The organism is Micromonospora sp. PTRAS2 (genome assembly GCF_054052245.1).
Window position 1 is genome coordinate 1 of record NZ_JBSWBU010000008.1, and the last position, 56739, is coordinate 56739.

46 protein-coding genes and 4 pseudogenes (1 of these 50 only partly in view) are annotated in these 56739 nt (G+C 72.0%); 25 read left to right on the forward strand and 25 right to left on the reverse strand.

All coding sequences use genetic code 11. The annotated features are described in order from the left end of the window. Positions 1-98 precede the first annotated feature (98 nt). The 11 genes and pseudogenes from ACVMYR_RS22975 to ACVMYR_RS23025 all read right to left on the reverse strand — a co-directional run bounded on the left by ACVMYR_RS22975 (position 99) and on the right by ACVMYR_RS23025 (position 7263). On the reverse strand, positions 99-974 hold the full coding sequence (locus tag ACVMYR_RS22975; RefSeq protein ID WP_457122854.1) for a bifunctional DNA primase/polymerase: 876 nt from the start codon (positions 972-974) through the stop codon (positions 99-101). A 204-nt stretch (positions 975-1178) separates the two neighbouring features. Beyond that, a pseudogene (locus ACVMYR_RS22980) lies at positions 1179-1367 on the reverse strand (DUF2493 domain-containing protein); the annotation flags it as partial. A 112-nt stretch (positions 1368-1479) separates the two neighbouring features. Next, entirely contained in the window at positions 1480-1785 is a 306-nt protein-coding gene (locus ACVMYR_RS22985; protein WP_457122694.1) for a hypothetical protein, read from the reverse strand. Then, positions 1785-2006 carry a hypothetical protein gene (locus ACVMYR_RS22990; protein ID WP_457122695.1) on the reverse strand — a complete coding sequence of 74 codons (222 nt, stop codon included), beginning with the start codon at positions 2004-2006 and terminating at the stop codon, positions 1785-1787. Before ACVMYR_RS22990 ends, ACVMYR_RS22985 begins: the two co-directional genes overlap by 1 nt. A gap of 129 nt (positions 2007-2135) precedes the next feature. Next, entirely contained in the window at positions 2136-4088 is a 1953-nt protein-coding gene (locus ACVMYR_RS22995; protein ID WP_457122696.1) for a conjugal transfer protein TraB, read from the reverse strand. Beyond that, complete coding sequence (locus ACVMYR_RS23000; RefSeq protein ID WP_357065648.1) at positions 4088-4474, reverse strand: hypothetical protein; 387 nt, start codon at positions 4472-4474, stop codon at positions 4088-4090. Before ACVMYR_RS23000 ends, ACVMYR_RS22995 begins: the two co-directional genes overlap by 1 nt. 145 nt (positions 4475-4619) lie before the next feature. Beyond that, positions 4620-5084: a Pycsar system effector family protein gene (locus tag ACVMYR_RS23005; protein WP_457122697.1), complete on the reverse strand. Its 465-nt coding sequence runs from the start codon at positions 5082-5084 to the stop codon at positions 4620-4622. A 92-nt stretch (positions 5085-5176) separates the two neighbouring features. Further along, positions 5177-6076 carry a DUF2637 domain-containing protein gene (locus ACVMYR_RS23010; protein ID WP_457122698.1) on the reverse strand — a complete coding sequence of 300 codons (900 nt, stop codon included), beginning with the start codon at positions 6074-6076 and terminating at the stop codon, positions 5177-5179. Further along, positions 6076-6384, reverse strand: a complete 309-nt coding sequence (locus tag ACVMYR_RS23015; RefSeq protein ID WP_457122855.1) for a hypothetical protein — start codon at positions 6382-6384, stop codon at positions 6076-6078. Before ACVMYR_RS23015 ends, ACVMYR_RS23010 begins: the two co-directional genes overlap by 1 nt. A 136-nt stretch (positions 6385-6520) precedes the next feature. Beyond that, positions 6521-6889: an RRQRL motif-containing zinc-binding protein gene (locus ACVMYR_RS23020; protein ID WP_457122699.1), complete on the reverse strand. Its 369-nt coding sequence runs from the start codon at positions 6887-6889 to the stop codon at positions 6521-6523. Further along, on the reverse strand, positions 6889-7263 hold the full coding sequence (locus ACVMYR_RS23025) for a DUF6284 family protein (RefSeq protein ID WP_457122700.1): 375 nt from the start codon (positions 7261-7263) through the stop codon (positions 6889-6891). The genes ACVMYR_RS23020 and ACVMYR_RS23025 overlap by 1 nt, the downstream gene beginning before the upstream one ends. A 609-nt stretch (positions 7264-7872) precedes the next feature. On the opposite strand from ACVMYR_RS23025, the gene ACVMYR_RS23030 reads away from it, so the two are divergent. The 3 genes from ACVMYR_RS23030 to ACVMYR_RS23040 all read left to right on the forward strand — a co-directional run bounded on the left by ACVMYR_RS23030 (position 7873) and on the right by ACVMYR_RS23040 (position 9963). Then, complete coding sequence (locus ACVMYR_RS23030) at positions 7873-8094, forward strand: helix-turn-helix transcriptional regulator (protein WP_357059161.1); 222 nt, start codon at positions 7873-7875, stop codon at positions 8092-8094. A 128-nt stretch (positions 8095-8222) separates the two neighbouring features. After that, positions 8223-9389: a hypothetical protein gene (locus ACVMYR_RS23035; protein WP_457122701.1), complete on the forward strand. Its 1167-nt coding sequence runs from the start codon at positions 8223-8225 to the stop codon at positions 9387-9389. Positions 9390-9393: 4 nt separating this feature from the next. Beyond that, positions 9394-9963, forward strand: a complete 570-nt coding sequence (locus tag ACVMYR_RS23040) for a cysteine hydrolase (protein ID WP_457122856.1) — start codon at positions 9394-9396, stop codon at positions 9961-9963. 161 nt (positions 9964-10124) lie between these two features. Here the strand turns inward: ACVMYR_RS23040 and ACVMYR_RS23045 are convergent, their stop codons facing one another. Both ACVMYR_RS23045 and ACVMYR_RS23050 read right to left on the reverse strand, forming a co-directional pair. Beyond that, positions 10125-10955, reverse strand: coding sequence for a DUF4365 domain-containing protein (locus tag ACVMYR_RS23045; protein ID WP_457122702.1), 831 nt, complete (start codon positions 10953-10955; stop codon positions 10125-10127). Positions 10956-11423: 468 nt separating this feature from the next. Beyond that, positions 11424-11972 carry a site-specific integrase gene (locus ACVMYR_RS23050; protein ID WP_457122703.1) on the reverse strand — a complete coding sequence of 183 codons (549 nt, stop codon included), beginning with the start codon at positions 11970-11972 and terminating at the stop codon, positions 11424-11426. Between ACVMYR_RS23050 and ACVMYR_RS23055 the strand changes: the two genes are divergently transcribed. Further along, complete coding sequence (locus ACVMYR_RS23055) at positions 11971-12186, forward strand: hypothetical protein (protein WP_457122704.1); 216 nt, start codon at positions 11971-11973, stop codon at positions 12184-12186. The two genes, ACVMYR_RS23050 and ACVMYR_RS23055, sit on opposite strands and share 2 nt — an antisense overlap. A 306-nt stretch (positions 12187-12492) precedes the next feature. Further along, positions 12493-15231, forward strand: a complete 2739-nt coding sequence (locus tag ACVMYR_RS23060) for a M14 family zinc carboxypeptidase (protein WP_457122705.1) — start codon at positions 12493-12495, stop codon at positions 15229-15231. A gap of 536 nt (positions 15232-15767) precedes the next feature. Here the strand turns inward: ACVMYR_RS23060 and ACVMYR_RS23065 are convergent. Next, positions 15768-17873, reverse strand: coding sequence for a HelD family protein (locus ACVMYR_RS23065; RefSeq protein ID WP_457122706.1), 2106 nt, complete (start codon positions 17871-17873; stop codon positions 15768-15770). A gap of 660 nt (positions 17874-18533) precedes the next feature. On the opposite strand from ACVMYR_RS23065, the gene ACVMYR_RS23070 reads away from it, so the two are divergent. After that, positions 18534-18779: a hypothetical protein gene (locus tag ACVMYR_RS23070; RefSeq protein ID WP_457122707.1), complete on the forward strand. Its 246-nt coding sequence runs from the start codon at positions 18534-18536 to the stop codon at positions 18777-18779. Between the two features lie 7 nt (positions 18780-18786). Here the strand turns inward: ACVMYR_RS23070 and ACVMYR_RS23075 are convergent, their stop codons facing one another. Then, positions 18787-19722 (reverse strand): SDR family NAD(P)-dependent oxidoreductase, encoded by a 936-nt coding sequence (locus ACVMYR_RS23075; RefSeq protein WP_457122708.1) that lies wholly within the window; start codon positions 19720-19722, stop codon positions 18787-18789. Between the two features lie 197 nt (positions 19723-19919). On the opposite strand from ACVMYR_RS23075, the gene ACVMYR_RS23080 reads away from it, so the two are divergent. Together ACVMYR_RS23080 and ACVMYR_RS23085 are read left to right on the forward strand one after the other, a co-directional pair. After that, positions 19920-20738 (forward strand): helix-turn-helix domain-containing protein, encoded by an 819-nt coding sequence (locus tag ACVMYR_RS23080; RefSeq protein ID WP_077939605.1) that lies wholly within the window; start codon positions 19920-19922, stop codon positions 20736-20738. Between the two features lie 41 nt (positions 20739-20779). Further along, on the forward strand, positions 20780-21070 hold the full coding sequence (locus ACVMYR_RS23085) for a hypothetical protein (RefSeq protein WP_457122709.1): 291 nt from the start codon (positions 20780-20782) through the stop codon (positions 21068-21070). Positions 21071-21105: 35 nt separating this feature from the next. On the opposite strand, the gene ACVMYR_RS23090 is transcribed toward ACVMYR_RS23085, so the two are convergent. Then, positions 21106-21762 (reverse strand): TetR family transcriptional regulator, encoded by a 657-nt coding sequence (locus tag ACVMYR_RS23090; RefSeq protein ID WP_198956726.1) that lies wholly within the window; start codon positions 21760-21762, stop codon positions 21106-21108. A 96-nt stretch (positions 21763-21858) separates the two neighbouring features. On the opposite strand from ACVMYR_RS23090, the gene ACVMYR_RS23095 reads away from it, so the two are divergent. Together ACVMYR_RS23095 and ACVMYR_RS23100 are read left to right on the forward strand one after the other, a co-directional pair. After that, positions 21859-22839: a quinone oxidoreductase family protein gene (locus tag ACVMYR_RS23095; RefSeq protein WP_077939606.1), complete on the forward strand. Its 981-nt coding sequence runs from the start codon at positions 21859-21861 to the stop codon at positions 22837-22839. A 56-nt stretch (positions 22840-22895) separates the two neighbouring features. Continuing rightward, positions 22896-24554, forward strand: a complete 1659-nt coding sequence (locus ACVMYR_RS23100; protein WP_198956727.1) for a CocE/NonD family hydrolase — start codon at positions 22896-22898, stop codon at positions 24552-24554. 631 nt (positions 24555-25185) lie between these two features. Here ACVMYR_RS23100 and ACVMYR_RS23105 read toward each other — a convergent pair. After that, a pseudogene (locus ACVMYR_RS23105) lies at positions 25186-25488 on the reverse strand (AAA family ATPase); the annotation flags it as partial. A 320-nt stretch (positions 25489-25808) separates the two neighbouring features. Here ACVMYR_RS23105 and ACVMYR_RS23110 point away from each other — a divergent pair. Both ACVMYR_RS23110 and ACVMYR_RS23115 read left to right on the forward strand, forming a co-directional pair. Next, positions 25809-26507: a hypothetical protein gene (locus ACVMYR_RS23110; protein ID WP_457122710.1), complete on the forward strand. Its 699-nt coding sequence runs from the start codon at positions 25809-25811 to the stop codon at positions 26505-26507. Positions 26508-26691: 184 nt separating this feature from the next. Then, positions 26692-27039: pseudogene (locus ACVMYR_RS23115) on the forward strand (SMP-30/gluconolactonase/LRE family protein); the annotation flags it as partial. Between the two features lie 389 nt (positions 27040-27428). Here the strand turns inward: ACVMYR_RS23115 and ACVMYR_RS23120 are convergent. The 3 genes from ACVMYR_RS23120 to ACVMYR_RS23130 all read right to left on the reverse strand — a co-directional run bounded on the left by ACVMYR_RS23120 (position 27429) and on the right by ACVMYR_RS23130 (position 29971). Then, a complete protein-coding gene (locus ACVMYR_RS23120) occupies positions 27429-28094 on the reverse strand; it encodes a TetR/AcrR family transcriptional regulator (protein ID WP_457122711.1) in 666 nt (221 codons plus the stop codon). Between the two features lie 27 nt (positions 28095-28121). Next, positions 28122-28976, reverse strand: a complete 855-nt coding sequence (locus tag ACVMYR_RS23125) for an SDR family NAD(P)-dependent oxidoreductase (protein ID WP_077939611.1) — start codon at positions 28974-28976, stop codon at positions 28122-28124. Positions 28977-29122: 146 nt separating this feature from the next. Continuing rightward, on the reverse strand, positions 29123-29971 hold the full coding sequence (locus ACVMYR_RS23130; RefSeq protein WP_457122712.1) for a helix-turn-helix transcriptional regulator: 849 nt from the start codon (positions 29969-29971) through the stop codon (positions 29123-29125). A gap of 129 nt (positions 29972-30100) precedes the next feature. Here ACVMYR_RS23130 and ACVMYR_RS23135 point away from each other — a divergent pair, with 129 nt between their 5' ends. The 3 genes from ACVMYR_RS23135 (at position 30101) to ACVMYR_RS23145 (ending at position 33920) form a co-directional block, all read left to right on the forward strand. Next, the gene (locus tag ACVMYR_RS23135; RefSeq protein ID WP_457122713.1) at positions 30101-31087 is read left to right on the forward strand and encodes an aldo/keto reductase; all 987 of its coding nucleotides are present in this window, start codon (positions 30101-30103) and stop codon (positions 31085-31087) included. A 224-nt stretch (positions 31088-31311) separates the two neighbouring features. Next, positions 31312-32739, forward strand: a complete 1428-nt coding sequence (locus ACVMYR_RS23140) for a hypothetical protein (protein WP_457122714.1) — start codon at positions 31312-31314, stop codon at positions 32737-32739. Continuing rightward, entirely contained in the window at positions 32736-33920 is a 1185-nt protein-coding gene (locus ACVMYR_RS23145) for an ARPP-2 domain-containing protein (RefSeq protein ID WP_457122715.1), read from the forward strand. Before ACVMYR_RS23140 ends, ACVMYR_RS23145 begins: the two co-directional genes overlap by 4 nt. A gap of 15 nt (positions 33921-33935) precedes the next feature. Here ACVMYR_RS23145 and ACVMYR_RS23150 read toward each other — a convergent pair whose 3' ends face one another. The 3 genes from ACVMYR_RS23150 to ACVMYR_RS23160 all read right to left on the reverse strand — a co-directional run bounded on the left by ACVMYR_RS23150 (position 33936) and on the right by ACVMYR_RS23160 (position 37531). Beyond that, positions 33936-35384: an MFS transporter gene (locus ACVMYR_RS23150; RefSeq protein WP_457122716.1), complete on the reverse strand. Its 1449-nt coding sequence runs from the start codon at positions 35382-35384 to the stop codon at positions 33936-33938. Between the two features lie 20 nt (positions 35385-35404). Then, positions 35405-36193: a class I SAM-dependent DNA methyltransferase gene (locus tag ACVMYR_RS23155; protein WP_457122717.1), complete on the reverse strand. Its 789-nt coding sequence runs from the start codon at positions 36191-36193 to the stop codon at positions 35405-35407. Between the two features lie 129 nt (positions 36194-36322). Beyond that, complete coding sequence (locus ACVMYR_RS23160; RefSeq protein WP_043968262.1) at positions 36323-37531, reverse strand: MFS transporter; 1209 nt, start codon at positions 37529-37531, stop codon at positions 36323-36325. 527 nt (positions 37532-38058) lie between these two features. On the opposite strand from ACVMYR_RS23160, the gene ACVMYR_RS23165 reads away from it, so the two are divergent. From ACVMYR_RS23165 to ACVMYR_RS23210, 10 genes and pseudogenes are all read left to right on the forward strand, one after another. Further along, positions 38059-38874 (forward strand): response regulator transcription factor, encoded by an 816-nt coding sequence (locus ACVMYR_RS23165; protein ID WP_353901524.1) that lies wholly within the window; start codon positions 38059-38061, stop codon positions 38872-38874. Beyond that, entirely contained in the window at positions 38871-39710 is an 840-nt protein-coding gene (locus ACVMYR_RS23170) for an aminoglycoside phosphotransferase family protein (protein WP_457122718.1), read from the forward strand. Before ACVMYR_RS23165 ends, ACVMYR_RS23170 begins: the two co-directional genes overlap by 4 nt. Positions 39711-39927: 217 nt before the next feature. Continuing rightward, complete coding sequence (locus ACVMYR_RS23175; protein ID WP_457122719.1) at positions 39928-43155, forward strand: non-ribosomal peptide synthetase; 3228 nt, start codon at positions 39928-39930, stop codon at positions 43153-43155. Continuing rightward, the gene (locus ACVMYR_RS23180) at positions 43148-45442 is read left to right on the forward strand and encodes a beta-ketoacyl synthase N-terminal-like domain-containing protein (RefSeq protein WP_457122720.1); all 2295 of its coding nucleotides are present in this window, start codon (positions 43148-43150) and stop codon (positions 45440-45442) included. Before ACVMYR_RS23175 ends, ACVMYR_RS23180 begins: the two co-directional genes overlap by 8 nt. Then, complete coding sequence (locus ACVMYR_RS23185; RefSeq protein WP_077939623.1) at positions 45442-45708, forward strand: phosphopantetheine-binding protein; 267 nt, start codon at positions 45442-45444, stop codon at positions 45706-45708. The genes ACVMYR_RS23180 and ACVMYR_RS23185 overlap by 1 nt, the downstream gene beginning before the upstream one ends. Continuing rightward, a complete protein-coding gene (locus tag ACVMYR_RS23190) occupies positions 45708-49145 on the forward strand; it encodes a non-ribosomal peptide synthetase (protein ID WP_457122721.1) in 3438 nt (1145 codons plus the stop codon). The genes ACVMYR_RS23185 and ACVMYR_RS23190 overlap by 1 nt, the downstream gene beginning before the upstream one ends. Then, the gene (locus ACVMYR_RS23195) at positions 49142-52063 is read left to right on the forward strand and encodes a type I polyketide synthase (protein WP_457122722.1); all 2922 of its coding nucleotides are present in this window, start codon (positions 49142-49144) and stop codon (positions 52061-52063) included. Before ACVMYR_RS23190 ends, ACVMYR_RS23195 begins: the two co-directional genes overlap by 4 nt. Next, positions 52060-54153 (forward strand): amino acid adenylation domain-containing protein, encoded by a 2094-nt coding sequence (locus ACVMYR_RS23200; protein WP_457122723.1) that lies wholly within the window; start codon positions 52060-52062, stop codon positions 54151-54153. The genes ACVMYR_RS23195 and ACVMYR_RS23200 overlap by 4 nt, the downstream gene beginning before the upstream one ends. A gap of 43 nt (positions 54154-54196) precedes the next feature. Next, positions 54197-54391: pseudogene (locus ACVMYR_RS23205) on the forward strand (IS256 family transposase); the annotation flags it as partial. Then, positions 54388-54765 carry a hypothetical protein gene (locus tag ACVMYR_RS23210; protein ID WP_431897609.1) on the forward strand — a complete coding sequence of 126 codons (378 nt, stop codon included), beginning with the start codon at positions 54388-54390 and terminating at the stop codon, positions 54763-54765. The pseudogene ACVMYR_RS23205 and the gene ACVMYR_RS23210, both read left to right, overlap by 4 nt. A 145-nt stretch (positions 54766-54910) precedes the next feature. Here the strand turns inward: ACVMYR_RS23210 and ACVMYR_RS23215 are convergent, their stop codons facing one another. Beyond that, a complete protein-coding gene (locus ACVMYR_RS23215; protein WP_457122724.1) occupies positions 54911-55150 on the reverse strand; it encodes a zinc-binding dehydrogenase in 240 nt (79 codons plus the stop codon). 123 nt (positions 55151-55273) lie between these two features. Then, positions 55274-56739 carry the 3' portion of a pectinesterase family protein gene (locus ACVMYR_RS23220; RefSeq protein WP_457122725.1) on the reverse strand. It continues 13 nt past the right edge of the window, so 1466 of the gene's 1479 nt are visible here — the last part of the coding sequence; its start codon lies off the right edge, out of view; it ends in the stop codon at positions 55274-55276.

Sequence of the window (56739 nt, forward strand, 5' to 3'; positions counted from 1 at the left end):
ATCGACCGCTTCCGCGCTGGGGAGGATGACGTACTTGGTGAGGCAGGCGCGTACCTGGTCGAGGATCGCCGCGCCGTCTTCGGGCTGGTCGGTGTCGCTCATGGGGCAACTCCTTCGTCTCGGAATCCGCCGGTGATGGCACCGCGGATTTCGCGTTCGGTCTGTTGGGCGGCGCGGCCGGTGTCGGTGAGCGCGGCAATCGCGTCGGCGTGGCTGATGGCTCCGGCGGCGACCATCCGGGCGACGCCTCGGGCGGCGCCGTAGAGGGTCACGCGGTGGCGTCCCTTGGGAGCGGCGGCGACGGTGGCCAGGATGGAGGCGAGCAGCGCGTCAGGGGATGAGATGGCCCCGCCCCCGGGCGTGCGGGTCGACCTGGTCGTGTCGGTGGCGGTGCGGGTCGGTGCGGCCTGGCAGGCGTCGAGCAGGGCGGGGGCCATCTCAGTCAGGTCGTGGTCGGCGTCAGCCCACCGGTACGGGCGGCCGGTGCGCTGGTGTCTGCTCGGCGGTAGCACCACGTAGCCGCCATCGGCCTTGATGTCGATGCCGTGCCGGCCGGGCATCGGCCGGGAGATCACCGAGGTTCCGGGGTGCCGGTAGTACAGGTGCAGCCCGTCGGACCCGGTGACGGCGTAGCGGGTGCGGGGTAGGAGCCCTTCGGCGATGAGCGCGGCCATGCTGTGGTGGCCACCGTGGCGCGGGTCGACGTCCACGACCACCGTCCCGGACGCTGCCCCGGTGCGCAGGGCGAGTTGCCCGCGCGGCACGGCGTCGATGATCGCGGCGACCCGGTGCGGGTCGGTGGTGGCGGCGTAGAAGCCGTGGCAGGTCAGGCACGGGCAGGTGTCGCGGTCGTGGTCGGGGCCAGGGTCGGTGCAGGGTGGGCAGTTGGCGAGGGGTCGTTTGGAGCGGGCGAGCATGAATACCGGCCAGCCTCGGGCGGCGTAGTCGAGGGCGGCGGCGAGCAGGTCGGGCATGGGGTGTCTCCTTTCTTGCGGCGGGGTGGGGATGTCGTGGGGGGTGGGGTTGTGCAGGGTGGGGATGCCGGCTTGTTCGGCGAGGGCGGCGCAGCCGGTGGCACCGGGGGATGCGTTGCGGATGAAGGCCAGGCAGAGATCCGGGCGGCTGTTGACCATGGCCGCGTTGCGGCGTGGTCCGGCGGCGCGGCCGGTTGTCCAGTCGGCGGGGTAGGTCTCGACCGGTACCCGGTGTCGGGTGCACCAGGCGTGGGCGATGGCGTCCGCCCCACTGGGGCACGCCCCATGCACCACCACCAACGCCGACCCGTACCGCTGGTGGAGCGCGGTTAGGGCGTTGGTGATGGCGTGCCGGTCGGTCCACGTCCGGGAACCGGTGATCAGTACCCGCATGGTGGTTCCTCCTTCCAGCGGGCAGCGGCGGGTCGGTGGCCAGCGCCGCGCGGACGCTGGCCATCTGGTGGTGAGCGCGCGAAGCGCGCCGATCAGGTGTTGGGCCAACGGGTCAAGCGGGGCGGCGGGTGGTGCGTGCGGCGTTCAGGTCGATCAGTGCCGCCCTGTTGTCGGTGGCCGGGGCGGGTCGTCCGGTGGTGGCGCGGTCGGCGGTGACGGACAGGCGTAGGTAGACGCGGAATCGTCCGGCGTCGGCACCGGTCAGCGGGCGGGGTGTGCCTTGCCAGATGACGCACCCGGCCACGGCGAGCGCGGTGGTGGCGGCGCGGAGTTCGGCGCGGGTGCCGGTGAGCCATACCTCCAGCCCGGACAGGGCCGGGTCGTGGCGCGATGGGGTGTCGCGGCGGGTGCCGGTCATCAGCGGGCCAGCGCCCACACGACGAACGCGGCGACGGCGACGGTTCCGGCGGTGGCGGTGGCGTAGCCGGCGAGGTCGCGGATGAGCCATCCGGTGACGCGGGCGCGGGTGATGGCGGCGTCGGCGTACCAGGCGACGCGTTCGACGCGGCGGCCGAGGGGAACACCGAGCGTGAGGCCGAGTAGGGCACCGAGGGCGAGGGTGAGGATGGCGAGTTTCATCGATGCTCCCTGATGGTGGGCATGACGGGTCGCCCGTGGATTCCACGTGGATTCCACGGCGGGTTTGTCTAGGTCAGGGGCCGTGGAATCGGTGTGGATTCCACGTGGATTCCACGGCCCCGGGGGTGGCTACTGGCCGGTGCGCAGGATGCGGTAGCGGCCGTTGCGGTTGACGGCCATCAGCAGCGGGTGGTTACCGGTGGTGAGTTCACCGAGGGCCTTGCTGAGCCACTTCGCGCCGTAGCCGGTGGCGGCGAGCACGTCGCCGAGGTCGGCCGGGCGTACCTCGGTGGCTCCCTGCTCGGCGAGGGCGGTGATGTGCTCGCGCAGCACGGCGCGGGCGCGTTCCGGGTTGGCCTGCGGGGGAAGTGCGAGCGACATCCGCCGGGGCGTCGGGGTGGTGTCGATCTCCTGTGAGGGGTCGATGTCGTCGGGCGGGTCGTTGGGGTTGACGCCGGGGCGGGTGGCCATGGCCGGTACCTCCTGGTCCTCGTCGTCGTGGTCGTTGTCGGTGGCGGCCGGGCCGGCGGTCGCGGTCGCGGTGGTGGTGGGCATGACGGGTGCCAGGGCCTTGGCGGTGACGGGGTCGAGGGGCCGCCGCACGTTCGTCCAGCCGGTGACGGCTTCGGCGAGGTCGGCGCGCTGGGCGAGTTCCGCGCGGCAGGGGATCGCCCACCGGTTGGTGGGGATGCCGGGCGACTCGACGTAGAGGTATCCGGGTTTGCTGCTGCCCCACGCCTGCGGGGACGCTCCCGCGTCGACCGTCTCGGCGGTGAGGGCAAGCGACGGGTCATCGCGGCTGTCGATGCCGAAGCACACGTTCGTAGCGAACTGCGACCGCAGCGACGTTGGGGCCCGGTCGTGCGTCCAGCGCTGCTGGGACAGCACGAGGCAGATACCCGCCGACCGCGCCCGTTCGGCCACCTGCACCAACGCCGGGTGACCGGACCACGCCGCCGACTCCTCCACCCACACCGTCAGATGCGACAGCGAGCACCCCGGCATCCACTCCGTCAGGTCCTCCCGGCCGAGGGCTTCGGTGCGGGCGGGGATGACCTGCTCGGCGAGCACGTCGAAGAACGCTTCCGCGTGGTCGTCCTCGGTGACCAGCAGCGTCAACCCGCCCTTGACCGGCTTGACCGTCTGATCCCGCTTGACGGTGTCGACCACGATCAGCGCGCCGTCGGTGCGGGTCAGGTAGTCGGTCATCACCACCAAGGCCCATTCCGTCTTGCCCGAACCCGTCATGCCGGTCGCGCGCACGTGGGTAGCCGGGCGAACACCGGGCCGGCCGGTGAGCCACAACCCGACCGGCTCCCCATCCTCGGCCAGGCCGAACCGCAACGGCGCATCCCCGACGGAACGGCCGGGGGCGGACGGGCCGGCCCACGCGATGGTGTCGCGGAGCTGGTCGACCGGCACCACCTCGATGTGCCCGGTACGGACGCTGTCGGGGTTGCGGTGCACCCGCACCGCCGTCGGCGCCACATCCAACGCCGACGCGATGGACTCGCGGGAACCTTCGACCTCGGCGAGAGTGTCGCCGTGGGGCATAGTGACCGACGCGCGGACCTTCGCCCCGTCGACCTTCGCCCGTCCGATCCGCGCATCCCGCAGGGCGGCGACGGCCTCAGCGAGCCCACCCCCTGCTGTGGTGGTGGTCTGTTCGTCGGGGTTGGCCTTGGCCATCAGCCGCATCACCGCGACCGCGACCGACGCGACGACGGTGCCGCCGGCCCACACGTCCAGCCAGGGGCGTTCCCAGGGTGCGCCGATGGTCGCGCCGAGGGCCCACGCCGACCCGGTCGCGGTGAGCAGGGTCGCCACCCGCTGCCGGATGACACCCCGCGCCCGGCCGGTGGCCCAGGTCAGCGCGGTGAGTCCGCCACCGGCGGCGGTGATGCCGGCCGCGGCCCACGGGTTGCTGCCCCACCAGTGGTGCGACGCGGCGGCGGCCGGCCACGCGAGCAGGCAGCCGGTGGGGCAGGCGAGGTAGGGGATCGCGGCCGACCGGAGGTCGACGGAGTAGCGGACCGGTGGGAGTCCGCCGTGGCGGGGCATCCGGGTGCGGGTGCGGGCCATCAGCGGCCACCCCCGCCGCCGGTGGTGAACCGGAACCCGTCGCGGCGTGCCTTGTAGCCGACGGCCTCCAGCTCGGGCAGGTACACGGCCTCGAAGCGGGTCGACGCGGTCACGATGTACTGCGACGCGGTCACCAGGGCTTCGGAGGCGTGGGTGATCGGGCGGGCGACCTGCCGAGCGCGGGCCCGTCCGGTGAGACCGCCGACCATGACGCCGCCGCCGACGGCGCGCAGCCGGGCGTCGAGTTCGGAGGCGGTGACGCCGAGTTCCAGGGCGGCGGCGTGCAGGATGCGGCGGGTGGAGTTGAACCACTCCACGAGCGCGACGTTGTCGGTGAGGGCGTCGGCACCGGTGAAGATGCCACGTTCCTGGGGCATGCCTGCCATGCTGTGGTTCTCCTTCAGGGAGGGCCGGGCGCGGGAGTTGTCCAGACGTGCCGCGCCCGGCGCAAACACTGGGGTGGTGCGGGCCGGTCGGCCCCCGCACCCACCCGCACCCTTTCGGCGCGGGTGGGCACGGCCGGGGGACCGGTCAGCCGAGCATGAGGACCAGGACGGCGGTGAGCGCCGTGCCGGCCAGGCCAGCGAGGAGCAGGTCGACGGCGGTGCGAACCCGGCGGTACTTGGCGACCGTGGTGCGGGACAGCCACACCAGTTCGTGTGCTCGCAGGGACGCCATGCTCAGCGGCGGCAGCGCGGCGTCGGTCATCAGGTCCCCTGGCGCGCTGGTCGCGTAGCGGATCAGGCCGTGCCCGCCGCCGAGGGACGGGCGTACCGCGCAGGCCAGCAACCCGACGGCGACACCGATCACCGCGACCGTTGCGGTTCCGGTGGCGAGGGCGGGGGCGGGTAGGCCGGCGCGGGCCAGGACGGCCAGTCCGACGGTGAGGGCGGTGCCGGCGAGCGTGAGCAGAGCCGACGCTTTCGCGTCCACGCGGACCAGCTCGGCGCGCACGGTGGCCAGTTCGGTGGTGAGGAACGTGGTGTCTGGCACCATCAGAGGTGCCCTCCCTTCACATGGGGGTGGGTGACCGGACCGGCGGCACAGCACAGGTTTCTGAGGCCGATGGGCTGTGCCGCCGGGCGGGGTCAGGTGCGGCTGCGGCGGTTCGTGACCAGCAGGGCGGCGGATGCCATGACCATCAGGCCGTCGACGGCGAGGGGGCCGATGGCGATGGTGAGCGGGTCTTCGCCGAAGTGCTCCAGCAGCCCGGACAGGTGCCGGTAGGACACCACGGCGGCGACCACCGCGACCGGCAGCACACCCGCGACCCGGGCGACCACGGAACTGAATCCTTCGCCCCAGGGGATGCGGGTCAGGATCTCCACCGCGACGAACAGGGCCACCGGCCAGAACACCGACAGCGCCACGGCCAGGGGCGACGGGGACCACCCCGGGTCCGGGGCCCACCCGAGCGGTGCGCCGTCGGGCGGCTTCGGCAGGTAGGTGTGCGCCACGTTCGCCGCGATCGACACCACCCCGCCGAGGATCACCCCGACGTAGGCCCACCCCCGGCCCTGGACCCGCCTGCCGTGCCGGTCGGGGCTGATCTTCGTACCCGGGCGACTGACCACCGTGACCTGCTCGACCTGCTCGACCGGCGCGCTGTCCACGGCGACAGCCGGGGCCGGCGAGGGCGGCGCGGTCTGCTCGGCCACGATCGGGGCGGGGGCCGGGTCCGGGCCGATCGGCTCCGGGTAGTCCAGCCGGGGCGCGACGGGTTCGTCGGTGGCCGTCTCGGGGCTCAGCAGCGCGCCGCGCACGATCATCGCGGTGCGCAGCGTCTCGGCCCGGGCACGGTCGGCGTGCTCGGACTTGAGCCGGGCGAGCAGGTCGTCAGCCTTCGCCGCACCGATGCGGAACTCACGCATCAACCGATTGCGCGACGGCAGCTTCTGACCGGCGGGCAGCTCCAGCGCGCGGGCCGCCGGGAGCAGGTCTTCGACCGGCTGCGGGTAGCGGGTGCCGTTGATCGTCGGGGCGGTCATCAGGCCACCGCCAGGGCCGCGAGCCGGTCGGCCGTGGACGCGTCCAGCGCCGGGGCGTCGGTGTACTCGGTGGCGTGGGCGTAGAACTCCCAGCCGTGCCACGTCGGGTAGGCGTTCAGGGCCCGGTACGGCCGGCCGTCGTCGCGGGTGCCGGTGTGCTCGCCGATGAGCAGGTCCGGAGTGTTCAGCCCGGCCAGGTGCAGCCAGGAACGCAGCTCGGCGATGCTGTCGAACTCCACCGACAGCGAGACGCCGTCGCCTCGGGTGTAGATGGTGGTCGGGTTGGCCAGCAGGATCAGTTCCGCCATCACGGCGCGGCGGGTCTTGCGGGTGGTCATCGAAGCGTCTCCTTCACGGTCGGAACGGCGCTGTTGAGGGCGTGGCCGATGGCGAACGGGGCGAGCATCACCAGCGGGCCACCCAGCAGGATCAGCAACAGCCAGATCACGAGGGGCCTCCTTCGAAGCAGGTCAAGCACTCGCCCAGCGAGCGCGGGATGTAGTAGGAGCGGGTCACCCCGCAGATCCGGCAGGTACGGCGCGCCGTCAGCGCGGCGCGAACGGCGCGGAGCTGGGCGGGGGTGGCGGTGCGCTTCGGCCGGGCCAGGTCAACCCGGTACAGGTACGCGGCACGGGTGCCGCCGACACCACGCCAGAGCACCTGAGCGGCCACCGGCTGACCAGCGGGGCGCAGACCGGCGGCGCGTAGCTGACGGCGGGTGGCATAGCCGGGCGGGGCACCTCGCCACCAGAAGGTGGGGATTCCGTAACGGTCGCCGTCCGGATCCCAGTACGCGGCGCGGATACGGGACATCAGGCCGCGTGAGCCCTGCCGGCCCGGCACCTGTCTTCGGTACGGTGAAGCACCTGCTCACCACCGCAGCCGGGGCAGCGCACGATCTCGCAGCCGTAGCCGCAACCGGTCCAGCCGACCACGGCCAAGCTGTGCGACACACACCCACCGGCACTCCAGGACGGGCGGACCGCCGTCGTGGCCGTGCGGGTAACGCGGGCCTCAGCCCGGCGCAGCCGCCGCCAGTCCAGCGACGACGGGCCGCCGTGGTCCTCGGCATAGATCAGGCTGATCTCAGCGTCGAGCAGGTCCAGTTCGGCGGCGATCAGCGGCCATTCGGCCTCGATCGCGGCCAGGTCAGAGGTAGACGGTCCGGGCCGGTCGTCGGGGGTCACTTCGATCGGTTCCTTCCGGTACAGCGAGAGCGCGACGGCTGCCGGCAGGGCCGGCAGTGCTGCTCGTCGGGGGCCAGCGGGGCGAGGTCCCCGCACGCGGTGCAGGTGCGCCAGGTGGCGCTGGACTTGGTCGTGACGCGTACACACGCAGCGAGCACGGACATAGCGAGATCACCTCTCCCTACAGGTCAGGTCAGGTAGACAGCGCGGGGCGATCACGCCCCGGTCACGCACGGCCCGAACACAGCAGGCCGGGGAACCCCCTGGGGCGTACGCCGCGCCCTCTAACAGCGCGGCCCCCGCCCAACAGGGAGCGATCAGTGGCAGAAGCAACCGCGCGCCAGATCCGCCCACTCGGCCCGCTCGCTCGGGATCTACCGAGGTCGGCCACCGTGTGGATCAAGGCAGGCATACCGCAGACGGATCAACGCGGCGCTTCGTGCTGTGGAGTTGTCAACTAACGACCTGATCCGGCGGCCCGTGGGCATGCGGCAACGAGTGCCACCGTTCCCCGGGCCATCCGGCCGGCTACAACTTGACGTTGTATTCGGGACGCTACAGCGTCACGTTGTATTCGCGCAAGCACCTGTACCGCGTAGGCTTGTACTGATGACTGACGCCAACCTGCCCGCCGACTGGTGGACGACGGAGCACGTACGTACCTACCTGGCCTCGGTAGGTGCCCCGATCAGCCGCGCAACCTGGGCTTCTTACGTCTCGCGCGGCCAGGCTCCCGCGCCCGATCGGATGTTCGGCCGGTCTCCGGCTTGGCAGCCCGAGACCATCCGGAAGTGGCAGGCCGAGAGGCCGCGTAAAGGCACCATCGGCTAGGTCGGATCATCTGGTGCCTCCTGTCCTCGGCTCCCGTCTGCGGCGGCACCTTGCTCGCCTGCCAATGAGACTGCCCGCCCAGCGGCGATCCGGGCAGGTCCTACGCACGGACACGAAGGACACGACCTATGTCCACTGAGGTCCCCCGGCAGTTCAAGCCCAACCTCGTGCTGGTCAACCGCCGCAAGGCCGCCGGTTGGGAGTCGCGTAAGCGTGCTGCGCGAGAGCTACACCGCGTCGGCCAACAGCGCGGCATCCGTGAGACGCCCACGGTCGAGGCCATCGAGAAAGCGATGTATCGCCACGAGACCGGGCGGGTCGCGGTCACCGACCCGGTCTACCGGCAGCTCTACTGCCTGGCGTACGGAGCAAAGCCCCACGACCTATTCGGCGACTTGACCAGTGGTGCTGAGGACCGTCCGCACTTCTCGGCGCGATCCCACAAGTTCGTGACGGCGTTCGTCGGCGCTCAGGGTGCTGCTCGGCTGCGGAAGGTTGCAGGTTGCGCGCCCGCCGTGGGGGAGTGGCACACCTGCTATTCGGCTTCCGTCGAGCACGCGGAAGGCGATTGCACCCTGTATGTATGGCCGTGCGGGTCGGCCATCTTTCACCTTGTCGAGCATGTCCAGTTGTCCACGATCGCGGCACTCGCCGCATGGCGAGATGTCTCGTACGGCGACAACATCAAATGGGCCATCGACTACCTCGCACCCATCGCGCCACCCGAGGACGATTCTGCGGTGTACGTTCTTGGTGCTCATTGGGTAATTGAACCAGCATGGCCGGCTGAGTTGCTGGATACCGCATTGCGAATCATGTCGACGCCACGGGTGTTGCTACACCGTGGCCGCGCCATGGACGACGAACACTTGGCGCACGCCGAACTGATCGAACAGTCGTTGCTGTCTGAATCGTACGACCACGTAGGTATCGAGTCGTTCGGCGTGCGCGGGATTTCGGTCGGCTATGCCTCATGGTCTGGAGTTGTGTACCATCCGATCTCAGCAGAGCGATCCTTGACGGAAGCCGAGTTGATTTCGTGCGAGCTTGCGATTCAATCCATGTGGGCATATAGCGACGCGATCGCCCGAAAGGTAGAGCAAGGGCGAGACCCACAAGTGCCGCCGGAGCATGGATGGCGCTACCTTCGGGGGGTGCGCTCCCGACTTACTGTCTCCCGCCTGCGGGAGACAGGACAGCATCAGGCGATGCGTCGCGCGATTCTGCGTACCTGTGACCTAATGCCAGCCCTAGACCAAGCCATCGAGACCCTCCGTGACACGGATCGAGGTTGAGCCCATGACATCAGGTCGCACTGTGCTTGTCGTGACCGACATGCAAAATGGCTTCGTGCGCGAACAGTCGGCGCACATTGTTCCTGTCGTCGTCGACTTGGTGCGCCGCTGGCAGGCGGCCGGCGGCGATACGCTTTTCACTCGATACCTGAACTACCCTGGCAGTCCGTTTGAGCGCTTCTTTGGCTGGCAACGCCTCCAGTCCTCCCCCGACATTGACTTTGTGCCCGAGTTGCATCCGTACGTGGGTCAGGGTGTAACGCTTGACAAGAGGATTTACAGCCCGTTCACCCCGGAGGGTATCGCGCTTTCCAAGCAGCGCGAATGGGAAGAGTTTTACTTCTGCGGCATCGCTACCGAAAGCTGCGTCCTAAAGGGTGCTGTGGACGCGTTCGAACACAACTTCACGCCGTGGCTGATCGCGGACGCGTCGGCAAGCCACGCAGGCACTCAGGCACACGAGGCGGGCCTGCTGGTCGCGCGACGTTTCATTGGCCCTAGTCAGGTAATCCACCTGACCGATATCCCTGCCGCGCTAACCGACCCATCGCCGCCGTTGATCGGGCCAGCTTGAATTACGAAACGTCTCCAACCTCGGGACGTCTCGGTGGCAAGCGAAGTTCTGTGGAAGAGTCTTGTCGCCTGCCGGCTGTCCGCAGGTTGACCGACACCGCTTCTGGTATCGCTAACCGGTCAAATTGTTCAGACGCATTAATGTGGTTGCCAGTGCAATGATTACCAATCTTCTTCCAGTTCATGACGCCTCATTACGTGGCGCAGAAGCGCCCGACTGTTGTTGAAGATTACCTCATTCCCGTCTTCGTCTTCATCTCTAAACTTGCCCGCCTCCCGGTTCTCCCGAAGCTTGTTGGTGCCGAGTTTTACCACCTCGTGAAAGTACTCATCGAAGTTCATGCCGCGCTCTGCGGCTGTGTTGCGCACATGTTCGCCGAGCTTGCCGAATAGAACAATCTGCGCTCCCCCCTCTCCGGGTTTTTCGATGATTAGGACACCGTTCTTCGGCGAGTATTCAATCTTCACGCCCAGTTCGTCCTCAAGAAGAGCCACGAGAACTTCGGCCCCCTCTTGCTGCTGCTCATACCTCTGGTGTCGTCGCTTCGTTCTCGCTTCGATCCGTCGAATCCCCTTCTCGTCGAGTTGATTGTCTAGAGGAAAGTAGCAGTAAAAGTTGCTTTTCCTTTCGTCCCATGCCATCTCTGGCTCTTGCGCTATCTCCCAATATGTTCGGTCGTTTGCTGCATCCCAAATGGTTAGCACCACCGGCTCCCAGTAGTCTTTCCAGTTCTCGAAGTGGTCCTTTTTGAAGGGGAACCGCAAATACTTTCCGTCCCTCGTGAGGTACCGACTTGCTTGGACTGTCGCTTTTGCCTGCACGAAGAATGCGTATGGTGTGGCGCGCTCGTCATTGAAGATGCGCACCAAGAGGTCTTCTCCGTAGTCCTTGTCCAGATCCTCGACTGTCCATCCTTTGGAAAGAAATGACTCGTGGAGTCGGATTATTGATCTATCCGAGTTGAGATGAGAGCTGGGGCGTCGAGGGGGCATGGGTGAGCCATCCTTTCGGGTGTGCGGCGGCGAGTATAAAGCCGTCGACCGATAAAGCTTGACTGGGGTCGTCGTCGGCTACCCTGGGATGCTCCGCGTTTCTGCGCTCGACCTATCTGAGTGTCTGATATGTGACAGCGGTTTGGGCTCAGGCATTCCCCCGGGGGGCTAGCCGTTGCTCGCCTCTCGGGGACCAGGTGGGGACCACACGGCCTGCGCGATGGTGCGCGGCACGACGTCGGCCGCACAGCCTGATCTTGGGGATAGCGTGCGTGACGTGCGTGGACGTGTGGCGAATCGTCCTGGGGGTCAAGGGGTCGTCGGTTCGAATCCGGCCGTCCCGACACACGAAAAGCCCTGACCAGCGGAAACCCTGGTCAGGGCTTTTGCTTTCGTCTATGGAGTTTTGAACCGCCCCCCGAAAACCCCCCGATTACCCGGGGCGGCAACCAGGTTTGTCATCCATGGTCATCGTCGTGCCCCCCTGGGCGTGGGGCGGCCGTTCCGGTGGGCGCCGAGGCGTTCGAGGACGTCGGAGACGTCGGGTGCTTGGACTGGCTTGGCGATGTAGTAGGTGGCGGTGACGTCCTCGCTGGAGTGCCCGATCTGGGCTGCGGCGTTCTTGGTGTTGGTTTCTTCCTTGATGAGGGTGGCCACGGTCTTGCGGAAGGTGTGCGGGGTGACCCAGGCGAGGTCGGTGTCGGCGCGGGCCTGGCGCCACTGGCGGCGGACGTTGTTGGGTGACAGCCAGGTGCCGCGTCGGGACGCGAAGATCGCGTCGTGGGGGTTGTCGGCGGCGTCGAGCTTGCGGGCCAGGAGCATGCCGACGGCGAAGCGGGGCAGGACGACCATGCGGTAGCCGGCGTCGCTCTTGGTCCAGGGCTGTCGGAAGAAGCCCTGGGCTTTGACGAAGACGAGTGTGCCGCAGATCGTCAGGGTGGGGCGTGCGGTGGCGAGGTCCAGGTCTGCCCAGCGCAGTGCGAGGATCTCGCCGATGCGGGCTCCGGTGGCGAGCATGAGGTCGACGTGGCCCGCTTCGGTCCGCGCGACTTGGTGGCAGCAGGGTGCCCAGTACGTCATCCGGCACACCCTGCGCGACGTCGGGGCCGACAGCTACCTGCGGGTACGTGGCACCAGCACCGACGAGGCCGAGCCGCTGGCCGACGTGCTGGAGAGCCCGTGGAGCGATCTGTGGTTCTACTCCAACCCGGTGTTCGTCCGGGTGCGCTGATCGACCGGTCCCGGCCCGCCGTCGGTGGGCCGGGACCGCCGGCACCGGGAAGCCGGGTCCACGGTGGACGCGCAGACTCGCCACCAAACGCCCACATTAGGCCGGGTGTGGGGCAGTTGACGAATCGTGTGCCGGCCGCCGGTTGTGAATCTTGACCACCCGAAAGCGCAGGTCATACGCTCCGGGCACCCTTGATTCATTTCCCGGGAAGGGAAACGGGACACCATGCGAACTGCCCCATTCCGCTCCACATTGCATTCCCGTAAACGGCTGGCGGGCGCCACCGCAATCGTACTACTGGCCGGAATGACCCCTCTGGTGGTCGGCCCCTCGGCCGCCGCCGCGCCCCCGACAACCTGTAGTACCGATCCCACCGACCGGTTGGCCTCGGTGCCCAGCCCGGAGAGCTACCTCGGCTTCCCGCTCGGCACCGGCCAGGAACGGGTGGTCACCAACGAGGAGGTGCGGGGCTACCTCGACGCCGTGGACACCGCCTCCAAGCGGGTCGTCACCGGCGTGATGGGCACCAGCGTGCTCGGCCAGCCGCTGCCGTACGCGATCGTGTCGAACGAGCGCAACGTGCGGCCGGCCGTGCTCAAGGGCATCGCCGAGGACGTCCGCTCGCTGCGCGACCCCCGGGTGGTCAACCAGCAGCAGGCCGGGGAGATCGCCGAGGCGGCGCCGGCGATCGTCTGGGTCACCGCCAACGTGCACGGCGGCGAGAAGAGCGGTACCGACGCCGCCCTCAAGACGCTGTACGAGCTGGCCGCCGGGCTCTCCTGCGAGGTCCAGCAGCGCAACGACAATCTGATCACGATCATCGTGCCGACGCAGAACCCGGACGGCCGCGACGCCAGCCGCCGGCAGAACGAGTACGGCTTCGACATGAACCGGGACTGGTTCGCCCGGACCCAGCAGGAGACCGACGGCAAGCTCGAACTGATGCGCAGGTACCCGCCGCAGGTCTTCATCGACGCGCACGAGATGGGCGGCAGGCAGTACTTCTTCCCGCCCAACGCCGACCCGATCCACCACGAGATCTCCGGCGAGGCGGTCGACTGGATCAACCGGATCGGCGAGGCCAACAAGGCCGGCTTCGGCTACAACGGCGCGTGCGGCGGCGCGGTGACCACCGAGTGCTACTTCAACTACTCCACCTACGACCTGTTCTTCATGGGGTACGGCGACACGGTGCCGGCCGCAGGCTTCGGGGCCGCCGGCATGACCTTCGAGAAGGGCAGCTCGTCGGCGGTGGCCGACCGGGTGCAGCAGCAGTTCCACACCCAGTGGTCGACCCTCGGCTGGGCGGCGGCGCACAAGCGTGAGGTGCTCAACGGCTGGTTCAAGGTCTGGAAGGACGCCCTCGCCCAGGGGCGGGCCGGCACGTTGGAGCCCAACGAGGTGGTCCAGCCGACCAACACCGTCCAGTTCCCGGTGCCGGCGCAGACCGTCCGGTCGTACTTCCTGCTGCCCGACCGGCAGCTCGCCGACGCCCGGCAGCTCGTCGAGCGGCTGCGCCGGATGGACGTCGAGGTCTACCAGGTCCGCAAGGCCGTCAAGCTGCCCAGCGCGAAGCTCTTCGGTGGCCGGTCGGCGACCAACCTGACCGTGCCGGTCGGGTCGTACTGGATTCCGATGAACCAGCCCCAGAAGCACTGGATCCAGGCGATCATGGGTGAGGACCCGTACACGCCGTTCCCGTACTTCTACGACGTGTCGTCGTGGAGCAACCCGCTGCTGATGGGCGTGAACGCCGTCTACACCGGCGCGGACGTCAAGCCCAACGCGGAGCTGATCGACAAGATCCAGAACACCGGTGGCGGCAAGATCCTGGCCGCGCCGCCGTTGAAGGGCTCCTACACCTACGAGCTGGACTCCGCCGCCGCGGCCGAGTTCACCTTCACCCTGCTGGGCCGGGGCGTGAACCTGGTCCGGGACCTCGACGACGGCCAGGTGGGGATGCCGGCCGGCGCGTTGACGCCGGAGCTGAACACCACGGCCAAGAAGCTGGGGGTGACCCTCACCCCGTACACCACGGCGGCCGTCGGCACCCCGATCAGCCGGCCGGACGTCGGCCTGTTCCAGGGCACCGGCATCTCCACCACCTCCGGCTCGCACGGCGAGGCCCGGTACGTGCTGGGTAAGCGGTGGGGCCTGGATCTCACCCCGGTCACCACCGCCGACATCAACGACAACACTCCCGCCTTCACCGGCCGGACGGTGCTGCTGGTGCCGGACGGCAGCAACGCGACAGGTGGGCTGACCGCGACCGGGCAGGCCAACCTGCGCAACTGGATCGCCCAGGGCCACACCTACCTGGGCCTGCGCAACGAGGGCACCCGGATGGCCCGCGCCGCCGGTCTCACCTCGACCACCGAGAAGCCGAAGCCGACCGGCTACACGGTGATCGGCTCGCACCTGCGGGTCGACGTGGACGCCGACAGCCCGGTCGGGCTGGGCCGGCCGGCGGAGGACTTCGAGTTCAACAACAACGACCCGATCCTCACCCCGAGCAGCACCGGCCGCAACGTGCTGCGCTACCCGAGCGGGGACACCTTCTGGGCCAACGGTTACACGGTGCAGGGTGACGCGCTCAAGGACACGGTCGCGGTGGTGGACGAGCCGACCGGCGCCGGTCGGGCGGTGCTGTTCGCGTTCAACCCGCTGTTCCGGGCGTACAACGAGAGTGGCCTGCACCTGGTGGCCAACGCGCTGCTGTACCCGAGCAGCGGCACGGCGGCCCGGACCGCCTCACCGGTCCGGGTCGACCCGGCCCGCGCCGCCGCGGCGGCCACCCCGGTCGCCGAGAACCTCGGCGGCGAGTGGCGGCCGTTCACCATCCAGGTGGCGGCCGACGACCTGGCCCGCACCGAGGCGGTCGTCGACCGGTACACCGACACCGCGCGGGTCTCGGTGGCACACGGCTCGGCGTACCTGGTGATCCCGAACCCGGAGGGTCTCCAGATCGACGAGCACCCGTTCCTGGGTGACCTGGTGCGGACCTTGCGGGCCGAACAGATCCCGCTGCTTTCCGTGGTGGGCTGACACCGGCGGGTGGGGGCGGCACCTGCGGGTGCCGCCCCCACCCACCCCGCGCGGAGCCGGGCGGGCCGCGTCGGCTGGGAACGGTGCATGCCCCGCTACCTGCTGTTTCCGGCCGACATCACCTGCTGACCCGGTTCCAGGCCGACTATCTGCACCGGCTCGCCACCGCCGGTCACCACGATGCGCCGGACGGCGACCGCGTCACCCCCGACGGCGGGCCGACCGCCACCTCCGGCGACGAGGAGACGGTGGTCTGGGCGGTCACCTCGGCCAACCACGAGAACACCGCCGCCCCCGGCCTCTCGGGCCGGGGGCGGCTTGCCGCACGCCGCCGGACAGCCGCGCGCCCACCGCGCAGCCGTGCCAGCCACCCGCCCGTGCGGGGGATGACGCGGCCAGGTCCTTGCTGGTGGCCACGTCGCGCGAGAGACCCCCGCGTCTGCGGGGACGACACCGCCAGGCACGCCCACACCACGCCGGACTGCGGGAGGCCCTCGCGCGTGCGGGACGTCATCACCATCTGAGAAGCAGTGTGGCTACGCAAGCACCAGTTGGCCGAGTTCCTGGGTGCAGCGGGTGAGTGCCACGTAGAGGCCGTTCCAGCCGCGTGGTTCGGCGGTGATGCCGTCGGGGTCGACGAGGAGGGTCGCGTCCCATTCGAGGCCCTTGGACTGGGCCGCGGACAGCACCGGCACGTCGTCATCCACCGTGGCCTGCAGTTCGGCGATGCGACCGGCCGGCGCGACGACGCCGACCGTGCCACCACGCCATCGCTCGCGCAGTTCGCGCACGGCTTCGGCGACCGCGTCGCTGAGCTCGGCGGGCATCACCGTGCGCTCCCAGGGCGGGAAGCCGGAGGCGCGTACGGCCCGGGGCGGCGCATTGTGGCTGCCGGCTCGCCGCAGGACCGGTGCGGTGAGCTCCATGACCTCGCGTGGCGTCCGGTAGCAGATGGTGAGCTCCGCGGGGGTCCAGCGGTCGCCGAGAACGGCCTGCACCGCCTGGGCCCAGCTGGTGTGCCGGTGCGCCGCCTCCGCCTGGTCGATGTCGCCGACCGCGGTGATGGAGCGGCTGGGACACCGCCGCACGACCATGTGCCACTGCATCTCGGACAGCTCCTGCGCCTCGTCGACGGCGACGTGGCCGTACACCCAGCCGCGCTGCCGGCGGGCGCGGTCGGCGACGAACTCGCCCTGTTGCTGCGGGGCGTCGCTGTCGCCGAGCAGGTCGGCGACAGCGTCGAGCAGGGGGATGTCGCTCGACGCCCACGGCGCGGGCTCGACCACGACGGCGGCGATCTCCGCCGCGGACAGCTGCGGGGCGAACCGGGCCAGCAGGTCACCGTCGGCCAGGAGGTCGCGCAGCAGGGTCTCGGCGTCCAGGGTGGGCCACCAGGCCTCGACGAACCGGGCGATGGCCGCGTTCTCCGCGATGCGCTGGCGAAGGCTGTCCACCTCCTCATCGGAGAGCAGGCCGTCGACGTCGCTGCCGGCGGCGGCACCGGGGTCGTAGTGCATGCTCCGGTCGACGCGGGCCAGGATGTCCTCGAAGCCCTCCTCCATCTCGTTCATCAGCGCCGCACGCTGATCGACGACGGCTTCGGCCAGGATCTGGTGCAGCTGCTCGGCGAAGACCCGGCGAGCCGGATGGTACGGCCGTCTGCGCACCGCGGCGAGCGCCTGTGCCACCGTCGCGGCGGGAATGACGTAGAACTCGCCCTCCCAGCGCAGCTTGAGGTCGCGGGCCCGGGGCAGCAGCGACGCGACATAGTCCTCGAGCGCGGGCTGCCAGAGGGCGCGGCCCTTGATCTCGGCGAGCGCCCGGCTCTCGTCGCGGCCCACGCTGACCCCGGGCAGCAGGGTGTCGCAGGTCGCCGCGACGACAGCTGTCTCACCGAGCGCGGGCAGCACCTGGCCGATGCACTCCAGGAACCGCGGGGAGGGGCCGAGGACCAGGACCGCCTGCTCGGCCATCGTCGGATGGGCGAAGAGCAGGTAGGCGACGCGGTGCAGGGCCACCACGGTCTTGCCGGTGCCGGGACCGCCCTGCACGACCAGCGGGCCGCTTGCCTCGGCCCGGATGATGTCGTCCTGCTCGCGTTGCAGCGTGGAGATCGCCGTGGACATGCGGCCGGTGCGTCGCTGGTCCAGGGCCGCCAGGAGGGCGCCCTCGCCGACGAGATCCGTCGTGATGGTCCCGTCGAGGGGCTCGTCGTCCACGCCGACGACGGCCGGTCCCGTCGTACGGATGTGCCGGCGCCGGGCCTGACCTTGCGGGTCGACGGCGGTCGCGGTGTAGAACGGCCGCGCCGCCGGGGCGCGCCAGTCCACCAGCAGTGGCTCGTCGTCCTCGCCGCCCTCGTCGTCGCGGAGGCCGACCCGACCGATGTGCCGCACGGTGCCGTCCAGCCCGTCAAGGCGCCCGAAGACCAGCCCCTCGGTTGCTCGGCGCAGTTCTTCGTACTGCTGGCGGAGCATGCGCAGCCGCGCCCGCTCCAGCACGTCCAGAGCCTCCACCGAGAGCCCGGCCAGCAGGTGGTCGGCAAGCTTGTCGCGCCGGGCCGTGGCCTGGTCGAGAAACACCTGTTCCTCGGCGATCGCGGCGGACGCCGTGTTGTTGTCCAGAGCAGAATCCCGGCGCATTCGCGAATCCTCGTGTTGGCATCGGATCGTCGGTATTTCGCGGCCAGCATAGGGGCAGTTTTTCCGGACCGCCCATGATCACTGCCGACGGAGGCAAGAGTCTCACTGCCTTGCGATCGACGCCTGGTTGTGGCCTCGATAATCGTGGTGCGCCGCACGTCTACCCCGATCGGGCTGACGTTGTAGCCACTCGATCGGTCTACCGATCACGTGAATCATCTGTCGAGGATTGAGCCGTCCAATCGTTATTGCCGGAGACAGCAATGGAAGGTCCCATGAGCGTGCGAGCGCCCTCGCCGTCGGCGCCCTCTGCGCCACCGGCGTCGGATGCTTGATCCTTGCCGGCGCCGCCGCGGGGGCCCTCGCGTCAGGAACCGGCTACATGGTCGACGTCTCCCGGGGTGATCAGGAGTTCTCCTGGAGCGGCCTGGCCGGAACGATGATCGAGGGTGGTCTCGACGGTGCTGCGTCCGTTGGTCTCGGGCGGCTCGGGGAGCGCTCGGGACCCGGGCGCTCGGCGGGGCGGCCGGCCGGCTGCCGAGCCTGGGCAGTCGGATGCCTGGCGGCAGCGGGGTGAAGGCTGTTGGGGGCTCTTCGGCCCGTGCCGCCGCGACCAGGAGCGGCGGGGGCCGGGGCGGGAGCGGTGGCGGTGGTTCGTCGGTGCGTACGGTCGATCGGTCCTCAGGTGATGGCTCGCCGTCGGCGGGTTCGGGTCGTCGGCAGGAGAACTGCCACAGCTTCGACCCGTCGACCCGGGTGCTGCTCGCCGACGGCAGCGGCCGCCCCATCTCCGCGCTCAACACCGGCGACAAGGTGGTGGGTGCGCCCTGGTCGCCGAGGCCGACCCAGCCGACGGTGGAAACGGTGTGCCGGTTCAGGATTCTCCTCCCTGACTTCGCGGTCTGACGGCCGATCAGCTCAGGTACTGCTCGGAGGCCGTCCAGAGCCGGTCGGCCGCCTCGGGGTCAAGGGCGTATCTCGCGACCGTGGTGACGAGAACCCGGGCGTCGGCGGGACGCTCGTCGACGGGGACGGCCTCGGTGTTGTCGTTGAAGTACCGCCCGCCGATGCCTTCCAGCAGGGGGGACACCGCGGCGAAGATGCTGGTCGCCGCGCCCTGATGAACGTCCTTCTGCTGATCCTGCGGGGTGGCCAGCTTGCCGCCGATGTGCCGCTGCAGACCGGTTCTGATCGCGCCGGGATTGACGGCGTTGACGAGGATGCCGTCACCGGCCCAGCGTTGGGTGGCGCCGACGGCGAACAGGATCCCGGCGGTCTTCGACTGTGCGTACGCCGACAACGGGTCGTAGAGCCGGAACCGGTAGTCGATGTCGTCGAAGACGACCGGGCCGAACAGATGGCCGGAGGAGCTGACATTGACGACGCGGGCGCCGTCCGGCGCGGCGGCCAGGGCGGCATGCAGACGCGTGGTGAGATCGAAGTGGCCGAGATGGTTCGTCGCGAACTGCATCTCGCGGCCGTCGGCGTTGCGGGTGAGTTCCTGGATCATCATGACTCCGGCGTTGTTGATCAGTAGGTCGAGCGGCCCGGTCCAGGCATCGGCGAAGGCGGCCACGGACGCGCGGTCGGTGAGCTCGAGCTCGGCGGCGTGCACGTTCGGGTGGCCGGTGTCGGCCTTGATGTCCTCCGCGATCCTGGTCGCGGCGTCGAGCCGCCGAGCCGCGATCGTGACCTCGGCGCCTCGCCGGGCGAGGGTGCGGACCGTCTCGACGCCGATGCCGGACGCGCCCCCGGTGACGATCGCCCGCCTGCCGGTGAGGTCGATGCCCGCGCTGACCTCGTCGGCGGTATTCTCCCTGGTGAAAGGGCTGATGATGGACGTGCTCACGAGTTCCCTCCTGGTGGCGCCGACGGATTCCGGCCACTCCGGGAGCGGCGCCGATCACATGGTGCAACGGGTCCGGGACCTGATCGGAGGCCCCCGTGAGGCAGGGCCCTGTCAGGACCAGGATGAGAATCCGGGTCCGAGTGCCTGCTGCGGTGGGAAGTCGGCGGTCACGCCGCGCAGCGGACTACGGTCGGTGGGTGGACGGTAGGAAACGGCTCGGGGCATACCTGAAAGCGCGTCGCCAGCTCGTCACGCCGGAGGAGGTGGATCTGCCCCGGGGCAGCCGGCGCCGGGTGCCCGGCCTGCGACGCGAGGAACTGGCCCTGCTTGCCGGGATCAGCCCGGACTACTACCTCCGCCTTGAGCAGGGCCGCGACCACAACCCGTCCCCGCAAGTGCTGGACGCGCTCGCCTCGGTCCTCCGCCTCGACGCCGACGCCACCGGTTACCTGCACCAGCTCGCCCGGGCCACCGCCGCTCGCCCCGCCCGCCGGGAGACGGAGGAACGAGTGCCGCCCGGGGTGGCCGAGCTGATTGAACAGCTGACCGTGCCGACCTTCGTTCAGGGGCGCTTCATGGACGTCCTCGCCGCGAACCCCCTGGCCCGGGCGTTGTCTCCGCAGTACCGGCCCGGCGTGAACCTGCTCCGGGCGGTGTTCCTCGATCCCCGGGACAGGCAATTGCACCAGGACTGGGACAGGGCGACGGCGGAATCGGTGGCCGGGCTGCGGGCTGCGGCCGGCGTCGACCTCGACGATCCACGGCTCGACGAACTCGTCGACGAGCTGTGCCGGCGAAGCGACCGGTTTCGCCGGCTGTGGGCCCGACAGGATGTGCGGCCCAAGGTCGGCGGCTTCAGCCACATGCTCCACCCGGTCGTGGGGCCGCTGAAGCTGCGACACGAGAAGTTCACGGTGAACGGCGCCGACGGCCAGCTCATGGTGATGTACCACGCCGAACCCGGCTCTCCGTCACACGCCGCGCTCCGCCGCTTGGAGGAGCCGGGAGCAAGATAGGCGTGGCCCGCTCGTACCGCTGGTGGTCTACCGCTGCGCGAATGCGGATCCGGCGCGTATCGCGCGGCGTCGGCCCGGTGGCGGTCGGCGAGTGCGTCGGCCAGATCGCCTCCGCCGAGGTTCGCCAACTGCGCGGTGTGCATGACGAGATCGGCCAGCGCGGGAGCGGGATCGCTCCGCAGGGCACCGACGTCCACGGGCGCGCCGCGATGACTCCGGTGATCTCCCGGTTCGATCGGATCGGCGATCCGGCCGCTGGTGGCCGACAGCTGCAGGTGGGTGTGACGCCTCGACGACGTCATCGGACGTGTGGCGCAGTGTGGGCGCATTGAAGGGCAACGCCGGGTAGGCCGCGCGACCGTCCTCATCAGGTGGCAGTGAGCGTCTCGGCCAGTCCGACAGCGGTCGACTGCAGCAGCAGTTGGAGCCTGGGACGGAAGTCGAAGGCGACGTGGCCCCATTCCGGCACCTGCTCGTACAGCGCCGCGAGGGTGGGAGTGGGGTGCGACACCTGCCAGAAGTTGGCGGCGAAGGCGAGTGTGGCCGCCAGCAGCGCCTGGATCTGGTCGACGGTCATGCTGCTCGCCCGGTCCAGGGCGGCCACGATCTCGTCGTAGGCGGCGAAGGCCCTGGTCTTGTACTGCCGGGCGCGCTCGATGTCGACGTCGCCTTCCAGGCTCAGCGTCACGTGGGTCAGCAGGTCGCAGAACACCGGCAGGGACGCGATGGTGTCGGCCAGCACCAGAGCCACCTCGCGCGGCCCGAGGCCGTCGCTGTCGCGCACCTTGTCGGTGATCGCGGCGCTCCACTGCTGCCAGCCGCGTTCGGCCAGCTCGAGAAGCAACTCCTCCTTGCTGGCGTAGTAGCGCCGCACACCCGTGCGGTGCAGGCCGGCTCGCTCGGTGACCGGGGCCAGCGTCACGAACCGGACGCCACCCCGCTCGAGGGCCACCGCTTCGGCGGCCACCAGCAAATCCTCGGAACGACGCTGCTTGTCGTCGATCGACCGTGCCCGCTGACGCATGACCCCACCATAACGCACCTTGCGCTGCGCTACGCCAGGTGCATATGCTGACACCACTTAACGCATCACAGGGTGCGTTAAGCAGGGAGGGTCATCATGAGGGTCGTACAGGTCACTGAGTTCGGCGACGCGAAGGTCCTGGCGCTCACGGAGCTGCCGGACCCCGAGCCCGGGCCCGGCCAGGTGGCGATCGACGTGACCCACGCCGCGGTCGGGCTGATCGACGTCTACCTCCGGCAGGGCCTGTACGACGGTGTGCCTGGCCTGCCGCAGCCGCCGTACGTTCCTGGCCTCGAGGTCGCCGGTACGGTCCGGGCCCTCGGCGAGGGCGTCACCGATCTGACGATCGGGGAGAAGGTGGTTACCCTGTCGGCGTCGGCCACCGGCGGCTACGCATCGGTGTATGTCAGCGACCGGGCCAGGGTGCTGTCGACCCAGGCCTACGACCTCGACCCCGCGCTGGCGGTGGCCGTCGTGCCCAACGCGCTGATGGCCCATGTCGCCCTCACCGGCCCGATCCAGCTGCACCCGGGGGAGCGGGTCCTGGTGCACGGGGCGTTCGGCGCGCTCGCGGCGGCGTTCCCCGGTGTCGCCAAGCAGCTCGGGGCGTCCCGGGTGGTCGGCACCGTGCGCGGTGATCGGGTGGCCGCGGCGACCGCCAGCAGGCTGCCGTACGACCAGATCGTCGACTCGGCCGCCATGCTGAGCGTCCTCGACGACGAGAAGTTCGACGTGATCGTCGACCCGGTCGGCGGGCAGGTCCGCACCGAGAGCCTGCAACTGCTCGCCCCGGGCGGCCGGCTGCTGCTGGTCGGCAACGCCAGCGGCGAGTGGGAGCACGGCGTCAACGGCAACACGATCTGGCAGGGCAACGTCATCGTGGCCGGCTTCAACGCCGGTGGCTACCTGCCGGCGCACCCGGAAGCCGTCCCCGCCGCCGCAGCCGCCGCCCTGACCGCCGCGTCCTCCGGGCTCGCCGACACCGAGATCGAGTTGCTGCCCCTCGCGGAGGCGGCGACCGCTCACCAGCGGCTGCAAGAGCACACGGCCCAGGGCCGCGTCGTCCTCGTCCCGTAAGACCGCTGCACGCCTCGGCCCCCGCACCGCCTCGTCCGAATCAACAGGAGACCATCGTGAGCACCCGCCCCAAGAATGATTTCGTCACGAAACTGGCCGGTCGGCTCGGACAGCGGATGCTGAAGCTTCCGCCGGCCGTCACCCGCGAGGTGACGGTGGAACGGGACATCCCGATCACGGTCGAGGACGGCGTCACCCTGCTCGCCGACCACTGGGCGCCCGCGGGCTCCGCCGGCATTCCGCTGGAGCAGCTGCCCACTGTGGTGGTGCGGACCGCGTACGGGCCGGGTGGTCCTCTGGGGTGGATGTACGGCCGGGCCATCGCCGAGCGCGGCATGCATGTGCTGATGGTGCGCAGCCGGGGCACGTTCGGCTCCGGTGGCACGTTCCTGGCCATGCGGCACGAGCGGGAGGACGGGCTGGCCACCTTGCGCTGGCTGGCGGACCAGCCGTGGGCCAGGGGCGGCGTGGTACTGGCCGGCTCCAGCTACTTCGGTTACACCCAGTGGGCGGTCGCCGCTGAGGCGCCGGTGCAGGTCAAGGCGATGGTTCCGCACATCACGTCGTCGCGGCTGGCGCTGACCCTGCTACGTCCCGGTCGTTTCGAGCTCGACACGCTGACCAACTGGGTGTGGAACACCGAGACGCAGGAGCGACCGCGGGCGTTGCTGCGGTCCATGCTGGGCCTGGACCGCAAGCGCGTCGCCGCGGCGATGAACACGCTCCCGTTGACCGGTGTGGACAAGGCGCTGCTCGGTCGCGAGTCGCCGTTCTTCCAGGAGACGGTGCGTTACGACCAGAACGACCCGTACTGGAAGGACGAGGACCACAGCGGCGCCGTCGGTGACGTGACCGTGCCGGTCAGTTCGATCACCGGGTGGTACGACATCTTCCTGACCGACCAGCTGCGCGACTTCCAGGCCCTGGCCGCCGCCGGCCGCAACCCCCGGCTGACCGTCGGCCCGTGGTGGCATGCCGACCCCGTCGGCATGGGCGCCGCGATCGAGCAGGTGGTCGATTGGGGGGCCGCGCTCGCGCGGGGAGAGCAGCCAGCCGACCGGGCGCCGGTGCGGTTGTTCGTGATGGGTGTCGGCCAGTGGCGTGACTTCGACCAGTGGCCGCCGGCGGGGTACCCGCGGCAGCGCTGGCACCTGCGCTCCGGCGGCGCGCTGGAGCGGGGTGTGAACCCGGCCTCGCCGCCGAGCACCTTCACCTACGACCCGAACGACCCGACCCCGTCGGTGGGCGGGCCGAAGCTGGACGGTAACGGTCCCGGCCCCAAGGACAACCGGTCGCTGGAGAAGCGGGCGGACGTGCTGACCTTCACCTCACCGGTGCTCGAGTCCGACCTGGAGGTTGTCGGGCAGGTCACGGCGCAGGTGTGGCTGCGCGCCGACCGGCCCAGCAATGACCTGTTCGTCCGGCTGTGCGACGTCGACGAGCGCGGCAAGTCGATCAACGTGTGCGACGACCTGGTCACCGTTCGGCCCGACGGCACGACCGAGGTGACCGTGGAGCTGTCCCCCACCGCGTACGTCTTCCGGCGCGGTCACCGCCTGCGCGTTCAGGTGTCCGCCGGGGCGTTTCCCCGGTTCGCCCGCAACCTCGGCGGGGACGAGCCGGTCGCGACCGCCACGACCGCCCACGTCACCCACCTCGAGATCCTGCACGATGGCGTTCACCCCTCCGCGATCCTGTTGCCGGCGAAGGCCTGACCCGGCCCTCAGCCGGTGGTCTCGCGTGCCTGGCTCGCGCACGGACCGGTCGGACGCGCCGGGCTCGCGTTCACCGTCCGCACCGGCGTGGCAGGCGTCCGCAGCCCCGGCGGGAAAAGACTGCGGACCGTGACGGCCACCGCCGTAGGCGACGATCTCGGTCGCGCCCACACGGCCCGCAGCCTCGCTGGTGCGGAACTGATGCGGGGCCGTGCGGACTCCGCGGCGCGGTTGCTCCGCCAGTCCCCAGACCCCCGCGTCAGGGGTCGGCGTGACTCCGACCGGCCTCCTTGACCCTCCCCCGGAGGGAGACCTGATGGTTGGGGCATGGAGATGCGCTCGAAGCGGGCAACGGCGTTGAACTGGGACGATCTGCCGGCGGCGATCACGGGGTTCCTTCCCGCGCATGAGGCCCGGGAGGCGGACGCCGCCGTCGGCGCGTTCGCCGCGGACGCGGTGGTGACGGATGAGGGCCGTAGCCACCGGGGTGCGGCGGAGATCCGGAACTGGCTGGTCAACGGGGGAAGTGAGTACACGTACACCACGGAGTTCGTCGCCGTCAGCTGGAGGCCAGGCGGAACACCGGCCACCCGAGTTCGGTCCGCCACCGCTCGGAGTGCCGCGTGTCGCGCAACGTGGAGGCATCGGCCTGCTCCGCCGGGTCCGCTCCGTTGGCGGCCAGGTATGCGAGATAGTCGAGCGGTGTCCGGTCGAAGACGGCCCTGGATGTTGACGGCGACTGCAGGCTCCGAATCGAGCAGGCCAACATCGCCCGGTAATCCTCCGATGACGGTGGGAGAGCGAAGTCGTACCCCTGCTCTTCCAGGAGGTAATACGGCTCGTCGACCATGACGTGGCCCGGCAGGCGCGCACACAGCGCTTCGGCCAGGGTGGTCTTTCCGATCCCATGCGTCCCGGAGATCGCGACCCTCATCCGCGCTACCACCCTTCGACGAATCTCGGCGATCATAGGCTCGCAGCAGCACGGTTGAACCTTCGTACCGGCACGACGATGTCGAGGCGGAGCATCCGGTCGCTACGGCCGGAGGTGGCCCGGTGCTTGTCGGGCGGGATGGCCGCGACCAACGAGTTCCTCGACGGTGCCTTGGTCGAGGAACTCGACTGGGCATGCCATGCACTTACCGCGTTGGCGGAATTCCGGCTCGACCGGCAGGAGCCGCAAGATGTGGACGAAGGCATTCTGAGGGAGATCAGCTTGGCGAGGCACCAACTGCCACGAGAGTGGGAGGGGCGATGTCTGGGCACCTGGCGCGCAATCTGAGCCGAACGCTCTGCCGGGAGTTCGTCGATCCGGTTATGGCAGAGCATCGCCTGGTAAGCGGGGCGGGACACGTCTACCGCCGGGTCGAAGACGACGGGGATGCTCTCGTCGTGGAGTTCCAGCGTTCCTCATCGTCGACGAGGAACGCGTATCTCTTCTACGTCAACGTGGCTGTCGTGCCGTATCCGTGGTTGCTGCACAGGCGAGGCGATTCGACGGCGACCGACGCCGAATTGCCGGAAGTGACGGAGGGCTTGGTCCGCGCCCGGTTGGCCAAGCCGAACTCGCTCTGGACCTTGCCGCGTGAGGAGATGCTCCGCATCCTGACCAGTGGCAGGGTCCCGGCGGGGATCGACTCCGGCGATCACTCCCTGTGGTTGATCGATTCCCCTCAGGCGGTGGTGGAGAAGGGGGCGACCCTGCGCACCCTGTTGGCGGAGAAGATCGCGGAGTTCGCTCCGCTGCTGGACCGCGGTGTTCTCAAGGAGCGGCTCCGGTCGGGCGCCACGCTGCCAGGTGACTGTCCCCGCGATGCAGCGCTCGCTGTCCTGCTCGCCGATGAAGGGCCCAGCGCAGAGTTGGATGGTGTGCTGAGCCGCTTGGGCGACCCCGACTTCTCGTCCTTCGTCGACTGGGTACGACGGTACGCAGCCAGAGCCGAGTCTCGGTGATGGAGGCAGGGGCGCGGCTTGCAGGCCGCGCCCCTGCGCCACGATGACCGCCCCCGGGCTGCGGGGAGGATCGGCTTTGGTGTTGGCGCCTTCGGGGCCGCCGTCGTGGAAGCGGTGACCACCGCGCCCACCGTCGTCTGCGCGGCTCTGGTTCGTCGACTTCTACGGCCCTCAGGTCTGGTCCATGCGGGAGGACGGCGCTGATCTGCGGGCCGAGGCCGACGTGCCAGGGCAACCCTCCGGACTGGGCTGGCTCCCCGACGGACGCATGTTGGTCGTATCGATGCGCGACCGCAAGGTGCTCCGCAAGGAGCCGGGCGGAACGCTGGTCGTGCATGCCGATCTGGCCGGTCACGCCACCGGGCACGCCAACGACCTGGTCGTGGACAGCCACGGCCGCGCGTTCGTCGGCAACTTCGGCTTCGATCTCATGGCCGATGATCCGCTACGACCGGCCGGGCTGCACCGCGTGGATCCCGACGGCTACGTCACGCAGGTGGCCGACGACCTGTGGTTTCCCAACGGCAGCGTCATCACCCCCGACAACGTGCTTCTCGTGGTGGAGACGTTCGGCAACCGGGTCACCGCCCTTCGACATCTCCGACGACGGGGACCTCAGCGGCCGGCGGCCGTGGGCTGTGGATCGCCGATGCGGTCGGCAGCCGGCTCGTGCGGGTGGTCGAGGGCGGCACGATCACCGACGAGATCCGGCCCGGCTCGCCGGTGTACGCCTGCGCCCTCGGCGGTGCCGCAGGGACGACACTGTTCGCCTGCGCGGCACCTGACTTCCACGAGAAGGCTCGCAGGTCGGCCCGCGAGGGCCGCATGCTGGCAGTGCGGGTCGCTGTTCCAGGGTGCACACCGTGATGACCGCATTGAGACGACCGGTTGGCTGACGGAAGGTCTCCGGCAGTCCTGCGGTCAGCCGGTCACGCTGCCCGGATGTTCGCTGCCAGCGGGGCCCACCCGCTCCCTCAAAGCGGGGGGGAACTCGAGCGAGGCGAGGATGAGTTCCCGTGCGGTGTGGACCGTGGCCGAGTAGGTGGCCGGGTCCCGGCCGATGCGTTCTGCGCCCGCGCGCATGACGCCGGAGAGCAGCTCCACCGTGAGGTGCACGTCGCCGACATCGCGGAACTCGCCGCGTTCGATGCCGTCCTGTACGACGTTCTCGACCTCGACGACGATCGCGTGGAACGGGCTGTCCGGCCCCTTGGGTAGGTCGACGAACGGCGGACCGGAGCCGGGCCGGAACATCAGCTGCAGGATCTGGTCCTGGAACGCGGTCAGGACGGTCTCGATGATCTCCCGCATCCGATCCGCAGCCGGTTCGGTGGAACGTGTGGCGATCGTGGCCACCCGTTCGACCGTGGGCTGGCCCACCCGCTGGGTCAGTGCCAGGACCAGCGCTGTCTGGTCGCGGGCGTAGTTGTACAGCGTGTTGCGCGCGAGCCCGGCCCGGGTCGCGATGTGGCCCATGTTGATCGAGTCGTAGTCGCGTTCGAGTAGTAGCTGCCGCATCGCCTCGGCGAGATCGGCCCAGACCATCTCGTGGTGTTCCCCGATGCTGGTTCCCCGGATCCGCGGCATTCGGTCATCCTTCCCTACGGCAGGGGGTCATCCGGTGGCTGCCTTCGGGTGGTGGCGGCGTAGGTTGGCGGCGATGACGCGGTCGAGCATCCGGTCGGAGAGCAGCCGGGTCAGGCCGATGACCAGGGCGGCATCGCGGCCGATGGTGTAGCGGGTACGCGGTCTGCGGGCCGTCACGGCCTTCGCGACGACCCGGGCGGCGGCGTCGGCGGTCACGCCCGACGCCGTGCCGGTCTGCATCAACGTGTTGATCGCCTGGACCAGGCTGCCGTACCGGGCGTCCTGCTCCGGCGTCATCTCGGCGGCCAGTTGGTTCGCCGTGGCGATCCCACGGGCGGCCATTTTCGTGCGGACGCCGCCGGGCTCGACCACGACCACGGGTACGCCCAGCGGCGCGACCTCGCGCCGCAGCGAGTCGCTCACCGCCTCCAGGGCGAACTTCGCGCCGGCGTACGCCCCGTAGGTGGGCATGGCGGCCTTGCCGCCTATCGAGCTGATGTTGATCACGCGGCCCTTGTCGTGCAGGAGCGCGGGCAGGAGTGCCTGGGTGACGGCGACGTGGCCGAACAGGTTGACCTCGAACACCCGCCGCCACTGCGCCATCGGCAGTGCTTCGACCGGCGCGTTCACCTGGATTCCCGCGTTGTTGACGAGGGCGTGCAGCGTGCGCGGGTCGGCCGCGACCCGCGCGGCGAGTGCCGCGACCTGCTCGGAGCTGGTGATGTCGAGGATGACCGGCTCGATGCCGGTCGTGCGGATGGCGTCGGCGTCGTGGTCGCGTCGCACGCCGGCCAGGACGTGGAACCCCTGGCGGGCCAGTTCGCGGGCGGTTGAGGCACCCATGCCGGTGGAGGCGCCGGTGACCACGATCAGCTTCTGCATGGCCGCACTCTGCCTTATGCGACACCCTGTCGTCAAGTTTGCGACATGGTGTCGCAAACAGTGTCGCGCTGTCCATGCCCACCCGGCGCGCTGTCCGGGATCACCCGCGCCAGCTTCGGGGTCGGCGTGGAGAACTGCGGGCGTCGTCAGTGGGGCACGGCGGCCGGGAACTCCTCGACCCCCAGCACGCGCAGCAGCTCGAGTTTCTCCCGGGCCTCGGCGTCGGCCGGGGTCAGCACCAGCAACTGCTGGCCGAGGTCGGGGGTGACCAGGGTTTCGCAGTCCATCGTGACGCGGCCCACGCGCGGGTGCAGGAACGTCTTGCGGTCGGCCCGGCGCACCGCCACCTCGTGCTCGGCCCACAGCTGCCGGAAGTCGTCGCTCGCCGCCCGCAACCGCTCGATCAGGCCGGTCACGGCCGGGTCGCCGGCCCGCCGGCCGGCCACCGCGCGCAGGTCGGCGACCTGCTGGCGGGCGTGTCGCTGCCATTCATCGGGGCCGTGGAGGTCGCGGACGGCCGGGTCGGTGAAGTAGCGGTAGGCGACGTAGCGGCGGTCGCCGGTCAGCCCGGTGTGGTCGCCGGCGAGCAGGATCGACATGCGGTTCTGCGCCAGCACCTCGCCGAGGTCGGACAGGACCATGGCGGGGGTGTCGCCCACCAGGTCGAGCAGGCGGACCAGGCCGGCCCGGGCCAGGCGGGCGATGCCGTCGGCGGGCGGCGGCTGGTGGCCGGCCAGGTGGAACAGGTGGCTCCGCTCGTCGTCGGTCAGGCGCAGGGCCCGGGCCAGGGCACCGAGCAGCTGGGCCGACGGCTGGCTGCTGCGGCCCTGCTCGAGACGGACGACGTAGTCGACGGACATGCCGGCGAGCATGGCGACCTCCTCGCGGCGCAGGCCGGCGGTGCGGCGGCGGGGGCCGTCGGCGATGCCGGCCTCGGCGGGGCGGATGGCCTCGCGCCGGCGACGCAGGAAGTCGGCGAGCTGCTTGCGCTGCATGCCTCCATGCTGCCCCCGGGACCGGGCACGGAGCCAGGGAGCGGCGCTCCCACGACAAGCGCTCCGCTGCCAGCGGGCCGGGAACCGGCGCAGGGTGGAGCCGAGATCGACCGACGAGGGAGAGTTTCGATGCAGACACGCACTCTGGGCGACACGGGTCCCACGGTTTCCGCGGTGGGACTGGGGGCGATGAGCATGTCGGGGACGTATGGCCCGGCCGATCGCGGGGAGAGCATCGCCACCGTGCGGGCCGCGCTGGACGCGGGGGTCACGCTGGTCGACACCGGTGACTTCTACGGCATGGGGCACAACGAGCTGCTGCTGTCGGAGGCGTTGCGGGGATGCGACCGGGACAGCTATCTGCTGAGCGTGAAGTTCGGGCAGCAGGTGGGGCCGGGCATGCGGTTCGCCGGTCAGGACTCCCGCCCGGCTTCCGTGCGGAACTTCCTGAGCTACTCGCTGACCCGGCTCGGCGTCGACCACGTGGACATCTACCGGCCGGCCCGGCTCGACCGGTCGGTGCCGATCGAGGACACGATCGGCGCGATCAAGGAGATGATCGACGCCGGTTACGTACGGTATGTGGGACTCTCCGAGGTGGACGCGGAGACCGTCCGCCGGGCGCACGCCGTACACCCGGTTTCTGATCTTCAGATCGAGTATTCGCTGTTGTCGCGGGCGGTCGAGGCCGACGTGCTGCCCACGCTGCGGGAACTGGGCATCGGGCTGACCGCGTACGGGGTGCTGGGCCGTGGCCTGCTCTCGGGCAACTGGGTGCCGGGGCGGGCGGACGACCCGCGTAACCACAGCCCCCGCTTCTCCGCCGAGAACGCGTCACACAACCTCGCCCTGGTGGAGGCGTTGCGCCGGGTCGCCGACGCGAAGGGGTGCACGGTGGCGCAACTGGCGATCGCGTGGGTGGCGGCGCAGGACCCGTCCATCGTTCCGCTGGTCGGTGCGCGCACCCGGCAGCGGCTGGCCGAGGCGTTGCCGGCGCTGGCCGTGCAGCTGTCGGTCGATGACCTCGAAGAGATCGAGGCGGCCGTGCCGAAGGGCGCCGCGCGCGGTGACCGTTACCCGGCGGCGTTCATGTCGAGCCTCGGCGTCGGCAACTAGGGCTTCGTCACGGGGTTCGCCGGGGCGGTGGTGAGTGTCCCCACCCCGGGTCTCGGGGCGATTTTCTCGTCGCGTCGTGGTGATCGCGGCGGGTATCGTGGCCGGGCCGGTCGCGGGACTTCGGTGCGACTTCCGGAACCCGCCTCTGAAGCGATGCTTCGCAGTTCGTGCCCCCAATCCCCGACCGGCCCCATCAGCACCGTGTGGAAAGGCGGTCCGCGGTCATGTCACGGGCGGATCGGGTCGCGTGCGAGGACGTGGTGATGTTCGTCAACGCCGCGATCGCCTCGACGGGCCAGCGTGAGTTCCGCTCCGGAGCCGCCACGCAGCGCCTGTCGTTGGCGTTCCTCCACGAGTACGTGCTGGGCAACTACCGGGACCTGTACGCCGCGACCCTGGCCCTGGACGTCAACCACTTCAACACCGGCATGGTCGTGACGAACCTGCTACGCACCGCCCGGGAGGCGAGCGACCAGCAGCGCGCGACGGAGGGGCGGCTGATCGCCGCACGGCTGCGGACGTTGCCGCCGCAGCGGGTGTACGGCGTGTTCCGCGAACTGCGCCGGCTGGGGATCAACAACCGGCGTACCCGCGCCATCGTGCGCGACTGGGTGGCGGCCCGGCCCGACCCGGCTTTCGACGCGGTCAAGTACCGCCGATCGTTGTCGGTCGCCGCCCGCCACGCCCACCTTCCACTTCCCGGCGAGGTCGGTGCGGTGTTGTTCGACTGGCGCCGCCCGAAGCGCTACGAGACACCGATCCTGGACGCGTGGCGACGCGCCCACTACGACCAGCGCGCCCTGTACGAGCTGCCGTACACCGTCGCCGAGGGACTGGCCGCCCAGCACGGCATCGACCGGGCCCGGTTCCTGTCCGGCATCGCGCCCAAGCTCACCGACGGCGAACGGTTGCGGTTGCAGGGGGCCGCCGCACGGCACAAGGTCGCGGCGGTCGCCCCGGACCTGGCCACCGCGCCCCTGACGCGTCTCGCGATCTACGCGCTGTCGCTGCCTCGCCCGGAACGCGCCCGGCGACGGGACGAGCTCACCGGAGCGCTGCGGGCCGCCGCGCGCCGCGCCGCCCGCCGGCAGGCGGGCACCTGGGGCCGGGTGGTGGCCGTCCTCGACGACAGCTACTCCGCCGCCGGCTCCGGCGTGAAGCGCGGCCGGCCGCTGGCCGTCGCCCTGGCCACGCACTATCTGCTGGAGGCCCTCGCCGCCGACTACGCCGGGCTGTGGCTGCACCACCGCGGCGAACCGTTGCTGGTACACCCCGTCGGCGCCACCGGGCTGGGCCTGCGCCTCGTCGACGCCCTCGAGCGTCGCCCCGACCGGCTCGTCATCGTCTCCGACGGCTGGGACAACGACCCGCCCGGGCAGGCCGCCGAGGTGCTGCGGGTCTGGCGTACCTGCCTCGATCCCCACCAGGCCACGAGCGTCGTGCACCTCAACCCGGTCTACGACGCCGACACCTTCGACGTGCGTCGTCTCGCCGCCGGCGTGGCCACGGTCGGTGTCCGGGACGCCGAGGACGCCGCCGCGCTCGTCGAGCTGGCCCGCTTCGCCACCGGCAGCGCCGGCTTCGACGAGCTGCGCCGCCACCTCGCCGACCGGGTCGAACGGTTCCTCAACGCCGGGCAGGCGGCGTCGTGACGGCCGTCGCCAGCGGAATCGACCTGACCGGGCTGGCCGCCGGCCCTGCCCAGACGTGGGGTGCGGTCCGCCTCGTCCCGCTACTGCGGGCGGTCCCCATCACCGACCTGCGTCTGCACGCCCGCCTCTACGACCCCGACGAACTGTCGATGGTCCGCACCGGGCCGCGCACCGGGTACCTCTCCTACCTCCCGCACGCGTTCGTCGCCACCTGGACCACCGACGCCACCCCGGCCGCCGCGTACGGCACCCAGCTGCGTGACCCCGCCGACACCGGCGCTCCCACCGGCATCCGGCTGGCGTCGCGCCGCCGCATGGCTCGCCGTGAGGACAGGCAACGGCTGCGGTTCCTGCCGCTGCACCTGGCCACGGAGGGGTACCTCACGCTGCAGTTCGGCGGCCCGCCCGTCGCCTGGCAGGAATGGACCCGCGACGCCGTCACCCGAGGGCTGTCCCCCCGCGTGGAGGCCAGCTACACCGGCGCCACCATCACCGGCCTCGACGAGGCACTACGCGTCTTCGAGATCCACCCCGACCAGTGCGGCATGCTGCTCTACGTCGCCGACGCGCTCGCCGCCGCGTTCGTCGTCCCGCACCCGGACGACTACCGCGCCCTGCACCCCACACTGTTGCAGGACTTCTACGGCGAACTGCTGTTCCACTACACCCAGCTGTATCCAGCCGTTCCGGACTTCACCTTCCGTCTCGACGACACCCGCATCGCCAGCATCGCCGACCTGCGCGCGCAACTGGCCCGGGTGAACGCCGACTGGGCGGCGTCGCACGTCCTCATGGCCGACGGGCTGCTCACCGCCGAGCGACTCACCAGCACCCCGGTTCAGCGCATGGGCCGCTTCACCCTGTCCCGGTTCCTGCCCGCCTTCGACCCCGACGCCGAGAACCACATCGGCGAGACCATCACCGACGAGGCCGGCGCGTTGGCGTACCTCAAGACGTTTCGGCTGTCAGCCGCGCAGACCCGCCGCGGACACCTGCTGTCTCAGCTCGCCGCCACCGACTGGGACCTCGACGCCACCGCCGTCGCGCTCCGCACCGACCGGGACGGGCTGGTCCGACGACTCGACCGCGCCGGATTCGGCCGCCTGCTCCGTTGCGACATCATCGATTCCAGTCGTCGGCGTGAAGTCCCGGTGCGCGGCACCGGCAGGGGCGGGGCCTGACGTGTCGCGCCGCCGTCAGGCTTCCGGTGCCCCTCGCGGCTCGCGCGGGGACCGCAGGGCCGGCAGCGCCCAGAGGAACGCGAGCAGGCCACCGGCCGTCGCGAGGACGACCGCCGGCCGCAGCCCGACCGACTGCCCCACCAGCCCGCCGAGCACCGCGCCGACCGGGCGTACCCCGAAGCTGATCGTCTGGTAGGCCCCCCGGACCTGGGTGCGCAGCGGCACCGGCACGGTGGAGACGAAGGTGGCGGCCACGCTGATGTCCTGCACCGAGCGGCCCACCCCGGACAGGAGCGAGGCGACGAGCACGAAGCTCACGACCACCGCCGTCGGACCGGCCGCGACCGCGACGGCCGTCAGCGGCGCGGCGGAGAGCAGACTGCCGGCCACCAGGCTCCGGGGCATCCCGAGGCGCCGGGCGACCGCCGGGAGCGCCAGGGATCCCGCCAGGGCCCCGGCGGCCTCGGCGCCGAGCACGAGCCCGGTCACGGCTGCGGACAGGTGCAGCGTCCGGGTGAGGAACAGGACGAGGAGAGCGTGGAACATCAGGTTGAAGAAGTTGGCGGTGGTGGTGACGCCGAGCGCGCCACGTAGGGCGGGGCTGGCCGCGATGAAGCGGAGCCCCGTGGTGGAGACCGGTGCGGTCCGTGGTGGCGGCGTCCGTGCCACAGGGCGGTCGATCCTCGTCAGCAGGGCGGCCGACCAGAGGTAGGACAGCGCGTCCGCGGCCACCGCGACGGGGGCGGAGAGGACCGGGACCAGGAGACCGCCGGCACCGGATCCCGCCACGGACGCCACCGTGCGAGCGCTGTAGACCAGCGACTGGCCGGCGACGAGGCGGTCGTCGTCGAGGAGGGTGGGGAAGAGAGCGGCATCGGCCACGACGAACACCACCGACGCGCTCGCGACGATCGCGGTGAGCGCGTACAGGGCGGGCAGGTCCAACCAGCCCAGCCACCAGGCCGCCGGCAGCGACGCGGTCACCGCGAAGCGGACGAGGTCGGCACCGATCATCGGGGTCAGCGGGTGCCGGAAGCGGGCCACCCACCCTCCCGCCGGAATGGCGAACAGGACGCTCGGGATCCACGCCAGCGCCGTCAGCCAGCCCATCTGGGCCGGGCCCGCGCCGAGCAGCACTGCGGCGGCGACGGGCACCGCCACCGACAGCACCCCGTCCCCGGCGGTCGAGACGCTCACGGCGCCCCAGTAACGCCGGAACGCCGGCACCCGCAGCGGCGCCACGTGCGACGGGAGGTCGGTCCGTGCCCACCGGCGTCCCCCTTCCGGACCACCCGGCCGCCCTGCTCGGGCCCGGTCCGTGGCGGGCCGCTCCTGCGGCCGGCGCGGGAGGCGGCCCGCCACGGGGCCGCGGGTCACTCGCTCCAGTCGGCGATCTTCATCGGACACCTCCTCTCGCCTCCAGGGACTCGCCGGCACCGGCCCCGACCCGGTGCCGCACGGCATGCGGCGGCCTGGGCAAGCTTTCAGCCCGGCTTGCGCGTGACGACGAAACTCTTGCGGTGCAGCTCCTCGTCGGCGTTCTCGGCCAGCTCGCCGAGGTGCAGCCCGTGGGTGGCCAGGTGCGTCAGGCCCACCTCGCCCAGCAGCCGCCCGACCACGTCCGGCGCGAAGTACGAGAACTCGTGCCGCTGGTGGAACCGCCGCCAGGTGATCCCGTCGTCGGTCGTGAACCGGTCGATCAGGTAGTCCGAGCCGTGCGGGTCGCGCCGCGACGACGCCCCGCGTACGACGGTGAACTCGTCCTCGCTGTCCTCCACGACCACGCGCGACGGGTGCCGCCGATGGAATCCGGCGGTGCCGAGGTCGAAGACGAACAGGGCGCCCGGCGCCAGCAGGGCGGACACCCCGCGTAGCGCGGCAGACAGCTCCTGCTCGTCGCGCAGGTAGATGAACGGCTCGCCCAGCGTCACCGCGACGTCGAACACCCCGAGGTCGGGCAGCTCCCGCAGGTCCGCGACGACGAGGCGGACCTGCTCGGCGCCCGGCTTCGCCCGTGCCTGCCGGAGCATCTCCGGCGAGACGTCGACCGCGGTGACCTGGTATCCCGCCTGGGCGAAGCGGATGGCGGCCTGGCCGGTGCCGGCGCCCAGGTCGAGCAGGCGTCGTCCGGCTGCGCCGTGCCGCCCGATCAGGTCCAGGTAGAGCGCGACCCAGCGGTCGTAGTCGTTGCGTCGGGTGACGTGGTCGTACGTGCTCGCGATCGAGTCGTAGATCGTCTGCACCGAGCGACCCGTCGAGCGTAGCTCTGTCACCGTGAGCTCCTGTCGTCCACCGTGCTCGAAGCACTGGTGAAAGGCTAGGAGCGCCTTGTGGACAACGAGTGGACGACGGATCGGGGCAGCTCAGGAGAAGGGTGGGACGGTGCGGTGGCGCCGTGCCCGTCAGCGGCTGGTCGCCGGGGCGGGCTCGGGCTCCAGGGTGACCTGGCTGCGGTGCGCGACCGGGACGATCAACGCCGACGCGGCGAGCGCGGCGAGGGCGATGCCCAGCCACCCCCAGAACCCGAACGTGATGACCAGGCCGGAGAGCACCGCCGGGCCGACGATGTTCTGCGTGATGACGTGCAGGTCGAACGCGCCCAGGTATTCGCCCTGGGCGTGCTCGGGGGCGAGCCCGAAGGCGAGTCCCCAGCCGGAGGCGGCCTGCATCACCTCGGCCACCGAGAGGATCAGCACGCCGGCGACGATCGCCACGCAGGCGAGCGCCACGTTGTCCTCCAGCGCGGTCAGGGCGATGACCAGGCATCCGCCGGCGAGCCAGTAGCCGGAGCGTCGGGCGAGCCGGCCGGCTCCCGCCACGGTGTCCGCGCCGCGGCTGGCCCGGACCTGGAACAGGATGACGAACACGGTGTTGAAGATCAGCAGCAGTGGCACCAGGAAGTGCGGCAGCGTGGTGCGGTTGAGTGCCCAGAGCGGCATGGTGACCAGGATGACGCTGACGTGTGAGGCCAGGATCGTGGAGACGCCGATGACCGCGAGGAAGCGCGGATCGCGTACGGCGGCGAAGCGCTTGAAGCCCACCGGCACCGGCCGGGACGGCGCGTCGGGCAGGCGGGTGACCAGCAGCGCGGCGCCGACCATCAGCGCGGCGGTGGTGAGCGGGATGAGCACCAGCAGCCGCTGGCTGAGGGCGGCGACGGCGGCCACCCCGATGCCGATGCTGAAGCCGATGTTGAACACCGAGCGCATCATGGCCTTGAGCTTGACCCGTTCGTCGGCGGGCACGAGGTTGCCGACCAGGGCCCCGTTCGTCGGTCCGGTGCCGTACTCGATGAACCCGACGGCGACCACCAGGGCGTAGAACTGCGCCGCGCTGCCCACCAGGGTGTAGAGGCCGAAGCCGACCGCCAGGGTGGTGAACAGGACGATCAGCAGCCGCCGCGCGCCCACCCGGTCGGCGATCACCCCGAAGAGCACCGACGACACGAAGGCGGAGAGGCCGGCCGCGGAGAGGCCCAGGCCGACCTGCTTGGCGTCGAGCCCGACGCGGAGTGTGAAGTAGACGACGCTGCCGCTGAGGAAGACGCCCTTGCCGATCGACTCGGCCAGCCGGATCGCGATCAGTTTCCTGCGCAGCGGATCGGTCGGCACCAAACGGAACGAATAATCAATCAATCGCGAAAAGGGCATGTTCCCACATCCTGGTGTAATGGCGCGGTCGTCATCAATAATCGTGATCGGGGTGGCGGATGGACAGGGCCTGCGGGCGGCGGCGGGCGGGACGACTTCCCGGCCGTCCGGGAAGTTTTCCGCTGGACAACCCGGGGCCGCTGCGCTAGGCGTAGGCGCAGATCGGGGCGGATCCCGCCGGCCGGACGACCGTAGGCGCAGGTCGTGACCTTGGGATCCACCATCGGCGCTGAAATGTTTCTGACTGACAGTAGCTGCGATCCATCTTCGTTTACGTAATTGACCTCGGAAAATAGGTCGGATGATTGACAGGGGGGCCCGCCGATCGTGTATATGTGTTGTTCTAGTAGATGTAGGTAGCTGTTCATGCCGATGAGGCGATCCGTTCCCGCGACGCCCTCCCGCCGGGAGGCGTCGCGGGCTGCTTGGGGACGGGGTGAGGTGTGGCAATGGTCGGCGTTGGCTCGTCCACGGACCTGGCTCATACGATGAGTCGGGATCCGGAGGAGGTCGCGGACGGGGCACAACCCCGGGTCGTGACGGTGGTGCTGGCCGACGCTCAGCCGGTGGTGCGCAGGGGGCTCATCGCCCTGCTGTCCACCTCGACTGAGATCGACGTGGTGGCCGAGGCGGGATCGGCGCAGGCGGCGCTGCGGAGCGCGGCGTCGGTCCGCCCCGACGTGCTCGTGCTCGACATCGCGATGCCGGACTTCCAGGCCGGCACTCTTCAGGAGATCACCCGGGTCTCGCCGTCGACCGCGGTGCTGGTCTTCACCGCCGTCGAGGACGAGGCCGTCGTGGTTACCACCATGCGTGCCGGCGCCCGGGGGTACGTGCTCAAGAGCTGCCCCGGCGACGGCATCGTGCGGACGGTCCGGGGCCTTGCCACCGGCGAGGTGATCCTCGGTCCCCGCGTCGCCGACCTGCTCATCGGGCAGCTCGGCCGGGAGCCGCGCAACCAGCAGATGTTCCCGGAGCTGACGGAGCGCGAGCGGCAGGTGCTGGAGCTGATCGCGGCGGGCATGCGCAACGCCGCGATCGCCGCCCGGCTCAACCTGTCCCCGAAGACGATCAGCAACCACATCTCGACGATCTTCAACAAACTGAACGTGTCGGACCGGTACGAGGCGATCGAGATGGCCCGCGAGGCCCGGTTCGCCCGCCCGCGGCCGTACCGGCCGGGGCTCGACCTGGTGGCCGGCGGCGGGAGTCCCCGGCTGCACGGCGCTGGCGCGATGCCGTTGCGCCGGGCGGGCGGCCCGGCGGCACTGGCCAGCCTGCGCTCGGTGGAGGGAACGGCATGACCCTGGACCTGGAGACCATCGCCAACCGGCTGGAGCCGCGCTTCGGCAAGGCCGCCCACCGCTGGGCCGGCACCTTGCCGCAGCGGCTGACCGATCTCGTCGCCGAGTGGGGGCTCGACCTCGGTGAGCAGCTCAAGTCCGGCAACTCCTCGGTGGTGTTCCGCTGCACCGGCCCGCAGGGTGAGGCGGTGCTGAAGCTGTCACCGGACAGCTACGCGGTGCGGGAGGAGGTCGACATGCTGCGCCAGTTCGGGCCCAGCGGGCGGGTGCCGGTGGTGCTGGCGGCGGCCCGGGGCGCGGTGCTGCTGGAGTCGATCCGGCCGGGCACGCTGGTGGAGAAGATGGCGCAGCCGCCCACCCCCGCCGACTACGCCGACTTCCTCACCGACCTGCACGCCGCCGGTGACCCGGCCGCCGCGCCCCGGCAGCTCACCGACTGGATCGACGTGCTGTTCAACTCGGCGGTCCGGCGGGGCGCCGACCTCGCCGGGTCGAAGCGGCTGCGCGACGACCTCTTCGCGGTGCCCACCGAGACCGTGCTGCTCCACGGCGACCTGCACCTGGGCAACGTGCTCAGCGGCGGCACCCGGGGGTTGGTGGCGATCGACCCGATGGCCTGCGCCGGCGACCCCTGCTTCGACGCCGTCGACTACGTGCTCGAAGGACTGGATCGCGTGGAGATGGTACGCCGCCGCGACGAGCTGGCCGCCGCCGCCGGGATCGACGTCGACCGGCTCGACATGTGGTGCCGGGTCACCGCGCCGATCGGCGCCACGTACGTCAGCAACCCGGCACACTCCGCCGAGCTGGCCGCCTTCGGGCGCGGCGAGTACTGACCCTCGGTCGGGCCGTCAGGTCGGGGTGGCACCGCGCGCGGTGCCACCCCGACCTCGCGTGGCCCCGGCTCCACGGCGGTGGCCGGGACGGTGACCGTGGGCCCGCCGGCGGGTCGGGCCCGGCGGAGCTGTCCGCCAGCCGACCGGGAGGTTTTCCCTGCCGGGGCGGGAAAGCCCGCTCTGTCGGGCGGGGTGCCCGGACGGCCACGATCGGTGCATGGTTCGTACCGGTCGTGCTTCGTTCGCTCAGGAACGGCTCTACTTCCTCAACCAGCTGCAACCCGGCAACCCGGCCTACGTGGTGGCCTTCGGGGTGCACCTGCACGGCACGCTTCGCCCCGAGGAGCTGCGCGCGGCCCTGCTGCGCGTCACCGCTCGGCACGAGGCGCTGCGTACCACGTTCGCGCTGGTGGACGGGGTGCTCGTCCAGCGGGTGGCGGACTCCCCGCAGGCGGAGATCGAGATCGGGGCCGGGGAGTGGGCCGACCGGGACACCCAGGAGGGGTTCCTGCGGACCCTGGTCGCCGAGCAGGCGCGTCGGGCGTTCGCGCTCGACGAGGGCCCGGTGCTGCGCGCGTACCTGCGTTCCTGGGGGCCCGACGAGCACACCCTGGCGGTGCTGGTCCACCACATCGCCTGCGACGGCTGGTCGGTCGGGCTGCTGCTGCAAGACTTCGCCGCCGAGTACAACGCCGCGCTGGCCGGGGCCGACGGCGCCGGCCACGCCGAACCCGCCGAGTCCTACCTGGCGTACGCGCAGCGGCAGCGCGCCGACTGGGAGCGGGACGGCTCCGGGCTGGACTTCTGGCGCACCACGCTGCGGGACGTCCCGCAGCTCGCGCTGCTCACCGACTTCCCCCGGCCGAGCGTGCTCGGCAACCGGGGCGCGGTGCTGCGGCGGCCGGTCGACGCCGGGCTGGTCGACCGGCTGACCGCGTGGGCACGGGAGCACGGCGCGACGCTGTTCGCGGTGACCCTGGCCGCCTACGCCGCGGTGCTCTCCCGCTACGCCCGCCAGGACGACGTGGTGATCGGGGTCCCGGTGGCCAACCGGATGGACGAGGCCGAGGAGCGCCTGGTCGGCTGCCTGGTCAACACCCTGCCGATCCGGCTCGACCTGGCCGACCGGCCCCGCTTCGCCGAGCTGGTCGACCGGGCCCGCCGGGCCAGCATGGCCGCCTTCGCCAACCAGGACGTGCCGTTCGAGGAGATCGTGCGGGCCACCGTGGGGGAGCGGCAGCTCAGCCACGCGCCGCTGTTCCAGACCTCGCTGACCGTGCAGAACTTCCCGTTCGCCTTTCCCGAGTTCGACGGGGTGAAGCTGACCGAGGTGGACGTCGAGGTCGACGTCACGAAGTTCGACGTGGGGCTCACCCTCGACGTCTCCACCGACGCCCCGTTCCTGCGCGCCGAGTACAGCACCGAGCTGTTCACCGAGGAGAGCGTCGCCACGCTGCTCCGGCACTACCTGACCTTCCTGCGCGCGATCGTGGACGAGCCGGACGCCGAGCCGTCCATGGTGGACGCCGCCGAGCACCGGCTGCTCGTCGAGGAGGTGAACCCGCCACTGACCGCCGAGCCGATCGGGTACCCGTCGGTGCTGCGCCGCTTCGACGAGCACGTGGCGCGTACCCCGGAGGCGGTGGCGGTGCGGCACCGCGACGCGACGGTGACGTACGCCGAGCTGGACCGCTGGGCCGGGCGGATCGCCGCCGGCCTCGCGGACCTGGGGATCGGCCACGGCGACCGGGTGGGGCTGCTGCTCGGCCGCTCGCCCGCGGTGATCGCGGCCATCGTCGGGGTGTGGCGGCTCGGCGCCGTCTACGTGCCGCTGGACCCGGAGTATCCCCGGCAGCGCCTCGACCTGATCACCGCCAGCGCCGGGCTGCGGATCATGCTGGCGGAGCCCGGGACCGCCGACACCGCCGGGGCGCTCACCGCCGGCCGGGGCATCCGGCTGGCCGACCCGCACACCCTCGACGGGGCCGCCGAGGTGCCGCTGGCCTACCCCGCCGGGGACGACCCGGCCTACGTCATCTACACCTCCGGCTCGACCGGGGTGCCCAAGGGCGTGCTGGTCGGGCACGGTGGCCTGGACGCCCTGAACACCCCCACCCCCGGTGGTCTCGACGTCACCGCCGCCGACGTGTGGCTGGCGGCCAGCTCCTTCTCGTTCGACGCCTCGGTGTGGGAGATGTGGGGGGCGCTGACCACCGGCGGCCGGCTGGTCATCGCCGACCAGGCGGACCTGGTCGACCGGGAGCGGCTCGCCGCCCTGGTGCACCGGGAGGCGGTCACGGCGGTGTTCCAGACCCCGGGCGCCCTCTATCGGCTGCTGCCGCCCTACCTGCGGCAGCTCGGCGGCGGGCGGTCCCGGCTGCGCTACGTCGTCCTCGGCGGCGAGGCGTTGAGCTGGGCCCGGCTCACCCAGCTGGTCGGCGGGGCGCCCCAGCTGGACACGGTCTTCGTGAACATGTACGGCATCACCGAGGGCACCATCCACTGCACGATCTTCGCCGCGCCCGCCGCCGAGCTGGCCCGGGTCCGGGAGGGCACCATCGGTGTGCCGCTGCCCTCGGCCCGGTGCTACGTCCTCGACGAACAGCTGCGCCCGACCGGGGTGGACGTGCCCGGCGAGCTGTACTGCGGCGGGGTGCTCGTCGCGCACGGCTACGTGAACAACCCCGAGCTGACCGCCGCCCGCTTCCTGCCCGACCCGTACGGGCGGGGAGTCATGTACAAGACCGGCGACGTGGTCAAGTGGGGCGCCGACGGCACCATGGTCTACCTCGGCCGCAACGACACCCAGGTGCAGCTCCGCGGCTACCGGGTGGAGCTGGCCGAGGTCGAGGGCGCGTTCCTGACCCACCCGGCGGTGCGCTCGTGCGCGGTGGCGGCCGAGAACGACCAACTGGTCGCCTTCGTCGTCGGCGGGACCGGCCCGGACACCGAACGCGAGCTGCGCGGCCACGTCCGGCGGACGCTGCCCGCCTACATGGTGCCGGCCCGGATCCTCGCCGTCGAGGCGATCCCGCTCACCGCACACGGCAAGGTGGACACCGCCCGCCTGCTGGCCGAGACCCGCGCGGCCCGGACGGCCGCCGCGCCGGCCCCGGCCGCCGACCGCGCCGCCGGCACGGACCTCCAGGAGCGGGTACGGGCCTGCTGGAGCGAGGTGCTCGGCCGCTCCGACGTGGGGCTGCACGACAACTTCTTCGACCTGGGCGGGCACAGCTTCGCGCTGATCGCGTTGCAGCAGCGGCTCGCCGACGACGGGCTGGAGGTCTCCGTGACGGACCTGTTCCGGGCCGGCACGGTCGCCGGCTGCGCGGCGCAGCTGCGCGAGGCCGCCCCGGTGCTGGCCGACGCGCGGGTCACCCAGCGTCACCAGGGGCGGGCCCTGCTCGCCGGCCGGCGGCGCGGTGCCGGAGGCGGCCGTGGCTGAGCCCGACGACGACGCCGCGGTGGCCGTGGTCGGCCTGGCCGTGCGCATCCCCGGCGCGGACCGGGACCTGGACCGGTTCTGGCACCACGTGGTGCACGGCATCGACGCCGTCAGCTTCTTCACCCCGGAGCAGCTGCTCGGCTGGGGCGTGCCGAAGGACCTCGTCGAGCATCCCGACTTCGTGCCGGCCCGGGCGGTGCTGGCGAGCGCGGACCGCTTCGACCACCGGCTGTTCAGCTACTCGCCGTCGGACAGCGCGCTGATGGACCCCCAGCAGCGTGTCCTGCTGGAGTGCGCGTGGGCCGCGCTGGAGCACGCCGGCCACCCACCGGTCGCCGCCGACGGCAACCGGATCGGGGTGTACGTGGGCACCGGGCTCAACGTCTACCTGCTCGACAACGTCTGGCCCAACCAGCGCGCCGTCGAGGCGGCCGGCGGCCTCGGGCTGATCATCGGCAGCGACAAGGACTTCGCGGCCACCCGGATCGCGTACAAGCTGAACCTGCAGGGCCCGGCGGTCACGGTGCAGGCCGCCTGCTCGACCTCGCTGGTCGCGGTGCACCAGGCGGTGCAGGCGCTGCTGACGTACGACGCCGACGTGGCGCTGGCCGGGGCGGCGACGGTGGCGCCGCCGACGCGGCGCGGACACCGGTACGAGCCCGGCGGCATCTTCTCCGCCGACGGCCGGTGCCGGGCCTTCGACGCCGCCGCCGACGGGACCGTGCCCGGCGACGGGGCGGGCGTGGTGGTGCTCAAGCGCCTCGCCGACGCCCGCCGGGACGGCGACACCGTGCACGCGGTCGTCCGGGGGTCGGCGATCAACAACGACGGCCTGCGCAAGGCCGGCTTCACCGCGCCCGGCCCCACCGGCCAGGCGGCGGTGATCTCGGCGGCGCTGGAGGTGGCCGGCGTCGACCCGGACACCGTCGGGCTGATCGAGACGCACGGCACCGGCACCGCGCTGGGCGACCCGATCGAGGTGGCGGCCCTGCGGCAGGTCTTCGACAGCGACCGGCCCGACCGGGCCCCCTGCGCGCTCGGCGCGGTCAAGTCGGTCGTCGGGCACCTGGACACCGCAGCCGGCGTAATCGGGCTGGTCAAGGCGGTGCTGGCGCTGAAACACCGGACCGTCCCGCCGATCGCCCACCTGAGCACCCCCAACCCCCGGGTCGAGCTGGCCGGCTCCGTCTTCGACCTGCCGGTGGCGGCGCGGCCCTGGACCCCGATCGACGGGGTGCTGCGGGCCGGGGTCAGCGCCTTCGGCATCGGCGGCACCAACGCCCACGTCGTCCTCGAAGCCGCCCCGGACCCCGCGCCCCGCCGTCGTCGGCACGTCACCGAGCTGGTCCTCGTCTCCGCGAAGACGGCCACCGCGGCCCAGGACAGCGTCGACCGTGCGGTGGACGTCGTGGCCCGGACCGCCCCCGGCGACCTGGCCGACATCGCGTACACGCTGCGCACCGGCCGCGCCGAGCTGCCCTGGCGGGCGGCGTTCCTCACCGGCCGGCACGCTCCGGCGGCCGGGACCGGCGTGCCGGGGCCGGCGGTGCGGCAGGTCGACGCGAAGGCGCGGGCGCGGGGCGTGGGCCTGTACCTCACCGCGGCCGGCGAGCTGACCGGCAACCGGCCGAACTACGACGCCGACCCGGTCTACCGGGCCACCGCCGACGAGGGGGCGGCGCTGCTGCGCGGGCAGCCCCTCGACGAGCCGGCCCGGGAGCGGGCCAACCGGCTGGTCGCCTGCGTCGGCCTGGCCCGGTCGCTACGCGGTCGGGGGATCGCGCCCCGCGAACTGGCCGGCACCGGCCTCGGCCTGCTGGCCGGCGCGGTGGTGGCCGGGGTGGTCACCCTGCCGGAGGCGGTGGCGCTGCTGCGCGGCGACCGCGACCCGGCCCGGCTCCGCCCCGCCGAGCTGCCGCTGCGGGCCGCCGGCGGGGAACCGCTCACCGACGCCGAGTGCGCCGATCCGACCCGCTGGCGGGCGGCGGCGCTCGCCCCGGCCGCGCCGCAGCCGCTCCCACCCGACGCGGACCGGCTGCTCTGGATCGAGGTCGGCACGAGCGTCACCCCCCGGTTCGGGCCGGACCCGTCGGCGCTGCCCACCGACCGGCACGCCCGGCTGCTGGCGACCGTCGGCGCGCTGTGGCAGCTCGGCCTGGCCGGCCCCTGGGATCCCGCGTACGACACGGGGCGGCGGCGGGTGCCCGCCCCCACCTACCCCTTCGCCGCCACCCGGCACTACCTGGACGCCCCCGCTACCCACCTGGACACAGAGAGGCACCACTGATGCGCGACGTAGACGACCGGACCTGGGTGGCCGAGTTCGAGGAGCTGTGGAAGGAGGTGCTCGGCGTCGACACGGTCGACGACGACGACGACTTCTTCGACCTCGGCGGCCACTCGCTGAGCGCGCTGCGGCTCAGCACCCTGATCCGCCAGGAGCTCAACCTCGCGGTGATGTTCGGTCACGTGCTGGAGAATCCCCGCTTCGCCGACCTGCGTACGGTGGCGGGCCAGGTGCCGGCGGACCGGCCGGCGGCGGAGGCGCGGTGATGGACCGCCCCGACCTGGCCGCCTGGACGCCACTGGCCGCCCAGGTGCTCGGCGTCGCGCCCGAGCACCTGCGTCAGGCGGCAGCCGCCGAGTCCTTCGTCGGGCTGGGCGGCACCTCGTTGCAGGCCATCGCGCTGGTCTCGCTCGGCCAGCGGGAGCTGCGGGCGCACGTGGAGGCGGGCCGGCTGCTGTCCGCGCTGCCGCTGGCGCAGGTGCTCGCCGACGCGGTCGAGTACGTCGACACCGCCCCGCCGGTGCTCGCGCGGCGGCCCGCCGAACGGGACCTGCTGCCCGGCCAGCGGTCCATGCTCGCCGCGCACCTGCTCGACCGGGACGCGCCCTACCACCTGATGTTCACCCTGGAGGCGGACGGCCCGCTGGACCCGGCCCGCGTCCGCCGGGTGCTGGGGGAGCTGGCCGCCCGGCACGAGGCGCTGCGCACCCGCTTCGTCCACGAGCCCCGGCAGGCCCGGATCGTGCTGCCCGCGCCGTACCAGCCGCGGCTGCTGCACCAGGCGCTGCCCGGCGACGACGCGGTCCGCACCGTGCACGACCTGTACGGCACCGCGGCGGGGCGGCTGCTGCGCCCCTTCGAGGAGCCACCGGTCGTGTTCGTGCTGACCCGGGCCGGGGACCGGGATTTGCTGACCCTGCTGGTGCACCACGTGGTCAGCGACGGTTGGAGCATCGGGCTGCTCTGGCGGGAGTTCACCGCGCGTTACGCCGCCGACGCGGCGGGCGGCGCACCACCCGGTGACGACGCGCCCGCGCCCGCCCCGGACTGGATCGGCAGCCGGCTGGCCGCGCGGGAGGTGGCCGGGGAGGTGGACGCCGCGCTGGCCCGGATCCGGACCCGGCTGACGGGCGCGCCGAGCACGGTGGCCCTCGCCACCGACCTGCCCCCGCTGGCCGAGGCCGACGGGCGGGGCGCGCGCCTGCACTTCCACCTCGACCCGGCGACGGCCGGCGCGGTGACCGACCTGGCCCGCCGGTGCGGGGTGACCGTGACGTCGGTGGTCATGGCGGGCTGGGCGCTGGCCGCGTCCCGCCACGCCGGGCTGGACGACCTGGTCCTCGGGGTGCCCGCGGCGGGCCGCTTCGAGGCGGGCATGGCGGACATCGTGGGCCTGTGCACCCGGGTCGTCCCGGTGCGCTGCGCGAGCGGCGACGCGCTGACCGTACGCGAGCACGTCCGGGGCCTGGCCGGGGCGCTGGGCGAGGCGGCCGCCGACGCCGACGTGCCGTTCGAGCGGGTCGTCGCGGCGCTCGACGTCCCCGCCGACCCGGCGCGCAACCCGCTGGCGCAGCTCGGCTTCGCCGCCCACCACGAGCTGGTCCCCGACGAGCTGACCGGGGGCGGCCGGCGCTGGCGGCTGCACGAGGGGCACTGCCACGGGGCGGTCTTCGACGCCCTGCTCTACCTGCAGTCCTGGTCGGCGCGCCCGCGGCTGGCCCTGGAGTACGCGACGTCGGCGCTCACCGCCGCCGAGGCCGGCGAGCTGGTCGAGTCGTTCCGGGCGGCGCTGGCCGCGCTCGCCGCCGACCCCGACGCGCCCCTGGGCGAGGTCGGCACCCTCTCGCCGGCCCAGCGGGACCGGCTGCGCACCCTGGGCGGCGGTGACCCCCACCACACCACCGACGACGTGTGGCACCGGTTCGCCCGCCACGCCCACGACGCGGGCGAGAAGATCGCGCTGGTCGACCCGCAGGCCGGGCTCACCCTCACCTACCGCGAACTGCACGACCGCGCCGTGGCCCAGGCGGGCCTGCTGCACGTCCGCGGGGTGCGGGCCGGCGACGGGGTGCTGCTGGAGCTGCCGCGCTCGGCGGCGGAGGCGGTGGCGGTGCTGGGCGTGCTGCGCCTCGGCGCGTACTACGTGGCGGTCGACCGGGACGCCACCGACGAGTGGCGGGCACACCTGGTCGAGGCGGTCGCACCCCGCGCCCGGCTCGGCGTGGACGCACCCGCACCGCACCGGTCCGGCGTGGCCGACTGCCCGCTGGTCGACCTCCACGACCCGGCCCCGGTCCTCGACGCCGGCCCCGAGGCACCGGCCGGACCGGACCGGACCGCGTACACCTCGTTCACCTCCGGCTCGACCGGCGTGCCGAAGGGCGTCGTCGTCCCGCACCGGGCGGTGCTGCGCCTCGCCGACGACCCGGGGCTCTTCGTCGACCGGCCGGGCATGCGGATGCTGCGCCTGTCGCCGCTGGCGTTCGACGCGTCCACGCTGGAGCTGCTGGTGCCGCTGGCCAACGGGGACACCGTGGTGGTCTTCCCCGCCGGGGAGCCGACGCCCAGCGCGCTGACCGGGTTCCTGCGCGCCGAGGCCGTCAGCCACGCCTGGCTCACCTCGGGCGTCTTCCACCTGGTCGCCGACCACCGGCCGGACGCCTTCGCCGGGCTGCGGCAGCTCTTCACCGGCGGCGGCGTGGTCTCCCCGGCGCACGTGCGCCGGGCGCTGGCCGCCTGCCCGGGGCTGCGGCTCACCAACGGCTACGGTCCGACCGAGAACACCACGTTCACCACCACGTACTCGATCGACCACGCCGAGGCCACCCCGGACCCGCTGCCGATCGGCGGGCCGGTGCGCGGCACCGACCTGCACGTCGTGGGCCCGGGCGGACGCCTCGTCCCGCCCGGGGCGGTCGGCGAGCTGTGGGCGGCGGGGACCGGGCTCGCCGACGGCTACCTCGACGACCCGGCCCGCACGGACGCCTCGTTCGTCCGCTCCGCGGAGCTGGGGACGCGCCTGTACCGCACCGGTGACCTGGTGCGCTGGGGCGCGGACGGGCAGCTGCGGTTCCTCGGCCGCAACGACCGCCAGGTGAAGATCGCCGGCCACCGGGTCGAGCTGGTCGACATCGAGCGCCGGCTGCGCGCCCGCCCCGGCGTACGCGACGCGGTGGTCTTCACCGTCGGCGACCCGGCGACCGGGGTGCGCCTGTGCGCCGCCCTGAAGCCCGACGCGGACGGCGTCGACGTGGCCGACGTGCGCCGGGCGGTGGAGCCGGAGCTGGCCCCGTACGCCCGCCCACAGCAGTGGCACACCGTGGCCGAGTTTCCGCTGGACCGCAACGGCAAGGTCGACCTGCGGGCGCTGGCCGCCCTGGTCGCCGCCACGCCCCCCACCGCGGCCGCCGCGGCGGAGTCCCCGGCCTCGTCCCCGGCCTCGTCCTCGGCGTCGCTCACCGAGTTCGAGGAGCTGGTCACGGGGGCGTGGGTGGAGGCCCTGGGCACCGACGACTTCGACCTCGACGAGGCCTTCTTCGACGTCGGCGGGGAGTCCCTGCGGCTGGCCGTGGTCCGCCGGCTGCTCCAGGAGCGGCTGTCCGGCCGGACCATCCCGCTGACCGACCTCTACCGCTTTCCGACCGTCCAGACGCTGGCCCGGCATCTGCACGCACAGACCGAAGGAGCAGGCGCACCCTCATGAACGGCGACATCGCGATCGTAGGCATGGCGGGCCGGTTCCCCGGCGCCGCCGACGTCTGGCAGTACTGGTCCAACCTGGCCGCCGGACGGATCACCATCAGCTCGCTGACCCGCAGCGAACTGCTGGCCGCCGGGGTGCCCGCCGACCGGCTGGACGACCCCGCGTACGTGCCGGCGCGCGGGATGCTGGCCGACCCGGAGCTCTTCGACGCCGCCTTCTTCGGCATCACCCCCCGGGAGGCGGAGACCACCGACCCGCAGCACCGCCTGCTGATGCAGACCGCCTGGGCCGCGCTGGAGTCGGCCGGGCTCACCACCGACGCGCCCTTCGGCCGGGTCGGCGTCTTCGCCGGCGCGGGCTTCAACTACTACGCGCTGAACCACGTCTTCGCGCGGCCCGGCCTGGTCGACGCACAGGGGCTGCTGTCGGTGGTGCTCGGCAACGAGAAGGACCACCTGGCCGCGAAGATCGCCTACCGGCTGGGCCTGGGCGGGCCCGCCGTCACCGTGCAGACCGCCTGCTCGACCTCGCTCGTGGCGGTGCACCTGGCCGCGCAGAGCCTGCGCGCCGGCGACTCGGACGTCGCGCTGGCCGGCGGGGCCTGCGTGGCCGTGCCGCAGCACTCCGGCTACCTGTACGAGACCAAGGGCATCATGTCGGCCGACGGCACCTGTCGCCCGTTCGACGCCACCGCGGAGGGGACCGTGCCCGGCAACGGCGTCGCCCTGGTGGTGCTCAAGCGCGCCGAGGACGCCCGCCGCGACGGCGACACCGTCTACGCGGTGATCAGGGGCTCGGCGGTGAACAACGACGGCAACCTGAAGGTCGGCTACACCGCCCCCGGGGTCGCCGGCCAGATCGACGTGCTGACCCGCGCGTACGCTGCCGCCGGGGTGGACCCCGCCACCGTGGGCTACCTGGAGGCGCACGGCACCGCCACCGAGGTCGGCGACGCCATCGAGCTGTCCGCGCTGACCGAGGTCTTCACCCGGGGCACCCGGCCCTGCTCGCTCGGCTCGGTCAAGGCCAACGTCGGCCACCTCGACGCGGCGGCCGGCGTCGCCGGGCTCATCAAGGCCGCGCTGGCGCTGCACTTCCGCCAGATCCCGCCGCTGGCCGGCCTGAAGCAGGCCCGGCCCGAGCTGCTCGACGGCTCCACCCCGTTCACGGTGGACGCCGTGGCCCGGCCCTGGGAGACCGACGGCACGCCGCGCCGGGCCGGGGTCAGCGCGTTCGGCCTCGGCGGCACCAACGTCCACGTGGTGCTGGAGGAGGGGGACGGGCCGGACGTGCCGGACCCGACCGTCCCGCCCGGGGAGCGCACCGAGCTGGTGGTGCTCTCCGGGCGTACCCCGGAGGCGGTCCGGGCCGCCGCCGAGCAGCTCGGCGAGCACCTGCGGCAGCGCCCCGACCTGCCGCTGGCCGACGTCGCCCGCACCCTCCAGTCGTACCGCCGGCACTTCCCGCACCGGCTCGCGGTGGCTGCCCGGGACCTCGCCGAGACGGCGACCCGGCTGCGCCGCGCCCCGGCCCGGGCGGCGGCCCGCCGGCCCAGCGTGGTCCTGCTCTTTCCCGGCCAGGGCACCGAGTTCCCCGCCATGTCCCGGGGCCTCTACGACCGTTACCCCTCGTTCCGGGCCGACCTCGACCGGGGGGCGCGGCTGCTCACCCCGCTCCTCGGGCTGGACCCGCGCGACGTGCTGGTCGACGACGACCCGCACGACGTGGTGCACCGCACCGACGTGACCCAGCCCGTGCTGGCGCTGCACGAGCTGGCCCTCGGCCGCCTGCTGCTCTCCTGGGGGGTACGCCCGGCCGCGCTGGTCGGCCACTCCGTCGGCGAGTTCGCCGCCGCCGCGCTGGCCGGGGAGCTGGGCGACGACGACATGCTGCGCCTGGTGGCGACCCGGGGCCGGCTCATGCACGACGCACCCGAGGGCGGCATGCTGGCCGTCCTCGCCTCCCCGCCCGTTCTCACCCCCCACCTGGCCGGCCTGGACGAGCTCGACGTGGCCGCGCGCAACGCCCCCGACCTGACCGTGGTGGCCGGGCCGGTGGCGCAGCTCGACGCGCTGCGGGAGCGGCTGACCGGGGCGGGCGTGCACTGGCGGGCGCTGCCCGCCCGGCGGGCCTTCCACAGCCGGATGATGGCCGACGCGGCCCGGCGGTTCGGCGTCGAGGCCGACCGGGTGGACCAGCGTCCCCGCACCGTTGCGGTGATCAACACAGTGGACGGGGCGCTGCTCGGCAAGGGGCTGTCCCGCCCGGCGGGCTACTGGGCGACCCAGCTGCGCAGCCCGGTCGGCTACCACGACGCGCTGCTGACCGCGCTCGGCCTGCCCGACCCGGTCCTGGTCGAGGTGGGGCCGGGAAGCGCGCTGACCGGCGCCGCCCGGCAGACCCCGCAGGGCCGGTCGGTGCCCGGGTACGCCCTGCAGCCACGGCCGACGGCCCGCCTGGACGCCGGTGACGTGCTGGCCGGCATCGGCGCGCTCTGGACGGCCGGGGTGGGCGTGGACTGGCCGGCGCTGCGCGGCGACACCGGCAGCCGGCGGGTCGCGCTGCCCGGCTACCCGTTCGCTCCCACCCGCTACTGGCTCGACGCCGCACCGCCGGTCCCGGAGGACCCGGCACCGGGCCCGGACCTCCCGGCGTCGCCGGCCGGCGGCGAGGGTGTCCTGGCGTCGCCGGCCGGCGGCGAGGACGGCCTCGTGGGGGAGCTCGTGGCGCTCTGGACCGACCTGCTCGGCGTCCCGGAGATCGGCCCGGACACGAACTTCTTCGCGGTCGGCGGCGACTCGCTGCTGCTCATCCGCATGATCAGCCAGGTGCGGCGCCGCTACGGGGTGCGGGTGCCGATCGACACCCTCACCGCGGACGCCACGCCGCGCGTGCTCGCCGGGCTGGTGACCGCGTGAGCGCCCGCCACGACGACCTGGACCTCGCCGCCGCGGTGGCGGCCGTGCTCTGCCACCGGCTCGACGGCGCGACCGAGGTCGTGGTGCACGGCCCGCGCGGCGAGCTGCGGCTGCGCGTGGGCCCGGAGCACACCCTCGACCAGGTACGCGCGCAGGCGCGCAGCCTGTCCCCGGCGGCGGCGGTTCCTGACGTGCTACCCGCAGCCGCGCCGGACGTGCTGCTACCCGCGGCGGTGCCGGACGTGCCGCTGCCCGCGGCGGTGCCGGACGTGCCGCTGACCGCACCGGCCGCCACCGCCGGCGGCGTCGCGGCGACCCTGGGTAGCCTGCCGGTGCGCTTCCTGCGCCATTACGGCGACGCCCGGTGGCTGCCGGAGCGCCTGCGCACCCTGCACGCCTGGCTCACCGCCCACCCGGACCGGCCGGTGCGGGAGGCGACGCTGGTCGGCCCCGAGGAACGCCGGACCCTGCTCGGCTTCAACCCCGCGCCGACGCCCGCCCCGCGCACCCCCGTGCACGAGCTGATCTGCCGGCAGGCGGCACGCACCCCGGACGCCGTCGCGCTGCGCGGCGACGGCCGCCACCTCAGCTACCGCGAGTTCCTGGACGAGGCGGCGGCGCTGGCCGGACGGCTGCGCGCCGACGGGGTGGGGCCGGGGGCGGTGGTCGGGCTCTGCGCCGAGCGCAGCCCCGAACTGGTGGTCGCGGTGCTCGGCGTGCTGCTGGCCGGTGCGGCGTACCTGCCGCTCGACCCGGCGCACCCGCGGCCCCGGCTCGACCTCATGCTCGGCACCGCCGGGGCGGCGCTGGTGCTGGCCGACCCGGCGGGGCAGGCCGCCCTCGGCGCCGAGCCGACCGTGCCCGTCCGCCCGCTGGACGGCGGCGACCGGCCCGCCCCGCCGGTCGACTGGCGCGGCTACCGGGCGCCGGAGGAGGTGGTCCACGGCCTCTCGTACGTGATCTTCACCTCCGGGTCGACGGGCGCGCCCAAGGGCGTGCAGATGACGCACCTGTCGCTGGCCAACCGCCTGGTCTGGATGCAGGACACCTATCGGATCGGCCCGGGTGACGTCGTGTTGCAGAAGACGCCGTACACCTTCGACGTCTCGGTGTGGGAGCTGCTCTGGCCCTTCCTCACCGGCGCCACCCTGGTGACGGCGCAGCCGCAGGCCCACCGCGACCCGCAGGAGATGGTCGAGGTGATCGCCCGCGAGTCGGTGACCACCGTCCACTTCGTGCCCTCCATGCTCGCCCTCTTCGTCGAGGAGGCGGGACTGGACCGCTGCGCCGACCTGCGCCGGGTGATCTGCAGCGGGGAGGCGCTGCCGCCGAAGCTGGTCAACAAGCTCACCGCCGTGCTACCCGGGGTGCGGGTGCACAACCTGTACGGCCCCACCGAGGCGGCCATCGACGTCACCGCCTGGCAGTGCCGCCGGCCCGAACCGGCGGACACCGTGCCGATCGGCCGGCCGATCAGCAACGTCGTCGCGTACGTGCTCGACGACCGGGGCGATCTCGCCCCGCTGGGCCAGGTCGGGGAGCTGGTGGTCGGCGGGGACTGCCTCGCGCGCGGCTACGCCGGCCGGCCCGACCTGACCGCCGAGCGGTTCGTCGAGGTGACGGTGGCCGGCCGGCCGCAGCGGGTGTACCGGACCGGGGACCTGGTCTGGTGGTCGCCGGAGGGCCACCTCAACTACGTCGGCCGGGTCGACACCCAGGTCAAGATCCGCGGGCAGCGGGTGGAGCTGGGGGAGATCGAGTCGACCCTCAACCGGCACCCGCTCGTGGCCAACAGCGTCGTGCTGCTCCGCGAGGACCTCGGCGCCGCGCCGACCCTGGTGGCGTACCTGGTCGCCGAGCGCGACGCCGATCCGGCCCGGCTGACCGAGCCGGCGCTGCGTGCCTTCCTCGCCGAGGCGCTGCCCGACCACATGGTGCCGGTACGCTACGTCGTCCTGCCCGAGCTGCCCGCCACCGCCAACGGCAAGGTCGACCGGCGGGCGCTGCCTCCTCCGCCGGCCCGGGTCCGCCGCCGCTCCGGCGTCCGGGCGGGCCGCCCCGATCCCGTCGCCTCGCCGTCCGGGGCATGATCCGTCGTGGTTCCGGCTGGTCAATGGTTAGGAGCGGAAGGTGTTCCCTATCGTCCGGCAGCGCGCCCGCGTCACGACTTGGCCAGGCGGCCGGGCAGCTGACCCGGCGGTGGTGTTCAAGCTCGTCAAGGCTGCCCAGGACCGGTGGCGGGCGGTCAACGCTCCCCACCGCGTCGCCCTGGTCCGTGCTGGTGTCACGTTCATCAACGACCACCTCGTCGGGCAGGCCGCAGCATGACCACCGGTGGCGGCCGGCCGCAGTGGCCTACCGACAAACTGAACGCGCTGCGCCTGGGCCGGCGTTTGGTCACCGAGGTAACCGCTGCCGGACCCGCTCGACGAGGGTTCGTCGACATACGCCCCGTCACGACCGCCGCTGACGCCGACGCCCGACGGCAAGGCTGGACCAGATCCGACCCTGACCGCACCTTCACCCTGGAGCACTGGGACTACGACGCCAACCAGATCGCCGGCTTCGACCACGACGTCGGCGCGATCCTCGTCCGCGCCACCACCGTCACCGGCGAAGCCCAACTCGTCGCGGCCCTCGAAGCATGGAACCTGCAGCCGGAGCAGTTCCTCCACCCATGGCAGACCGACGACCCGAGGTAGCAGCAGACCTTTCGCCGAGACGCACCGATCCCGTGACGACGTACGTGGTGACCGGGCTCGTTGCCGTCGGACACCAGGTGTCGGCGGTCCCTGCCGGGGTGCGACTGCCTGCCGCACCCCGGGCACGGACGGCGCCGGGCTGGGGTCAGGCGGAGACCGTGAGCACCAGCTTTCCGGCAGCGTGACCGGTCTCCACGGCCGCTACCGCCTCCGCGCTCTGCTCGAAGGTGAACACGCGCGTGACGTGCGGGTCGACGGTGCCGTCCACCATCAGCGCGGCGACGGTCTCCAGCGACGCCCGGTCGAGGCGGCGGGGCAGGAACTCGCCGCCCAGTTCGCGCACGGTGTCGTCGGCGGCCGACAGCACCGTCCCGGGGCCCGTCATCAGCGCGGAGGTCCCGGTGTGGCTGCCAGGAGATCCCGGCGGCCACACCGGGCCGTCCGCGCCGCTCAGGCGGCGGGTGGCGACGAGATCAGACGCCGTGGTACGCGGCGTCGGACCGGCACGTCACATCGGGTTCCAGCCGTCGGTGCCGGCCAGGTACCTCTGCGGCGTGTAGGTGGCGGCCTGCGAGTCGCTGAGCTGGGGGCGGTTGCTGTTCACGGCCGCGCCCGAGCCGGTGTTGCGGTATTCGAGGAAGCGGGCGTTCTGCCAGGTGGCGTCGCCCATGTTGGTCCAGGGCTGGGCGTTCTTGATCGTGTTGCTGAGCGTGGACTCGCGGTAGAGCACCTGGGCGCCCTGGCGCCAGGGGCGGCCGAGGTTGGTGTTGTTGCTGCCGGCGCCGTTGATGGTGGACCGGTAGAACAGGAAGCCGTAGGTCTTGGCGGCGTCGGTGCTGGCGGCGGTGATGGTGCCGCCGGTGGAGCGCTTCTCGTGGATCGTGCTGGCATTGAAGACGACCGTGCCGCCGCCGAAGATGAAGTCGGTGGTGCCCTCGACGTAGGAGTTGACCACGTAGGCGCGGGTGCGGTCGTTGACGAGGAAGGTGTCCTGGTCGCCGAGGAGCCGCACGTTGCGCAGCACCGCCCGGTCGGCGTTGAGGTGCAGGGCGACCGCCTGGTCACCGGTCTCGTAGGTGTTCTCGTCGTAGTCGTTGGAGATGGTCAGGTTCTCCGCGACGAAGTTCGCGCCGTCGACGAACATGCTGGCGCTGCCGGAGGTGCCGCTGGTGTGGGCGGAGTTGTTGTAGACGATCGTGGTGTTCGACGGGGACGAGCCGAGGCCCTGCAGGGTGATGTGGGGTTTGTTCGACGGCACCCGCACCACCTGCCGGTAGGTGCCCGGTTTGATCGTGATCACCCGGCGGGTCGTGTTGTTCGCCGGCACCGCGTCGATCGCCTCCTGGACGGTGCGGTACGTGCCGCTGCCGTCCGAGGCGACCGTCGGTGTGCCACTCGACGGCGGGGTCGTGGTGGGTGGGGTGGTGGGGGTGCTGCCCGTCGGGTTGAATCGCCACTGCATGCGGGCGGTGTCGGAGCAGGGTTCCTGGATGATGGGGTTGTTGCCTGCGGTGGAGCCGTCCTTGTTGGATGCGCAGAGGTTGTTGTGGTTGCTGCGGATCAGGTAGCGGTCGGCGACGGTGGAGGGGCTGAGGGTCCAGGTCTGGTTGGTGCTGGTTCCGCAGGTCCACTGCCAGAGTTGTTCGCCGGGGGTGGTGGAGAAGTTGGGTACGTCGACGCACTTGCCGCTGTTGACGTTGACCAGGCCGTAGGCGCCGTTCTGCGACACCGCCCGGAACTGCTGCGAGGACGCGGTCGCGTCACAGGCCACCTGGACGAGCCGCACGCCGTTGTCCGCACCGGCGCCGGTCACCACCACGCACTTCCCGCTGGAACCACTCGCCAGGGTGTAGGTACCACCGGCGACCGGGGCGGCGGCGCCGGCGGGGTCGACGAGCGCCACGACGGCGACCGGGACGGCGACGGCCGTGGCGGCGATCGTGGACAGGACGCCCAGCCGGCGTCCCGGAAGTG

Coding starts and splice junctions, on each gene's coding strand:
- ACVMYR_RS23005 (WP_457122697.1), bottom strand. CDS start 5,084: ATGGTGCCAGACACCACGTTCCTCACCACCGAACTGGCCACCGTGCGC.
- ACVMYR_RS23020 (WP_457122699.1), bottom strand. CDS start 6,889: ATGTCCCGTATCCGCGCCGCGTACTGGGATCCGGACGGCGACCGTTAC.
- ACVMYR_RS23055 (WP_457122704.1), top strand. CDS start 11,971: ATGAGGTCGACGTGGCCCGCTTCGGTCCGCGCGACTTGGTGGCAGCAG.
- ACVMYR_RS23120 (WP_457122711.1), bottom strand. CDS start 28,094: ATGCCGCGGATCCGGGGAACCAGCATCGGGGAACACCACGAGATGGTC.
- ACVMYR_RS23130 (WP_457122712.1), bottom strand. CDS start 29,971: ATGCAGCGCAAGCAGCTCGCCGACTTCCTGCGTCGCCGGCGCGAGGCC.
- ACVMYR_RS23175 (WP_457122719.1), top strand. CDS start 39,928: ATGGTTCGTACCGGTCGTGCTTCGTTCGCTCAGGAACGGCTCTACTTC.
- ACVMYR_RS23125 (WP_077939611.1), bottom strand. CDS start 28,976: ATGCAGAAGCTGATCGTGGTCACCGGCGCCTCCACCGGCATGGGTGCC.
- ACVMYR_RS22995 (WP_457122696.1), bottom strand. CDS start 4,088: ATGGCCCGCACCCGCACCCGGATGCCCCGCCACGGCGGACTCCCACCG.
- ACVMYR_RS23060 (WP_457122705.1), top strand. CDS start 12,493: ATGACCCCTCTGGTGGTCGGCCCCTCGGCCGCCGCCGCGCCCCCGACA.
- ACVMYR_RS23210 (WP_431897609.1), top strand. CDS start 54,388: ATGACCACCGGTGGCGGCCGGCCGCAGTGGCCTACCGACAAACTGAAC.
- ACVMYR_RS23035 (WP_457122701.1), top strand. CDS start 8,223: ATGTCCACTGAGGTCCCCCGGCAGTTCAAGCCCAACCTCGTGCTGGTC.
- ACVMYR_RS22975 (WP_457122854.1), bottom strand. CDS start 974: ATGCCCGACCTGCTCGCCGCCGCCCTCGACTACGCCGCCCGAGGCTGG.
- ACVMYR_RS23090 (WP_198956726.1), bottom strand. CDS start 21,762: ATGCGTCAGCGGGCACGGTCGATCGACGACAAGCAGCGTCGTTCCGAG.
- ACVMYR_RS23085 (WP_457122709.1), top strand. CDS start 20,780: ATGCGGATCCGGCGCGTATCGCGCGGCGTCGGCCCGGTGGCGGTCGGC.
- ACVMYR_RS23215 (WP_457122724.1), bottom strand. CDS start 55,150: ATGACGGGCCCCGGGACGGTGCTGTCGGCCGCCGACGACACCGTGCGC.
- ACVMYR_RS23040 (WP_457122856.1), top strand. CDS start 9,394: ATGACATCAGGTCGCACTGTGCTTGTCGTGACCGACATGCAAAATGGC.
- ACVMYR_RS23110 (WP_457122710.1), top strand. CDS start 25,809: ATGTCTGGGCACCTGGCGCGCAATCTGAGCCGAACGCTCTGCCGGGAG.
- ACVMYR_RS23050 (WP_457122703.1), bottom strand. CDS start 11,972: ATGCTCGCCACCGGAGCCCGCATCGGCGAGATCCTCGCACTGCGCTGG.
- ACVMYR_RS23185 (WP_077939623.1), top strand. CDS start 45,442: ATGCGCGACGTAGACGACCGGACCTGGGTGGCCGAGTTCGAGGAGCTG.
- ACVMYR_RS23140 (WP_457122714.1), top strand. CDS start 31,312: ATGTCACGGGCGGATCGGGTCGCGTGCGAGGACGTGGTGATGTTCGTC.
- ACVMYR_RS23095 (WP_077939606.1), top strand. CDS start 21,859: ATGAGGGTCGTACAGGTCACTGAGTTCGGCGACGCGAAGGTCCTGGCG.
- ACVMYR_RS23150 (WP_457122716.1), bottom strand. CDS start 35,384: ATGCCGTGCGGCACCGGGTCGGGGCCGGTGCCGGCGAGTCCCTGGAGG.
- ACVMYR_RS23010 (WP_457122698.1), bottom strand. CDS start 6,076: ATGACCGCCCCGACGATCAACGGCACCCGCTACCCGCAGCCGGTCGAA.
- ACVMYR_RS23170 (WP_457122718.1), top strand. CDS start 38,871: ATGACCCTGGACCTGGAGACCATCGCCAACCGGCTGGAGCCGCGCTTC.
- ACVMYR_RS22985 (WP_457122694.1), bottom strand. CDS start 1,785: ATGACCGGCACCCGCCGCGACACCCCATCGCGCCACGACCCGGCCCTG.
- ACVMYR_RS23165 (WP_353901524.1), top strand. CDS start 38,059: ATGAGTCGGGATCCGGAGGAGGTCGCGGACGGGGCACAACCCCGGGTC.
- ACVMYR_RS23065 (WP_457122706.1), bottom strand. CDS start 17,873: ATGCGCCGGGATTCTGCTCTGGACAACAACACGGCGTCCGCCGCGATC.
- ACVMYR_RS23190 (WP_457122721.1), top strand. CDS start 45,708: ATGGACCGCCCCGACCTGGCCGCCTGGACGCCACTGGCCGCCCAGGTG.
- ACVMYR_RS23000 (WP_357065648.1), bottom strand. CDS start 4,474: ATGGCAGGCATGCCCCAGGAACGTGGCATCTTCACCGGTGCCGACGCC.
- ACVMYR_RS23015 (WP_457122855.1), bottom strand. CDS start 6,384: ATGGCGGAACTGATCCTGCTGGCCAACCCGACCACCATCTACACCCGA.
- ACVMYR_RS23030 (WP_357059161.1), top strand. CDS start 7,873: ATGACTGACGCCAACCTGCCCGCCGACTGGTGGACGACGGAGCACGTA.
- ACVMYR_RS22990 (WP_457122695.1), bottom strand. CDS start 2,006: ATGAAACTCGCCATCCTCACCCTCGCCCTCGGTGCCCTACTCGGCCTC.
- ACVMYR_RS23135 (WP_457122713.1), top strand. CDS start 30,101: ATGCAGACACGCACTCTGGGCGACACGGGTCCCACGGTTTCCGCGGTG.
- ACVMYR_RS23045 (WP_457122702.1), bottom strand. CDS start 10,955: ATGCCCCCTCGACGCCCCAGCTCTCATCTCAACTCGGATAGATCAATA.
- ACVMYR_RS23195 (WP_457122722.1), top strand. CDS start 49,142: ATGAACGGCGACATCGCGATCGTAGGCATGGCGGGCCGGTTCCCCGGC.